This is a genomic window from [Rhizobium] kunmingense (assembly GCF_977018605.1).
Genome location: NZ_CDRNXG010000003.1, coordinates 286,993 through 342,893 on the forward strand (window position 1 = coordinate 286,993; position 55,901 = coordinate 342,893).

Below are 55,901 nucleotides of genomic sequence, written 5' to 3' on the forward strand. Positions count from 1 at the left end.
TCGTCGTCTATGCGCAGGAGTGCGACCCCACTCAAAACGACGACTGGTTCGACATCAAGTCGCCGAACTTTGGGTTGGGATGACGGCGTGGATTTTCTTTGCGCCGTCGAGTTCGACCCTTTGATGAGCGCCGCGGACGCGGATCAGCATGGACAGCGCCATGACCATCGACCTCATCCGTCTCTAACATCGACCATAGGTCATCCCTCCCACAATCCTGCGCCCAAATTACCGCGGCCTTGCCCGCGGATGCCGGCGCATGGCCTATCACAGGAGAAATTTCCATGGCACATGACGATCCCTTCAGCTTCGATATGTTTGGCTCAAGCGCCCTTACATCCGGCCTCGGTCTAGGCGTAACCGCCTTCGGCAGATTCTCTTCTGATGCTGCCAATGACGACGATCCAGATCCAACGCCGCCAGCATCGGCACCCGCCGTTCCGGTTCCTACAAGCCCTGTTCGTCGTACAGTACAAAGGGTGAACTTCTATCTCGACGTAGACCGCGAGCTTGGGGCCTCCTGGAAGGATCGCGCCCGCGCCAGTGTCGCGGCAATCCTTGTCGCTGACGGCGTTGCCAAGCAAGATCGTCCAGCAACTCGTGAAGAACAGGCTCAGATGATCCGCTTCACCGGCTTCGGCGCCGGCGAGCTCGCCAATGGCATGTTCCGTCGTCCGGGCGAGGTCGATTTACGGAAGGGCTGGGACGATCTCGGCTCCTCGCTCGAGAGCGCCGTCTCCGAGGCGGACTATGTGTCACTCGCCCGCTGCACCCAGTATGCGCATTTCACGCCCGAATTCATCATCCGGGCGATCTGGGCCGGCATTGTAAGGCTGGGCTGGCGCGGCGGTCGCATTCTGGAGCCAGGCATCGGCACAGGGCTGTTCCCGGCCCTGATGCCGGACCCCTATCGTGACGCCGCCTATGTCACAGGGATCGAACTCGATCCTGTCACGGCCCGCATCGTCGGCCTACTTCAGCCGAAGGCCAGAATTATCAACGGCGGCTTCGCCCGCACTGATCTGGCGTCGATCTACGATCTCGCCATTGGCAACCCGCCCTTCTCCGACCGCACCGTCCGCTCGGACCGTGTTTATCGGGCGCTTGGCCTTCGCCTGCACGATTATTTCATCGCGAGATCGATCGATCTCCTGAAGCCCGGCGCGCTCGCCGCTTTCGTCACCTCGCACGGTACGATGGACAAGGCCGATACAACGGCTCGCGAACATATCGCCAAATCGGCCGATCTGATTGCGGCAATCCGTCTCCCCGAGGGCAGCTTTCGCCGCGACGCCGGCACTGACGTCGTCGTCGACATCCTCTTCTTCCGCAAGCGCAAGCCCGGTGAGCCGGAGGGCCATCAGATGTGGCTCGATGTCGATGAGGTCAGGGCGGCCACTGACGACGAAGGTCCCATCCGCGTCAACAGGTGGTTTGCCCGGCAACTAGATTTCGTGCTCGGCACTCACGCGTTGACCTCCGGGCCGTTTGGGGAGACCTATACGTGCCGGCCCCGCGGTGACGATCTCGAAACCGCCCTCACCGCTACTATCGATCTCTTGCCCGGCGATCTTTATGACGGCGAGCCGACGCCCATCGATATCGACCTGGAAGATGAGCTCGGCGAGATCGCCGATCTGCAGCACAAGGGCAGCACTGTGCGCGAGGGCAGCTTCTTCCTCGACCGTTCCAAGGGCCTGATGCAGATGCTCGACGGATCGGCCGTCGCCGTCACCGTCCGGAAAGGCCGCTCTGGTGATGGGATGTCCGAAAAGCATGTTCGGATCATCACCAAGCTCATCCCGATCCGCGATGCCGTGCGCGAGGTGCTGAAAGCGCAGGAGACCGACCTGCCCTGGCGTGATCTTCAGGTTCGGTTGCGGATTGCCTGGTCGAGCTTTGTGCGCGATTTCGGGCCGATCAACCACACGACCGTGGCGATCCAGGAAGACGCGGAGACCGGCGACGTGAAAGAGACCCATCGCCAGCCGAACCTTGCACCCTTCCGCGACGACCCGGATTGCTGGCTGGTGGCGTCGATCGAGGACTATGATCTGGAGACCGACACGGCGAGGCCGGGTCCGATTTTTTCCGAACGCGTGATTGCGCCGTCGGCGGCGCCGACCATCACATCGCCGGCAGATGCACTTGCCGTGGTGCTGAACGAGCGCGGCCATGTCGATATCGATCACATCGCCGAGCTTGTGCATCGCAATTGCGATGCAGTGATATCGGACCTTGGCGTGGCGATCTTTCGCGATCCGGATGATGGCTCGTGGAAGACTTCCGACGCCTACCTCTCAGGGCCGGTCCGCACCAAGCTGGCGGCAGCACAGGCCGCGGCCGAGCTTGATCCGACCTATGAGCGCAATGTCCGCGCCTTGTCCGATGTTCAGCCGGCCGATCTTCGCCCCTCCGACATCACCGCGCGTCTCGGCGCGCCATGGATACCGGCTGCCGATGTCGTGGCCTTCGTTAAAGAGAAGATGGACGCCGATATCCGTATCCACCATATGCCGGAGCTTGGCTCCTGGACGGTCGGAGCCCGGCAACTCGGCTATAGCGCCGCCGGCACGTCCGAATGGGGCACCAGCCGTCGCCATGCCGGCGACCTGCTCGCCGATGCCTTGAACAGCCGGGTGCCCCAGATTTTCGACGTGTTCAAGGACATCGATGGCGACCGCCGAGTGCTCAACGTCGTCGATACTGAAGCAGCTCGTGACAAATTGCAGAGGATCAAGCAGTCGTTCCAAGACTGGGTTTGGACCGACCCCGATCGCACCGACCGCCTGGCCCGCGATTACAACACCCGCTTCAATAATATCGCGCCGCGCAAATTCGACGGCTCGCATCTCAATCTTCCCGGCGCCTCTGGCGCCTTTGTTCTTTACGGGCACCAGAAACGTGGCATCTGGCGGATCATCGCCGACGGCTCGACCTATCTTGCCCATGCCGTTGGTGCCGGCAAAACAATGACCATGGCCGCCGCCATCATGGAACAGCGCCGGCTCGGCCTGATCGCCAAGGCGATGCTGGTCGTCCCAGGCCATTGCCTGGCACAGGCTGCCCGCGAGTTTTTAGGCCTCTATCCGAATGCCCGCATTCTCGTCGCCGACGAGACCAACTTTACCAAGGACAAACGCGCCCGGTTCCTGTCGCGGGCGGCGACGGCCACCTGGGATGCGATCATCATCACGCACTCGGCCTTTCGGTTCATCGCCGTGCCGTCGGCTTTCGAACAGGAGATGATCAGGCAAGAGCTGCAGCTCTACGAAGATCTGCTGACCAAGGTCGACAGCGAAGACCGCGTCTCGCGCAAGCGCCTCGAGCGGCTGAGGGAGGGATTGCAGGAGCGGCTCGAAGGTCTCGCCACCCGCAAGGACGATCTTCTCACCATCTCGGAGATCGGCGTCGATCAAATTGTCGTCGACGAGGCGCAGGAATTCCGCAAGCTGTCCTTCGCCACCAACATGTCGACGCTGAAGGGCATCGATCCTAATGGCTCGCAACGCGCCTGGGACCTCTATGTGAAGTCGCGCTATATCGAGACGCGGAACCCCGGCCGGGCACTGGTCCTGGCCTCCGGCACGCCGATCACCAACACACTCGGAGAAATGTTCTCCATCCAGCGCCTGCTCGGCCATGCAGCACTTGCCGAGCGCGGACTGCACGAGTTCGATGCCTGGGCATCCTGCTTCGGCGACATGACCACTGAATTGGAGATCCAGCCATCCGGCAAATACAAGCCGGTCAGCCGCTTTGCCAGCTTCGTCAACGTGCCCGAGCTGATCGCCATGTTCCGGTCCTTTGCCGACGTCGTCTTGCCGGACGATCTCCAGCAATATGTGAAGGTACCGAATATCTCGACCGGCCGACGCCAGATCCTGACGGCCAAGCCGACGGCGCTGTTCAAGACCTACCAGCAGATGCTCGATGGCCGGATCAAGGCGATCGAGAAGCGCGAGGGACCGGCAAAGCCCGGCGACGACATCTTGCTCTCCGTTATCACCGATGGCCGCCATGCGGCGATCGACCTGCGCTTTGTCATGCCGGCGGCCGACAACGAGGTTGATAACAAGCTCAATCTTCTTGTGCGCAATGCTCACCGGATCTGGAAGGAAACCACTGAGGCGATTTATCGTCGCCCCGACGGGAAGGATTTCGACCTTCCCGGCGCCGCGCAGATGATCTTTTCCGATCTCGGCACAATCAATGTCGAAAAGTCCCGCGGCTTCTCGGCCTATCGTTTCATCCGCGATGAGCTGATCCGGCTCGGCGTGCCGGCATCACAGATCGCCTTCATGCAGGACTTCAAGAAGACCGAGGCGAAGCAGCGGCTGTTCGGCGATGTCCGCGCCGGCAAGGTGCGGTTCCTCATCGGGAGTTCCGAGACGATGGGCACCGGCGTCAATGCCCAGCTTAGGCTGAAGGCGCTCCACCACCTCGACGTTCCATGGTTGCCGTCACAGATCGAGCAGCGCGAAGGCCGGATCGTGCGTCAGGGCAACCAGCATGACGAGGTCGATATCTTCGCCTATGCGACAGAAGGATCGCTTGATGCGTCGATGTGGCAGAACAACGAGCGCAAGGCCCGGTTCATTGCCGCCGCGCTGTCCGGCGACACGTCTATCCGGCGGCTCGAAGATGTCGGCGAAGGGGCGGCCAACCAATTCGCCATGGCCAAGGCCATCGCCTCCGGCGACGAGCGGTTGATGCAGAAGGCTGGCCTTGAGGCCGATATAGCCCGGCTGGAGCGCCTTCGTGCCGCTCACGAAGATGACCAATATGCGGTTCGTCGGCAGATGCGCGATGCGGAGCGTGATATCGAGGTCTCGACCCGGCGCATCGACGAGATCGGGCTGGATATCCAGCGTCTCAGGCCGATCACTGGCGATGCCTTCACCATGACGGTGCTCGGGCAGGATCATACCGAGCGCAAGGAGGCCGGTCGCGCGTTGATGAAGGAAATCCTCACGCTGCTGCAGCTCCGACAGGAGGGCCAAGTGCATCTGGCGACGATCGGCGGTTTCGAACTGGTATTTGAGGGGGAACGGTTCGGTAGAAGCGAAAGCCATCGCTATGCCACGCTGATCCAGCGTACCGGTGCGGAATACGAAATCGATTTGGCCATCACGGTTACGCCGCTCGGCGCCATCTCGCGTCTGGAGCATGCGCTTGACGGATTCGATGATGAGCAGCGCCAGTATCGCCGGCGATTGGATGAGGCCGAGCGCCGGTTGGCGTCTTATCAAAGTCGCGCAGGTGGCCTGTTTCAGTTCGCCAACGAACTGGATGTCAAGCGCAATCAGCTGCGTGAAGTCAACGATCACCTGGCTGCCGAGGTGATCGCAGAGACCGAGGAAGCCAGGGTCTCTCCTGCTGCATAGCTGCACTGCACAAAAAATAGATGCAATGCGATCAGAAATTGAGCATAATGGTCGCAGCTGATGCATATGGCGACCTTCCGGTCGCGCAGCAGCTGTTCCCCTCTGGAGGTTCAAGATCTCCACACTTCATGGGCCGCGTTTTCGCAGGCCCATTTTTTTATTCGTCAGCCGGCTCATCCGATGAAACCGCCTGGGGTCTACCGACACGGCTCTTCCAGCGGCCGCGCCGCTCGGCGGTCTGGAGCGCCACAATATCCAGATATCGCTCGCGCAATTCGTTAATTTCAATATCTCCCCGGACCCACTCGTCCAGCAAGGCGACGAAGGCGGTATCCTGATCGATCGGCGCGCCACGGGCTGCGGCCCGATCGATGGCGCGTTGCGCGATTGCTTTTCGGGTCTCGGGATCAGTGACCATATCGACCTCGATCTTGTTGTGGCATGGGCCGAGACCTGTAGCAGCCACCGACGGATGCCGCGACTTGAAAACCCGCCACGTCGATATTATCTGGGGATCACTTCCCGATGAAACGATGTCCTGCTCGCTGCAATCGCCGCGGCGTTCGACTTTGTGCCGGGAATTAGAAAAAGGCGCTCCCCTCGCGGGTTGAGCGCCTTTTTCGTCTTGTACAAGACGGCAAGTGGACAGCTGCCCCTTGACCGGAGCAGCATCGCCGATGAGATCTACGCCAAAAAAGCACAGCGGGAACAAATGCCATTTTACCTCGTAACGCAGACATTGCTGGTTGACGCCGAAAGCGAACAGGGCGCCGCCGAGAAGACAGCCTCACGGATACGTTCCGGAGAGAAGATCACCGTTTCCGTCAAAGCCGACGAAGCCACCATAATGCATATCACTATCGCCGCGGAGGTTGATGCAGGGCCTCCAGTCTCGCCTGTGACCGCAGATGCCATCAGCCAATCACTCGTCGCCGACCCAGAAGCTGTCGTCGCCACGCCAACTGACAGGAAACATATCTTGAAGCGTATGGCAGCGGATGCTCTGTCGCTTATAAGGCCACGCACTTAGACGGGTTCCTCAGGCCGCGTTCTAGCCGGACCGCCTTGGTATTTATGGAAGCCTTTTTTCCAATCTTCAGGGTGCCGCAGGCCTCGCAGCGCCACAGTTTCAGCTACTGGCGTACGCGCTTGATCGTTGCCAGCGCGGGAATGTCTTTCACGTCTTCCTGGGGGCGTTGCTGCTGATGGGTTCGGTTTCGCAGCGCTGTGATCCCCTTTCCCTTCGCTCCCTCGAAACCTGCCTTCGGTGTTGAACGAACTTTCTCGTAAAAAATCAATCGGCCGATTACGTCGACCCTGATGCCGATCGGACCTGAACTTGCAGTTCGATCAGCGGGTGCTCCAAAGACAGGAAAGTGGGACAGCAGCCAGTTTATCGCCAAATGGCAGGATCCTGTTGCCATCATAGAGGACCCAACCTGCCTTGAAGGCATTTCCAGAGGCCGCGGCGACCTTTCGCAGACCTTTGAAGTCGTGAGAGGTCACGGTCGCAGAGGCCTTTATCTCAAGACCGATCAAGTCTCCGGCTTCGTCCTCCAGAATGATATCGACCTCTTCCTGTTCCTTGTCGCGATAATGATGGACGGTTGGTCGAACCTCGCTCCATGTCGCAAGCCTGAGGATCTCGTTGACAACAAACGTCTCCAGGAGTGCGCCGACCGCAGTCCTGTCTTTCGCTATCCGATCTGCCGTCAATCCAGTCAGCGCGGCCAGGAGCCCGCTGTCTAGGAAGACCAGCTTTGGCGTCTTTACGAGGCGCTTCAGCGGATTTCGAAACCAGGGTTCTATGCGACGGACGAGAAACAGGTTTTCGAAAATGCCGATATAGCGGCGCGCCGTCTTGTCATCGAGACCGATCTGGCCCGCCAGCTGCGCGAAATTCAACAGTTGTCCGGAATGATGTGCAAGCGCGCGAAGGAGCTGAGGCATCTGGTCGAGACGCTCGACATCGGCAATCTCGGTTACGTCACGCTCCACGATTGCGCGAATATATTCCCTCGCCCATGCGGAACGGCGACGAGGGTCGGCGCGCGCAACCATTTCCGGATATCCCCCAGTCAAGGCGCACTCTATCAGATCCGGTCCGATCACGAGGTTTCGGGGTGCTGTGAGCTCTCCGGTAAACGCCCTGTCGAGAAAATTGTCGGTCTCCTGCCTGATCTCCGCCTGTGCGAGGGGCAAAAGCGTGACGACTTCCATCCTGCCGGCAAGGCTTTCGGAGACCGTGGGAAGTGCGAGGATATTGGCGGATCCCGTCAGAAGAAAGCGACCGGGACGTCTGTCATCGTCCACCGCGCTCTTGATTGCGCGCAGCAATTCGGGAGCGCGCTGCACCTCGTCGAGGATTGCGGTATCGATCTGCCGGACGAATCCGACCGGGTCGGCTTTTGCGGATGCAAGCGTCGTCTCGTCGTCCAAGGTGAAATAGGGCCGGTCGCCGCTGAAGAGGGAGCGCACCAGCGTGGTCTTGCCGCATTGTCTTGGCCCATTTACAAGAACCACCGGCGTGTCGGTGATCGCCAGGGCCACGCGTGCGGCCGCACCTCTCGGATAGAGCTCGGTCCGCTTGTTCGCGCCGGTCATCAGCTAAAGTCCCATGAATCAATCGAAATGTCTCGTCCGGTTCGGAAACTATGCCCGTCTAATCCGGATTACAAGTGCGTCCAATCCGGAATATGATGCCGTCTATTTCGGATGTGAGATGTTATGTCGAGCATTGTTGCGCATGTGGGGCGAGCAAGGCAAAGAAAGAAAAAGAAGAGAAAAACCCTCTCGCAGATCGCCCGTTCCGGCGTCGCTTCGCTCAACCGCTCCCTTCGCAACCCTACCCGTCGGTCTCGCAGGGCTCAAAGCCCCGCTCAGCCTGTCAGGCAGGGCAGCTCGAGCGCAGTTGCGCCGGCCCGTCCGCTCCGCGGTCCGGGAAATGTCTTCGCAAGAGCTGAAGGCAGGAAGGGGTGGCGACCGTCGCTCCAGAACCCGCAAGGAGAATTGACATGCAGATCCTTAAAATCGATCCCCGTGCGCTGAAGGGCAATCCTGACGATGCGCGCCGGTCCAAGACCTCGCCGCAGGCCGATGCACTGCTATTGGCCACGGTAAAGGCCGTCGGCATCATCCAGCCACCGATTGTTTCGCCCGAACCCGATGGCGGCAATGGCCTCATTATCCAGGCGGGCCATCGTCGCGTGGCACAGGCGATCGCCGCCGGCCTCGAAGAAATCGAAGTCATCGTTCGCGAGGCCGCCAGCGACAACGGCGCCATGCGGTCGATGGTCGAGAACATCGCGCGCGAGCCGCTTAACCCGATCGACCAATGGCGTGGCATCGAACGGCTCGTGGCGCTCGGCTGGACCGAGGAGGCAATCGGTGTGGCATTGGCGCTTCCGGTACGCCAGATCCGCAAGCTCAGGCTTCTTGCCAATGTCTTGGGCTCGATGCTCGATCATATGGCGCTGGGCGATATGCCGAACGAGCAGCAGTTGCGCACCATCGCCGCTGCGTCGCTCGATGAACAGAAGGAAGTCTGGAAGGCGAACAAGCCCAAAAAGACGGAGCGGGCCGACTGGTACAATATCGCTCGCGCGCTCTCCAAGACCCGTATGTTCGCCAAGGATGCCAGCTTCGGCGACGATCTTGCGACCGCCTACGGTATCGAATGGGTCGAGGATCTATTCGCGCCGGCCGATCAGGACAGTCGCTACACGAACAATGTCGAAGCGTTTCTCGGTGCGCAGCAGGAATGGATGACGGCCAATCTGCCGAAGAAGGGCGCGATCGTCGAGGTCAACAACTGGGGGCAGCCGGAACTGCCGAAAAAGGCCGAGCGCGTCTATGGCAAGCCGTCAAAATCGGATCATGTCGGCATGTATCTCGACCGGGACGGCAAGGTGCAGTCGGTCGCGTATCGCATGCCTGAGGAGAAAAAGACCAAAGGCGCTGCGGCCAGCGGTGGGGGGGACGATAGCGCTGTGAGCGAGGCTCAGAAGGTTCGGCCTGATGTGACGCAGAAGGGACAGGATATGATCGGGGACTTCCGCACCGATGCCCTGCATGAAGCGCTCGGTCGCGCACCGATCGAGGACGACACATTGATGGCGCTGCTCGTTATCGCCTTTGCGGGCCTGAACGTCCGCGTCGATTCCGGCGCGAGCGATACCGTGATCGGACCGGGCCGGTTCCGCCGACATGCCGCCCGCCTGCTCTCGGATGACGGCAAGCTCGATATGGACCGGGATACGATGCGTGTCGTCGCGCGCTCGGTGCTCATTGATGCCTTGTCATGCCGTCGTGGCATGTCGAACAGCGGCGTGGTCTCGCGGATCGCCGGCGATGCGATCGGCGCCGACAGCTTTCTGGAGAATATGGGTTCGGAGAATTTCCTGCTTTGCCTGTCGAGGCAGGCGCTTGAAACAGCCTCAAAAGACGCCGGCGTGACGCCGCGCCAGACGGTGCGGGAGACGCGCGCCGCCCTCGTCAGCCATTTCGGCGGGGAACGTTTCGTTCATAGCTCGGCGCTCTTCGCCCCCGAACCGAAGGATATCGCCGACCTTAAGAAATATGGCGACGCTTTCGAGCAGACCGACGCGGAGAAGGGTGGCATTGCCGGTGATGTCAGTGATGACGGCGAACACGAGGCCATCAGCGATGCAGGTGATGATCTTGTCGAAGAAGACGCAGACGACGGCGCAACTACCGAACCCGAACCCGGGCTCGACGATCCCGATCTCGATGACGACAACGGCGCCTACGGCATCGCGGCGGAATAGCCGCTTCCTGGACTGCAATGCAAACCATTCCACAACCGCCGCCCGTGGCCTCCACCGGCGGCGGTTCCATGTCCATGATCCTCAAGTCTCTCAGGAGTTTTCCATGTTCGCGAACAAGTCCGCCCATCTCGCGTTTCTGGCGCCGATTGGTTCCGTTCTGGCCTGGTCCGACGGCACGCCACGCCCACCCGAACGCCACGCCAAGAGACTGTCCGCGTGGAAGTCCCGTAACAGCCGCGGCCGGCTGGTCAGCCGTCAGGACGAATATCGGCGCGGCAGCATGATCGTGCCGGCCGGTTTCAAGTTGCATGAAGGCGATCATGGCGACGGCAGGGTGATTGCGATCCACGTCTATCGGAGCTTCCCCATAGACAGCAACCTGACCTTCAGCATCGTCGAGGTTCCGGCTTTTGGCAGTTGCCGCATCTTCGACCGCGCCGGCGCGAATGCCGAACCCGTCCATCTCGCCGCCAGCCGCCAGGGCGCCGATAAGTGGCTCAGCCGCTACGGCTATCCCTCGGCCGTGTTGTTGGACGTGACCGCCGGGGAGGTTGCCGTAATCACGGGGCAGGGGAGGGCTGTCGCATGAGCGATCGTCCAGGGATCAGCGCCACCATAGCTGCATTCGACTTTCCGGAGGTGCTCTTTGATCGATCGGCCGACGGCCTCATCGTATCAAGGGTCGGCGATATCACGCTGGCCATGCTGCCGTCGGGTGACGGCGCTGCGAGCGGCTTCATCGCCAGCGCCTAGCATCTCACTCGCCCCATGAGCGAACTTACCCGCCAATCCTTCTATAGCCATGAGGGCCGGGCGGCGGACGAGGCGGACTTTCGCGCGCGCGTGTTTGAGACAGCAGAGCATCGGCGCGAGCTTGCGCAGCTCAATCGAGTTCAGCAACAGCAGACCCGCGGCACGCCTTGGGGGTGGTCGCAAATGGCCACGGTCTATGCCGAGGGCGTCGTCATCCACGCAACTGCCAGCCACGGCGGCTTCCATCTGTCCCCGGAGCGCAACCGCCAAGTCCATGCCTCATTGCGATCGGACGATTGTTTCTATGAGGAAGATTGCTGCTGGGCTGCTGTCGCCATAACCTTTCCAGACCTGTTCACCGGCTTTGAAAGGCGGATAGCCGATCAGACGTGCAAGACCTTGCAGCCCGATGCCTGGGAGGCGATCCATGGAGTGGTACTCGCTCCGGGTGAATCCGACGTCAAGGATCGCCGCACCTTCGAACGCGATCATGCGGATGACTGGGTCGTGATATCGGCATGACGGAAGTGATCGCCACACGTGGTGGGAAACGGGGCCCTGGCGTCTAGGAGCGACGATATCTGGTGCCAGTGAGCGAGTACGAGGTCGGTCGCTTCGGTTTTGTCATTGGCGAGACCCGGCACCAGGCCTATGCCGGGCCGTCGTCCTTTCTGTCTTGGTCCGGGAGGACAACGTGAGGTGTCCGGTTAGATCCTCCGACGACGGCGCGTTTCTTCTGTCTCGTATGGAAGCAGCCCGACGTCAGACACGCCATCACCTCGATCTGGTCTACAGACAGGTCGAGGCACGGGCAGAGCGCGTCACGACCACTCAAAGGGTCAGGGCAGTTCGGTCGTACGGGCGATCTCGATCAAGCTGGACCCGGTCGCATGAAGCGCGGCTTCGATTGGACCTCGAGCGTCTCAAATTCGAGCGCCGAGCCCAGATCGAGCCCCTGATCCGCATACTGGCGCGCCAGGAAGCGGCAATTTCCGCCTTCCGGAATGATCAACACGTCATCCCGCAACACGAAAGGATCGCATCATGAAACGCTTTCGGATCGACACCGAATATCATCTGCCGGTGTATCGCCGGCGGTTTTACGTGGCCGCAACCATCGAAGACGCGTGCGGGATGGCCATCGGCGACGATGGATAAGACGACGAGCAATCCGACGTCGACAGCTCCCGTGATACCTATGTCGCCGACATCCGCGAAGAGCCAACCGACGGCGCGGAAGCGACCTATCATCCGGTGCCCGACGCCTTTCGGGAGCCGGTGCAGCGGAAAGCGGATCTCTTTGATGATCTTTTCGAGTTGTTGCGGGAACTGGCGCGTGAGAAGGGTCTGTCCATACGGGACTTCGAGGATTGGCTACCACGGGCGCAGGCCGTTTTATCGAAGGCTGACGCAATCGCCACCTGCGACGGCCCCGTCGTCATCGTCAGCGGTCTGGACTGATGGTGGCACGGATTTCCATGGCCTCTGCCGGGATCCTCCTGGCATCTCGACCGGCAAGGTTGTTCCGCTTGGCCGGCCCGTCCTTCGGTTTCGTTGCGGTCTGGACCAACGCCCGTCCGGTTCAAGGCCGCTGTCGCGCCGCGGGGCGGCCGGTCATGCCGCTGGTCGCAAAAGCAGGAATGCGGGACAGCGCAGGGCTTTGGCCCCGCTTGCCGGCATCCCGGCTTTGCTCGATCTGGCCCGCCCGGACCCTGAACCAGCCAGCTTGCTTCGGTCCCTTTCGACCGCACCGAAGGACGGGCCGGCCAAGGGGGCCGGAACCGCCTCGGCAGATCACGAAAGGAAGCCATCATGGCAAAGCCCACAAACCAGTCCCGGCAATCCTCCAATCAGGCCTCCGGTCCATCCGCGCGCGTCTTCCAGCTTCGCAAGGGCGCCACCGTCGAGATGGTCCGCCTGACGTGCCCCGATGAAGCCCAGGCGCTGAAGATCGCGGAAAGTTTTGGAGCCGCCATTCTCGACAGTGACGGTATCCGCGACATGCACGAGCGCCTGATCGTCGAGACTGCCACGGGCCTCTCGGACGGCCTCGGAGAACGGGCTATGCAGATCCACTTCCAGCGGATCGTCGGCGCCTATGTCGGCTCTGCCCATGGTGCCGGCCAGTTTTATTCGCGGGCCGTCACCGAAGCACGCGACGCAACCGCCAAGGGTGCCGCGGAAGCCCGGGACGAGGATCTCGATGGTCCGGTCGGCTTCGACAGCGCCGCCCAGCGCAAGCGCGAGTTCGCCGCCGACATGGGCATCCAGGCACATGCGCTGCGGATGGCGGCCGAGGGTGCCGTCGCAGCCTACGAGCAGATCGTTGGTGAAGTCTGGAAGCCCTTCGACCGCCCGGTCGAAAATCCTGGTCAGACGCTCGACCGCAAAGCGGCTGCGGCCCAGATGTCGGCCTTCGACTGAGGCGATCCCAAAGGCGGAGCCTAGGCTCCGCCCATCGATCCAGCAGATAAGCGTTGCCGCCCTATCGGGGGCGGTTTTTCCCATGTCGGCCATCACGATCATGGCGACTGAGGAAGGGAAGGAAGGAAAGCGTGGCGCCTCTCGCAACCCCGTCCCGGCCTTGGTCCTGCAGGAGCCGGATGTAGGCCGCAACGGCTTCGCCGCCCTCCACATGCGTTTCGGCCGTTCCGGTGCGCCTACCCCCTGACCGCTCCTGCCATCGGCCCTCCGTGACGAGGTCGCGACCGACGCGGCCTCCCGTAAACGGAGATTTGAACAATGAGCAGGAAGACCGAAACCACCCGCATCGACATCCATGCCCGCATTACCGATCGGATCCTCGCCGATCTGGAAAAAGGCGTGCGCCCCTGGGTCAAACCATGGAGCGCCCAAAATATGACCGGTCGGGTGACACGGCCGCTTCGCCATAACGGTGAGGCCTATACGGGTCTCAATGTCTTGCTTTTATGGTCGGAAAGCGTCGCCTGCGGGTTTACGTCCGCGACCTGGATGACCCTGCGTCAGGCCAACCAGCTTGGCGCCCATGTCCGCAAGGGCGAAGGCGGCGCCAACGTCGTCTATGCCAGTCGCTTCACCAAGACGGAAACCGATGCCGGCGGTGGAGAGATCGAACGCGATATTCCGTTCCTGAAGGCTTACACCGTCTTTAACTGTGATCAAATCGAGGGATTACCGGATCATTATTACAGCGCTCCCGAAGCGATTGCCAAACCGCTCGAGCGTATCGAGCATGCCGACCGCTTCTTCAACAATACCGGTGCTATCGTCCGGTATGGTGGAAACCAGGCCTATTATTCGCCGCCCACCGACCACATCCAGCTTCCCGAACCGGCGCAATTCCGCGACATAGCGTCGTTCATCGCGATCCGCGCGCATGAAACACTGCACTGGACGTCTCCGGCCCATCGCCTTAACAGGGATCTGTCCCGCTACCACAAGGATCGCCGCGAGCGCGCTTTCGAAGAGATGCTGGTGGAACTCGGCGCTGCGATGGTCTGCGCCGATCTCGGGATCGTTCCGGAACTGGAGCCGCGGCCCGACCACGCTGCCTATATCCAGACATGGGCCGCAATTCTCGGGTCCGACAAGCGCGCGATCTTCCAGGCAGCCGCCCATGCGCAGCGCGCCGTCACCTATCTCCACAGCCTCCAGCCGCAGGCGGATTCGGATCAGGAGGTGGCGTAATGTTGTTCGAACCCAAGCCTGTCGACCACCCTGAAACCTCGACGATCGGGCTCGGAGCGTTGTCGCTCGGGGCCGGCGTCCAGTCTACCACCATGGCGCTGATGGCAGCCATGGCGAGATTGGGCCCAAGCCCGATTGCGCGATCTTTGCTGATACCGGCTGGGAACCTAGCGCGGTCTACGATCATCTGAAATGGCCGATGTCGCCGAACGCCCCGCCATTCCCCGTCCATATCGTCTCGGCTGGCAATATCCGCGAGCAGCTCCTGCAGGCGGGCAAGGGCGATCGATGGGCGTCGATCCCGGCCGTCGCCAGTACAGTCACGCCACGGGGTGCGCAAGTGCCGGTCTTCGACCAGGATGAGGATGGCGTCCTGGTCGAGATCGCCTCGCGGCGGACCACGACCGAGACCGTGTCCATCGGCATGATCCGGCGGCAATGCACCACGGATTTCAAGATCGTTCCGATCCGACGCAAGGTTCGCGAGCTCGCCGGTTTGGCGCGAAGGCGATCGCCGCCTTTTCCCGTGGCCGAGGCCTGGATCGGTATTGCGACCGACGAGATCATGCGCGCCAAGCCAAGCTTCGAAGCCTGGCAGATCAAGCGGTTTCCACTGATCGAGAAGCGCATGAGTCGTCACGATTGCCTTGCCTGGCTGCAGCGCCATGACGATCCGATCCCGCCGAAGTCCGCCTGTATCGGCTGCCCGTTTCACGACAACAGGCGCTGGCGGCAGATACGCGAAGTCGATCGGCCTTCGTGGGAGGATGCCGTTGACGTCGATCGGGCGCTCCGCCACGGGCTGCGGCGCATTCGCGGCGAGGTCTTTGTGCATCGCTCATGCGTACCGCTCGATGAAGCCGATCTTCCCACGGCCGCCGACCACGGCCAGCTCGATCTATGGCCGAACGAATGCGAACGAATGTGAGGTGTCTCGTCTGACAGGTCTCGTCGCGTCAGCCGATCGGAGTGGCCGCCACCAGCCGGCGCAATCGCGACAGCGTCGTCGTGGACGAAAACTGGTGAGCTGCGATCTCAACCCAACTGGTCAGCGTGGCCAAGCGGTCGCGCGGGGTCATCGCGTCTCGCGCTTCACGTCGGTCGAGAACCTGCCGATGATCGCGGGTCGTGATCTGCCTATCCGGAACGACGGACCACACACACGCAGACCTCGATGGGACTGGTGTGACCGAAGGACGCCTTCGTCTCGATCGCCTGGACCGCAACGGCCGTCCGCTACTTTCTTCCCCTGCGAACAGGGTTCGCATTCCTCGCGCGAAAAGAAAGCCGCTCCCGGCCGCCCTCCACTAACGTTTCGGCCCAAGGGTGCGGCGTCGATCGCCGTCGGTCTTGACACCGCCATCGAGGCCGCGATGGGCGTGGCCCGAACACACCGGAAAAGGAACACGACAATGGCAGTCATCGGCGAATTCACCACCAACGACAACAACTCCATCATCGGCAATGTTCGCACCCTCACCGTCAGCATGAAGGCCCGCCTCAACCCGATCGAACGCGTCTCGCGCGACGCCCCCGATTTCCGGATCACCGCCGGAAACGGTATCGAAGTTGGCGCCGGGTGGAAGGCGGTCTCCAACGACGGCGAGCAATACATTTCGGTCAAGCTCGACGACCCGAGCTTCAATGCACCGATCACCGCTGCCTTGTGGCCGGGCGAGAAAGACGGGGAATACGCGCTGATCTGGAACCGCCCAAAGCGCGAGATCTGAACCACGCAAGACCGAGCCCCGCCAACCATGGCGGGGCTCTTCTGTCGTCTGGCCTTGGCACCGAGTCGTGCACCAGGGCCGCCCCGCCCGCCGGCTGCCGCAGAAGCAGGCGCCTGAACGGCTACTCTCCACTGGTTCCATGAGGTGGCCGACATGAGCCGCTATACTATCACCGTAACCAGAACAGTCTCGAGTGAAGTCGATCCCGATGCCGTCATCGGCTTTGCCTCCCGCTGCAGACCTTTTCCTGCGGGCCGGCGCCAGCCTTGGCGATGTGTACATCGAACTCTGGATTGTCACCAAATAAAGCGCCTTTCTAACATTTGCCGCCTCGTGAAGCGCCGCTTCGGCGCTCTGCTTCGACCTTGTGCCCATGGCGTCAGGTTAGCTTCACCGACTGCTAGCGAATCACGACCGCGAAGCGATCCGTCCGGCCGCCGAGACTATCGTCAGGAGCTTGGCCACCCTCCGGCACGACGACGGGTGACTGCGAGACGAAAAAAGCCCGGCACGCGAGGCCGGGCTTTTCCCTAAGCATACAGACGCTTACTTGTTCAGCGCATCCTTGAGCGCCTTGGCAGGAGCGAAGGAAAGCTTTTTGGCCGCTGCAACCTTGATAGTCGCGCCCGTCCCTGGATTGCGGGCCTCGCGCTCGGGCGTGTGCTTCACCTTGAACTTTCCGAAGCCGGGGAGGCTGGTCTCGTTGCCCGCGATCGCTGCTTCGGTGATCGACACGATCACGGCCTCCACGATGGTCTTGGCCTGAGCCTTGGTCAGGCTATGGTCGGATGCAATCTTGTCGGCAATTTCGTTCGTGGTCGTCATGGTCTTGTCTCCGCATCATTGACGACAGGAGCCTCGCAGCCGACGTCGGGCATGTCATCGGAGCAAAGCAGCAGAAGAGCCCGGAAATTGGGTCTTTCCACAACTTCGCAATGCTGGGGCCCCAAAACGAGCTCTTCCACCGCGGCGCCCTCGAAATGGGTGCCATACGGATAGGTGTATGTCTGCTCAGTCTGGCCAAGGGTGCCATGAGCGATCGCGCCGCGTCAAGGTCGTAGCGGCACCTCCAATTTTGCCTCCGCTCCGGTTCCCTCCGCTCCAACAAAATCGGTTCCTCCGCACGCCGGCTCCGCCGGTCGCTGACGCGAACCTTGACCCGACACGACCCCTCATGACCGCGGGCGTCGTCATTCACAACGTCAAGGAGACGAAGATGCTGCTGGAACAACACATTGAAGAGCTGCGCCTGGAATTGAATGCATCGAACGACGCGATCGAGCGCCGCGAGATCGAACTCGAACTCGAACTGGCACGCGTCGAGCTTGCGGTGATCATCGCCGAACAGGACGGCCAGATCTCGGCCGAGCCTCCCTTCTGAGGGAGGCTTTTGCCGTCCAGCTTGGCCCGGCCCGCCGGATCGACCGGCGGCCCGGGCGCGAAGCGCCGCTTCGCAAGCCTGTAGCGAGCATTGTGGCTCGAAGGCCTTGTCGAGATGCGCAACTCTTCCTTTCGAAACCATCTCATCCTTGTCGGGATGTTGCAGCCGGTCTGCCGTGGCGCAACCTGCGTCGCAGGTCCTCCGCTGCGCTTCGGCCGTGCCGGTGCATCACGGCAGACGGGCTGCCTCCAACTCCCGCGACGACATTTTTTTTGAAAGGAGCACATATCATACGTCACCTCGCGAAATTCCTCGCCGCCACCAGCCGCAGGCTCAGCGCGCTGACCAGGGTCCTTCGCCATTTGTTTCGCAAGGGCAAGCTTGGTCTCAAGCTGGCGATCAAGATCCCATTCTTCGTCCAGATCGAAATCGCTTTCGAGACCGATTGGGACTGACGGCAATAATGGCTCGCCACGGCGGGCCTTTTCCATCGCCGTTCTCGCGCAGTCAGACCTGGTCTCGTTGCCCGGCCGGGCGGTAGCCGCGGCCACGCTTCTGGCGCAGAATGTCCAGAAACAATGACACCGCCTCCTGCTCATCTTCGAAGACATGGAGTTTCGACTGCCCCCGCGATCCGATCCGGCCCCACCGCCGAGTTAGGCAAGCCTGGCCGAAGAGTGTCGCCGAGATGTCCATGGCATAATAGCGCGCCATGTTTTTCAGGGCATCCGATCGTTCGACATAGAGCTGATAGGGTTGTGAGATCATGCCGGCAGCATCGTAGATCGCGCCGGGCCGGTCCAACGACAGTTTTGAATCGATCAGTGGCACCCGATTCATTTTCGTGATGGATGCTCGGCGAGGACGCGAAGCGATCTGGGCGAGCCAGCCCTGCCGACCGTGCTCTACTCGCGCCGCAGGGCGTCGCTCCCGAAGCCCGTGTTGCGGTCTTCGCCTTCGGCAACGATCACTCTCGCGGGATGAAACGGCCGCATCGACCGGCCGCCCCATCGCAAGGAGAGCCCCTCACACAGCACGCCGGCTGAACGCCGGAGGCGGGCACGGCTCCTCTCGGGCCGTGATCTCTTCTCTCTCTGACCTCCCATGATACACCCGACACTCCGGCGTCAAGGACTGCGCGGCGCCTCCAAATTTCCGCCGGCGCTCGTCGAGCACCGACATAAACTCGGCTCCTCCGCTGGCCGCCTCTGGCGGTCCCGTGCCGCGATCCTTGACCCCTCGCGTCTACAGTGCGGCCTCCTCTCGTCAGAAAGCGAAAGGAGACTTCAATGACACAGCGCAAGATCAAGTACATCGATGGTGGAAGCCCGGAATACTGGCGGCAGCGCACGGAGGGGTTTCGTCTCATTCATGAAGCCGAGCGCGCCTACGAGCGCGTCCAGCGCGCACCGCAATATATATCCGGTGGCTATGATGAGGACGGCGATATCATTCCCGTCGAAAACCTCGGTCCGTGGGATGCGACGGATGCCGCAATACAGGCCATCGAGGCGGACGAGACGGCGGTTGATATTCTCGTTGCCCAGCGTCGGACCCAGATCGGGATGTGGCGGATCGGCGCCGTGATCCGAGAGCTCGCCGGCTCAGCCGTTCGATACGATCCTGACACCATGCCTGATTGATCCACAAGCGAGAGGCGGCACCTGCCGTCTCTCGCGCTTTTCGATCCCCTGACCGCTTGCTGGCCTCGAGCCTGCGCGCGGTCGTGAGGGGAGAGACTTGCCGCCTCTCCCCTCACACACCCCTCTCCCTGCGGAGCGGGTCTTGACCCGCCCGGCCTTTCGGGCCGGTAGGCGGACGCTGCCGCGACTTCCCCAAACAATACGGAGGAAATGGGCATCCTCCGCTTCACCCTCATCTTTCGGGTATCCGCTTCGTCTCCCCATTTCCTCCTGCGGGGTGCTCGCCGTCCATCGCTCGCAGCCTTCGATGTTCGATCCCTGCGGTCCGAACATCCCGGCAGCTCGCGACGACGGCTCCCTTCTGCATCTTCTTCAGACCGGCCAAACACCGCGCTGTTCCTGCGACGCGGATCGTCGGTGTGACACCTTCGATCGCTGTTGCTTCGTCTGACGACACGCAACAGCATATGCGTCTCGGGCACGGTGTTCGGCCGGTCTGAAGAAGATGGCAGGATAGGCTATTGGTATACCCACAGCCGTTTCGCCCGAGGGGCGAGAGCAAGGCGCGCCTTGCAGAGGGGTCTCAGAGGCTTTCGGAAAGCCGCCGAAAAGGCGAGTGCCAAATGGCTCCCTGGTCCGGCGACGGAGGGCAAAAATTCGACCGGAAGACAGAGGAACACCTATAGGTTGCGATCGGCCAATGCGGGGATGAGTGCTTCGGCAAATCGGCAAATCGGCAAATCGGCAAATCGGTGTATCGGTGTATCGGTGGATCGGTGAATAAGGCGCGCGCGGATTCCCCGAGTGAGCCGATGCGAGAATCGGCGAATGAGCGTTTAGGTGAACCGGCGAACATGCGAATGCGTGCATCCGCGGATAGGTTTTTAAGTGAATGCGGCATTCGGTAAATAGGTGAGTGTGCGTACCGGTGAACCAGTGATTAGCCTATTGGGCCAATCGGCGTTTGAGCGGATCGGTGAGCCGCCTAATGAACGAACGTGCATATAGGTGGATACGCAGATCGGCTGTTGAGCGTATCGGCGACTGCGCGACTGAGGTATTGGCTGTTCGGTGCCTTACCTGTTAAGCGGATAGGCTCATAGGCAAACGCATGGACCTGCAGGGACCGCCAAGCTGATCTATGTGATCTGACTTGCGGGAGGGCGACGCCATTTCCGCCAAACATTTTCGACACGCGAAGATCTTGAGGCACAGAAATCATGGTGCTAGAAATTATACTGAAGTGTAAGTTTTTCATGGTGGCCGCAACTGGTAAACGTCCGAGCTCTTTTGACGAAGGAATGGTTCCCGGCCCCTGTCACGGTCGACTGCCCAGGCTGCGGTGCCCAGACGCGATCGGCTGCTATCGTGGTTGGGCCGACCAGCCTGGTGAACGATACTGGCTTCAAGCCGGACGATGATTTGCTATCCAAGCCCTGGAAGCAGCTCAATGGCTATGCCCTGGTCGAGAACCTAAGCGGTCGAACCCAGAATATGGAACGGTTCATCCTTGATCGCTTTCATGCATCCTTTGTCATGGTAGATGGCAGCCTGCGATCGATATGTCAGCATTGCCATGATGCGCTCCCTGTGGATGCCATGCGAGCCCCAGCGATGAACGCCTTCCTTCGGCTGGGTGCGCAACGCCTGCTGATCAACGAAGGCTTGCTCATCTTCTCTTCTCATGTGGAATTGACCGCGTTCAGGAGCGGCACGGCCATCGAGGAAGATCGCCTGCCGCATCCCGATTATGCGTTGATGCTTGTCTGCGACGCCGAAAGCCGGGCCGGCGAGACCGGCACAATCGAACTCTGGCACAGCATCGCTCGCGGCGATTACGCGTTGATCATCAAGGGGCATGCGGGCCAGGAGATGCTTCGTGACGGCATGAGCGATAATCTGGCAAGCGTTGCCGCGGTCATTTCTGATCTCGGTCTTGTCGTGACCGAGCTCCATCTGGCTCGGTCCGCATCTCCTTTCTGTTCGCTCGCTCGCGATCTCTTCATCGACGCATTGATTGACGTTGGCTATGGCCGGGAACCCCAGGAGTAACGACATGCAGGATTTGAAGGCACTTTGCCTGGTATCGACCTTGACGGCATCGTTGGCAGGATGTGCAAGTGTCAAGCCGCCACCACGTCCGCTCCCACCGGCACCCTATATCTATTTGAGTCTGGGTGATTGCAGGCACTACGGCTCAACGATCGTCGACTGCCAGTTGGAATACGGCACGGAATTCGCGCGTCATCGTCTGGGCTCAGTTCAGCAGACGGGGCGCGGCTATCCGCCCGCGGACGACTACCGCTATCAGGTTGCCTCCTGCGCGTCGGCGCCGCGCATTCAAAAAGAGCTTCCGAACTATATTTGCCAAATCTACGGGTCGCGATCGGGAGCGGATGCGGGGTCAGTGCTGGTCAAGGGCGGCACGGCGGTCCGTCTCGCCAAGATATTCGGGGATCAGGAGCAATTACGATATCGTTGGACTGCAGATCGCTGGTCACGCGTACGCGATTGAAATCGAACCGTTTTCGAAACTCTGCGGGAAACTCGATGAAACATAAATTATACGCGAGTGATATTTTCAGTTGATTTTCTCGACGGAATACAGTTCAAAACTTATACCGCAGTGTAATTTTGAACTGGTTCAAAAATGGATCGCAGCTCGTTTTACCTCAAGACGTTATCGCAAGGCATACGGTCACGTAGTTCCGTCTGGTCCGCAATCGCCTCGGTCTTTTTCCTCACGGGGTATGCCTCGAGCCTCGGCAACGAACATCATGTCTGGCAGGGTACGGGGACCGACCCGTATCCTGCGGGTTCAAGCGTAGCGCCGAAAACCGCTAGGCCGTTATCAAGGTCCGACATACCGGGGGAAGCATCTCGACCGGTGCTTGTTTCTGCCCCGGTGATCAACGCTGAAAACCTGGCAGCGCGGTTCGGCAGCCCACTTTCGGGCTCAAACCATCCATCCGTTGTTTCTGCAGACCGCCCGACGCTTCCCGTATCTCATACTGTGTCTCTTTTTCAGAAGCCGAGCGGCGATGAAGGAGCGAAACACCGGCGTGCTGCCTATTCCTCGATCGGCGTCTTCTCGCTTGGCGAAGCGCCAACCGAAACCAGACCCGGGGCGGACACTGGCGTCCCAGAGGCATCTCATATCATGTCGCCGCGAAGTGATCTTCTCGATGGCGTACCGGAAGCCTACGCAGCGCTCGCTGTCCGGATCGCGGCAGAAGAAGAGGTCGATCCGAACTGGGTGCTGGCTGTCATGCGTGCCGAAAACGCAGGCTTCGATCGGCAGCTCGCCAGCGCGGCCGGTGCCATCGGCCTGATGCAGGTCATGCCGCAGATCGGGACGGCCTTCGGTGCCACCGACCTGACAGATCCCGAACAGAATATTCGCGCCGGAACGCGCTTCCTGCACCTGCTGATCGGCAAATACCGCAATCCCGTGCTGATCGCCTCGGCCTACAACGCCGACGAGCCGCGCGTCGATGCCACCCATTCGCTGCCGTTGATCCAGGAGACTGCCGACTATGTCACGCGGGTCGTCGGATACTACACGGGTATGCCAGCAGCTCTCCCGGCGGCTCAAGCGACTATGCGGCCCCCGGCAGTCGCCTCGCCAGCTGCCCACAGGGGGCGGGCCGAACGCGCGAAGTCCCCGATGCTTGTTTTCTCAGTTGCGGAACCGTCAGCGGCGCTCGGGCCTGCTCCTCAGGAGTTTGGTCCGATCGTCGCCGGCGGTCCGGTGAAGATCGTCAAGGAAGAGGTAATCCGATGAAGAATTCCGCAATCGCAGTCGCCACCTTCTATGGAAAGGCCGCCTGGTATTGGCTCGCAAGGCATAAGGCTATTGGCAACACGGCATGCGTGGTTGCAGCCAGTATGATCCTCGTGCTGGTCCAGTACGAGCCCGCCGCGGCCCAGAACCTGGACGCCCTTCAGAATGCCGCCGACAGGCTCGTCCAATTCTTCACTGGACCCTTTGGTCGTTCAATAGGTGCGATCGCGTTCATCGGCATGTTCCTGGCCGCAGCCTTCGGCTACTGGTCATGGGGTGCGCTGTTGCGGGTCGGCGGAAGCCTTGCCGGCATGTTCGCGGCCGCGGAGCTCGTTGACTTTCTCGCCGGCACTGGGGCCTGATCATGGCCGGCGGCGGCACAACGATCGACGGGGCCGATGAGACCATCGAATCCTATCCCGTCATTCTTGCCCTGACACGTCCACCAACGGTCATGGGCATTCCATACACCTATTTCCTTGCCGAATGCTTCGTCTCGCTGATGGTGTTCATGATCCTTGGCTCGATCCTCTGGTTTCCGGCCACGTTCATCGTCCTCCACGGCATTCTCTACCTGCTGACCGTCAAGCTTGATCTCTGGTTTTTCGACATCGTCGGGCGGCTCAGCATGTGCGGCGTCAACCCCCTCGGCCGCCGCCTGGGCGGCGGCATCAGGACCTATGGAGTATAGGCGATGAGCACGATGGCACGATCCTTAAAGGGAAGCCTGTCGAAAGGTTGGGAGATCTTCGCGGACAAAAGCGTCGCGACCCATGTCCCTTTCTATGTCCCAATCGAAAATGGCATCATCCGGCTGAAGAACGACTGCCTGGTCTCGACCATCCAACTGACCGGTTTCTCCTTCGAGACCGCGGATATCGAAACCATCAACATGCTGCAGCGCCAGCGCAACGCTGCCTTCCGTGCGATCTCATCGATCGGCAATTTCGCACTCTACACGCATGTGATCAGGCGCAAGGTCGCGCCATCTCTGCCCTCGACCTTTGCCGATCCCTTCATGCAGCGGCTCGACCACGTCTATCAGTCGAGCATCTCCAGGAACGAGATGTTCGTCAACGATACCTATGTCTCGCTGGTCGTTCGGCCTCTGTTCAAGAAGGGCTCGACCCTGTCTCGCGTCATGGGCATCGGCGGCAATGTCGTTCGCAAGGAGCAGTTCCGGGCGATGCGCGACAGGCTGGTCGAGGCGACCCGTGCGTTGGAAAAGTCGCTTGTCGTCTACAGTCCGAAGGTTCTGCGCGACGTCCAGCGTATCGAGGCCGATCTTGGCAATGGTCGAGCGATCTACAAAGCGATCGCCGACGATGCCGTCCTGGAGGAGGGCGCTCGAAAAGTCTGGTTCTCTGAACAATGCGAGTTCTTCTACACTCTGCTGAATGGTGGGCGCGTGCGTCCGGTTCGTCTCGGCAATATCCCGATCGACGAGATGCTGCCGGCGCGCCGCACCTCGATCGGCAACCGGCTCATTCATCTTGGAGGCGATACCGCTGGCGACGACCGGTATGCCGCCATGGTGTCGCTGAAGGAATATCCGCCTGAGACCGGGGCTGGCATGCTCGACTATATCCTCAAGCTGCCATTTGAAATGGTGTTGACCCAGTCGATGTCCTTTGTCGACGACATGTCCGCACGGGGCCGTATCGAGCGTCTCGATCGGCAAATGTCGAAGGCGGACGAGGGCGGTTCTAGTGTTCAGGCCAATCTCGACATCGCTCGGGACGAGCTTGCCCGCAAGCGTGTCGCCTTCACCGAACATCATCTGACCGTCATGCCGATCGCGAAATCCACCACCCAGCTCGACGATGCGGTTGCCCTGATCGGTAATGAACTGGGCGCGCTCGGGGCATCCTATGTCCGCGAGGACCTTAATACGGAGCCGGCCTACTGGGCGCAGCTTCCAGGCAATCAGGCCTATATCGCACGCCGGGCGATGATTTCCACCTTGAACTGTGCCGGATTGAGCAGCTTTCACGCCTATCCCTATGGCAAGCCGGACGGCAATCATTGGGGACCGGCAATCACGATCTTCGAGACCACGTCCGGCACGCCGTTCTTCTTCAATTTCCATCAGGGTGATGTGGGGCATGCGACCGTCTTCGGGCCCACCGGTTCCGGCAAGACGGTGATCATGTCCTTCCTGATCCTGCAGGCGTACCGGGTCAGCCCGCGGCTGAAAACAATCGTCTTCGACAAGGACCGGGGCCTCGACATCATGGTCAGGGCCGCAGGGGGCACCTACATGACGCTGGAGCCCGGAGAGCCTTCGGGCTGGAACCCATTGCTTCTCGACGATACCGAGGACAATCGCGTTTTCCTCTATGGCCTGCTCAGCTTCATGTTGAAGCCGACAAAGCAGGGAGAAACCCTCTCGCCTCAGGAAGAGGCAATTATCCGCAATGCCATCAAGTCCGTTCTTAAGACCAAGGACAGGTCCTATCGGCGCCTTTCGTCCTTGCGTGCGCTTCTTGCCGGCAGCGAGCGCACAGAAGGCAGCCTGATCGCCAGGCTCGACAAGTGGGTCGACAAGGGACCCTATGCCTGGCTCTTCGACAATGCCGACGACAGTCTCGACATCTCCCGTCCGATGATCGGCTTCGACATGACGTCGATCCTCGACGACCCGACAGTTCGCACCGCTGCACTCCTGTACATGTTCCATCGCCTGGACAAGATCTACGACGGAAAGGCGCCGATCATCAATCTGATGGACGAAGCCTGGAAGCTGCTCGACGACGACGAGTTCAAGCGCACCATGAAGGACTATTTCAAGACCATCAGAAAGCGGAACGGTCTGGTGATTTTCGGGACGCAGTCGGCAGACGACGTGGTCCAGTCGAGTGTCAGCCGGACCATCATCGAACAAACCTCCACCAATATCTTCTTCGCCAATCCGAAGGCTGACGAGAGCTCCTACATGGGGCATTTCGGGCTATCGCGGGCTGAGTTCGACTGGGTCAAGAACGGCGATCCGAGTTCTCGCTTCATGCTGATCAAGCAGGCGAAAAGCAGCGTGATCGCGCGTGTCGATATGTCCCACATGCCCGAATTCATTAAGGTCCTGTCCGGGCGCGAAGAGACTGTTCGCGAGGTCGAAATGCTTCGCGACGACTACGGCGACGACCCGAAGGGCTGGCTGTCGAAATTCTGCGACTGGGAGGGGGACGTGTCCGATGACCACGCCAAGACTTCCTGAACTGGCAACCGTCGGCGCGCTCGCGTTTGCCACCATCATGGTGCCCTCGGTTTCGCGCGCGCAGGTCCCGGTGATCGACGACACCCGCCTGAAAAGCGACGAGGCGACCCGCGATAGTTACGAGCCCTACCAGGCCGACACGCAAAGCGTCAAAGGAGCTTCAGGTGGAACCACGGACAGCGTCGCTCCAGGGGAGGGATCCGGAGCGCCTGCAGATTGCTCGGCGGCCGGAATGGCTGGCGATGCGGCGCCGGCCGGCCCGTCGAAGCGAACCCCAAGCCAGCAGGAAGTCGCCCGCATGGTTCGGGATGAGGCGATCCGGCAGGGCGTCGATCCCAACTTTGCCATGGCGATCGCCGAGCAGGAATCTCGCTTTCGCCAATCCGCGCGTTCCGGGGTCGGGGCGACCGGCGTGATGCAGTTGATGCCGGGGACGGCAGCAGGGCTTGGTGTGAACCCCTATGACACGCAGGATAATATCCGCGGCGGGGTCAAGTACATCAAGCAGCTCCAGGGCATGTTCGGCGAGCGTTACGACCTGATCGCCGCGGGCTACAATGCCGGCCCCTATCGCCAATCGCTTCAAAACGGCCAGATCCCGAACATTGCCGAGACCCAGGACTACGTCAGAAAGGTCTCAGGGTATTACGAGCGCAACAAGGCCGAGAATGGCGACCCGACGCCGACCGGAACCGGGGCGAGCGAGCCTGAGACACTCAGCGATACCACGGGCTGTGGAGAACAACTGAAGAAGGCCGTCGACCGCAATACACAGGCGCAGGTCGAGCGCGCAACGACTTGGAACGCGTTCGCCCAGAAATCGCTCGAGGCGAACCAGCAGTATCTACAGCGCCTCCAGGCTGGCCTGCAATCATCTTCGTCGAGCCTGCGAGGTTCCGGAGGCGGCAACTCCAAGGACAGAGACGGATCACTGGTGATGGCGCAAATCCAGTGCCCGACGACGATCATCGACACGGGCAGCACACGCTGCTTTGCCGTCCCGACAAACGCCACGATGGAGCAGGTACAGCGCTGGCTTGAAGATCTTCAGGATGCGGCACGCGCCAATGGTGACACAGCGACCTTCTCGGCGATTCAGGATCCTGCCCTTGGATTGGTGACTGTCGTTGATGCCCGGCCATCGGAAAACTGACGAAACAGCAAAGGAGAGGCTTATGCATAGGATTGTTCTTGCCGTTGGGTTCGGTCTGGTTACTTCGCCACATGCCTTCGCACAGGTTCCAGTCAAAGACTCGGCCAATATTGCGGCAGCGCAGGAAATAGAGCGGCTGTCGAAACAGATCCAGCAGGATACGTCGGTCGTCAAGGATAACGTGACGAAGACACTGCAGGCGATCGTCGGTGATCGTACACAGGATGCCAGCCAGTTTGCCAAGCTCGCCACCGGAGACGGCTTCAGCATGGGCCAAGCACCCGACTTCAATTCGATCTTGTCGAGCAACGAGGCGGTATTCGGCGGCATCAGCGGCCAGTTCCAGAACACGGCCGCCAAACTGATCAACGGCCTCAACCTCGTGAAAATGGTCGTCGATACGGCCAAGGGCAGCGATCTGTCCGGGGCCAATCAGGCCTATTCCCAAGGGATCAACGCATTGACGACGCTGACGGCGCTGACTGATGCGATGAACAGCGCTACAAAAGACCGCCAAAATTCCTTTATGCAGGCGACTGAGAAGATAGGTTCGGCGCAGGACCTGAAGGGGGCGCTGGAGCAGAACACCCAGATGGTCCTGCAAGGAAATCAGACCGCCAATGAGGCCGTCGGCTCGCTCAACAACCAAGTCATGCTGTTGAACCAGCAATACAAGGCTGCCCTGGCGACGTCTTCGCAAAATCTGAAGACTTTCGCCACGCTTCCAGACAGCGTCATTCGTGAGGGCAGCTCATCGATCACAGATACTGCGTCGGTGCGCGATCAGCTGAAAGCGTTTGAGGAGCAGTCCCAGTGAGGGGTGTTGCGACGATGATCGGCATTGCCCTAGTGCTGAGTGGCTGTGCCGGGAAATACGAGCAGCTGGCCAAATGTTCGGCGGACGACAGCCCGGTGCCGGCGCTCGACTACGGGCCGGAGCAGCCTGCTCCGCCGGCGCCAGCGTTCGATGCTTTGCTGCCGCACGATTGCGGCCCGATGCGACCGGTCAATCAATTCTAGCCGGCAATTCCAGCCCGCCAACAGGATTTGAGGGGACGAGATGGATCCAGTCAGCTATGCGATCAATTTCTATGGCGACGCGCTCAGATATTTCGACAAGATCAATACGGCGTCGCTGGCGCGGGCATGGGGATTGTTTGCTGAAAACGGCGAACTTGTAAGCGCCATCCTGGCGATCTTTCTGGCCATTTACTTCATGATGGCAGCCTTGGGCCAGACCCGGATTTCTGTGGCCGATATGGCGATTACGGGTTTTAAGGTCGCCCTTGCCTATGCGCTGATCATGTCCTGGGCGACGTTCTACGACAGTATCGGCCAGTTCGTTCTCACCTCACCGCAGGATCTCGGCTCGGCGATCTCCTCGGCCATGGGTGGTCAGTCGGCAGGGGCCGATCTGGCTCAACAGGTCGCGTCAATGGCACGCAAGGTCTACGACTTCGCCATGCAGCTGTTCAATTCCTACGAGTCCGGATGGCTGCCGAACGTTACAGGCGCCGTCATCGTCTTCATCGTCCTGGTCTTCGGTCTTTTGCCGATGTTGCTGATCCTCACCGGCGTGACGCTTTTTGCCAAGATGATCACAGCTGTGATGATGGCGATCGGACCGATCGCCATCCTTTGTTATTTCTTCGGCATTACCCGGTTTGTCTTCGATGCATGGGTGAAGGGCATCGCCTTCGGCATGTTCATGCTTCTCTTTACTTACGTGATGGCCGGCCTCTCGTTCGGCTTCCTCGTTGGTATGATGGACACGGTCAATGATGACATGGCCACAAGCGAGAACGCGCTCGCGATCGTCGTCGCCATGGTGCTCTACTTGGCGCTGATAGCCTATTTCATTTTCCAGGTCCCTGATTTCGCACGAACCTTCGCCTACGGCGCGATAACGGGCAGTCCGGGCGGCGGCGGCGTCGATACCATTTATGGTTCGGCCCGTCGATCGCTATCCTCCAGCAGTTCGCGCCGAGGGCAGGCCGCCGCGGTCGCGCTCGGGATGCTGGCCGGGCCGAAAGGGGCGCTGGCGGCGGGCGCCCTTGCCGGTCGCGGCGGCATGGCGGCGTCAGGCGCGCTCGGCCGGATGCTGACCATGCGGCGGCGCAGCGGCGGGTGAAGTGGAAATGATCGCGGCCACTCATCGGCCAGCAAATTTTGACAGCAGGTATTTTGGGGGTAGATCTTGGCATTCTTCAAAAGACAAGTGCGTACCGAGCCGGCCGGTCAGGTTGCCGGCCCACAAATCATTTACGATCAACATCATTCCTGGGGCGAGAGGAATCGGTCGCTGCGGTCATTGATCGGTATAATGCTACTGATCTTTTCCCTCGCCGGCTGGGCCATCGCCGGCATCTTGTCATTCTCGGTCGCGCAGCTCTTCCCGCTCGTACGCACCGAGGTCGTGCCGCTGATCGTCGATAAGAATACCGGGTACATGGAAACAGTTACCACGCTCGACAAGGATCGCTCTGACGTATCGGAACTTCAGGCGGTGCAGGCGTCCTTTGTTGGGAACTATGTCATTCGTCGAGAGACCTACGACCCCCGCTACCTCTCGGACAACTTCGACATGATCGCGCTCTGGTCGGAGCCGAATTCCTCCGCCTTCAAGGAATACGAAGAGTGGATGAACCCCAGCAATCCACGTGGGCCGGTCAGGACCATGGGCGCGACAGGAGGCATCCGTGCGGAGATCCTGTCGGTCAATCCACTCAATGCCTCGACCATGGCCGTGCGCTTTGAAACGCAAGAGCGGCGCCGTGGCGGGGATGTCGTCAATCGCTGGTCGGCGACCGTGCGATATCGGCAGATCAATCTTCCGGCAAGCAATCGCGTACGCCTACACAATCCGCTCGGCTTTGTCGTCACGGAATATGCCAAGGTGCCGGAAAACATGCCATCGGGGCTCGTGCCATGAAGCGATGGATGATCGCGCTCTCTGTCTTGGCGGTTCTTGAGCCAACGATCGCGAATGCCGAGTTGCTGGCGCGACCTGGCAGGCTCGACCCGCGTATCCGCTCGCTGCCTTATTCCGCGCAGCAGGTCTTCCAGGTGACGGGCACGTACGGTCTGGTAACCACCATCCTGTTTGGTGCCGACGAGGCCATCACGCAGGTCGCTGCCGGCGACACCGTGTCCTGGCAGATACTCACCTCTGCTGACAGGCGGTCGCTGACCCTGAAGCCGATGGAGAAGGATGCTGCGACCAACCTTTCCGTGGTGACGACAAGGCGCACCTATTCTTTCGATCTGCGGGTCAACGACAGCAAGGCTATGCAAGACCAGACGTTCAAACTGAAGTTCACCTATCCGGAAGACGCCGGCCTCAAGGGGACGGCCGAGCTCTGGAAACAGGCGCAGGATGCGCAGCGCAATCCGAACATCAAGAACATTCGCCGCGACACGGTCAACTATGACTATGGCTTCAAAGGCAACGATGCGGCCAAGCCCCTCTGGGTCTTCGATGACGGGCTGAAGACCTTCATGAAGTTCAGGGGTGATACTCCGGCAATTCTCATCGTTGATGCGAGGCGTAGGGAAAGCCTCGTGAACTACCGGCGGGAAGCGGACTACGTCGTTATCGACAAGGTCTCGCGGCAATGGTCGCTGCGCTATGGCACGGAAGAAGAGACGTGCCTCTTCAATCTGCGGACCGTGCCTGCCGACATCCCCGCACCGATTGAGGGTGCCGTTGCCCCAAAGCGCTTGGGCGGCGCCACTACCTCACACTCCCAATCGAGATAGGACGGCAGTATGTCAGATCCCAGTTTCAGTTCGCCTATTTATCGCTCGCTGGACGGTGATGCGTCGCTCGGCGGACCGGTCGGACGGGCCGGTATCGGCGTTATGCGCCCGTTGGCATTGGTTGCGGCGATCGCCGGCTTTGGCGTTGTCCTCTATTTCCTCCTGTCCAGCGGCGAAAAGGAGCTGGTCGTCGACAACACGCCGCGCGAAGAATTCCGCCCTGTGCAGACGCCCCGAAACGAGGGGTTCAGATCACCCGCGCCGCCGCCATTGCCCACCGTTGAAGTGCCGGAGGCGCCGCCTCCACCACCGCCTCCGCCGCCAGCCCCCGTCGTGCCGGCCGTGGCACCTGTACTTCCCGCGCTGGAAGTCGATTGCACCAGACGCAATAACCCGGACAATCCGCGTTGCATCGAACTTGCCCGCCAGGCCAAGCTACTCGAGCGCGTGCGGTCCTCGGCCATGGTCTTCGACAAGACGAACGAGCCCCAGAGTGCTGCGCAGGCCACGACCTCAGGGGCGGGTGCCGCGCCGTTCGGCATGGGGTCGATGTCGGGTGCTGATGCCGCCTCCACATCCGACAATGGCGGCGCAGTCGATGGAGACCGGGCATTCCTCAAGGCGATGGGCGGCCAGGGTGTCCAGGTCTCGGTTGCCACCGAGAACCGTCGGACCGACGCGTGGATCCCGCAAGGCACGATGATCCGCGGGACATTGGAGACCGCCATCAATTCCGATCTCGCCGGCATGGTGAAGGGGATCGTGCGAGAGGATGTCTATTCCTTCGACGGGCGACGGATCCTGATCCCCGCGGGTTCATCGCTGATCGGGGACTACAAGTCCGGTGTCGAGCGCGGGCAGGAGCGGGTCCTGATTGTCTGGACGAGGATGATTAGGGGCGACGGGGTTTCGGTGCAGCTTGGCTCTTACGGGACCGACCGTCTCGGGCGCTCGGGTATGACCGGCATCGTCGATCGGAAATATTGGGAGCGGTTCGGGCCGCCGGCGCTGATGACCCTGATCGGTGGTGCCACACAGTACATCGCCCAGCTCGGTCAGAAGAACAACCAGTACATCACCGTGGTCAATAGTGACGGAATCGTCACGAGGGTCCCTCAAAACAGCGGCGACACATCCCAGGATCGCGCCCGGCAGATTGCCGCCGAGACGATCGCATCCGGCATCCAGCAACTGGGTACTGGAGCTTTCCAGGATAGCCGCAACATTCGGCCGACCATCCATATCCGCCAAGGCTCCGACATTAATGTTTTCGTCACACGCGACCTCGATTTCGCTGACCTTTATCCCGATCCGGTCCGCGAAGAGTTCGATCGGTTGCGCAAGCAAAGAGGTGGCAAATGAACGCCCGCCCAGTAATCTCAGCAGAGCATCATTTTCTGGCCGAGGCTTTGGAGCCGATACGGCGATTTCTCGATGATCCAGGGATTGTCGAGATATCCTGCCAGGCCAATGACGAGGTCTGGCTTGAAAAGATTGGCCATCTCGCCATGGTGAGGGAGCTGGTCGAAGGTCTCGACCAGGAGGCGATCCGCCACATGGCTTCGCGGGCGGCGTCCTACACGAAGCAGACGGTCAACGCCCAGAACCCGCTGCTGTCTGCGACCTTGACCGGCGGGGAGCGTGTCCAGTTCGTGCTAAACCCGACGTCTGCAACCGGCCATGCATTTTCGATCCGCAAGCAGTTCATCCGGCGCTTCGACCTAAACGACTACGATCGGGCCGGCGCTTTCCACTTCACCAAGGTCACCGGTGACGACTATATCGATGACGTCGACATCGAGTTGTCCCGCCTTTTGCGTGGGCGACAAGTCCGCGAGTTCCTTGAACTCGCGGCGATAAACCATCGAAGCATGCTGATCTCGGGTGGCACATCGACCGGCAAAACCACCTTCCTCAATACGATGCTAACCGCTATCCCCAATCAGGAACGGTTCATCCTGATACAGGACACCGCCGAGCTCGAGCCCCTCCAGGCAAATGTCGTGTCATTGCTCGTCTCAAAAGGTGGTCAGGGGGAGGCGAGGGTGACGATGGGCGATCTTCTCGCCACCGCGTTGCGCCTGAGGCCCGACCGGATTTTCATGGGCGAGCTGCGTGGCGACGAGGCGTTCGACTTCCTCAATGCTATCAATACGGGGCATCCCGGCTCGATGTCGACGATCCACGCAAACTCACCGCACCACGCCTTCAATCGCCTGTCGACGTTGGTGCTCAACAGCAATGTGCGCATGGAGCGGGATGATATCATTCGTTACATCCGCTCCATCATTCCGATCGTGGTCCAGCTGAAGAAGAGTGACGCCGTCGGCGGCCGCGGCGTCAGCGAGATCTATTTTGCCGATGAGGTCGATGACGATGGCAAACGTATCCACGCTCAGCGAGATTGAGCGCCCGAAGTGGTCAGGCCTGCAGAAAGCGTCGCCGCTTACCCTTCCGTTCGCCATCCTCGGCGCGGCCGGCCTGTGGCTTTTCATGTTCGTGACGATCTACGATGCGTATGTTGTCTCGTTTGGGCAGGGGTCGTACTTCGACTATGTCGGTGCGGTACGCTTTGCCGACGGCGTGCGCTACACGTGGTCGATCATCCACACGAGAGATACGGTCGGGCTTTCTATCCTCGCTTTTGCGCTGTCCTCGCCGTTACTGTTCTTTGTTTTGAGCCTCTGGATGCTAAAGGCGGGAAGGGCCTTCTCGCGGAAGATCCTCTATTTGCTCCATGTCCGGTCGATGTTCAGTCTCATAGCGCTGACCGCTATGATCTTCGCGGCAGCCTATGCCGGCGTCATTGCCTACGGCATTGCCTTCTACATGGTCGCAACGAAGGCAGGCGAGCACGTCGAGATCGCCAGCTATTACGGGAACCACCTCGCGCTCATGTATCAGGCACCCTTCGGGGCGACGGACGCGGCCGGGGCTTATCAGAAACCCTCCCGCCAGATTATCTTTGCGGCGCTTGCCGGTCTTGCTGCTGCGGGTGCCCTGGTCGGCTTTCCAATCGGGGCCGCCATTCAGAAGCGTCAGCGGATGATCATGGGCCGGGCGAGGCTTGCAACGTTGAAGGATGCCGCTGATTTTAGGCTGAGAGACAAGCATGGCATCGTGCTTGGCTTGAAACAGGGCCTGCTTCTGCGCAATGACGGTGACCAGCACGTCATGGTCATTGGTTCGCCCGGCCAGGGGAAATCGCGCAGCTTCGTCATCCCGACGATGATGAGCTTTGAAGGATCGCAGGTCATCCTTGATATGAGCGGCGAGCTCTTCGACGAGACCTCGGGTTACCTCAAGGACAAGGGCTACGATATCTTTCTGTTGGCGCCGGGATCGAAGTTCACCGACGGCTACAATCCGCTCGATCTGATCAGCACCGACCCGAACCAGCGGATCACTGACCTGCAGAAACTGACCCAGATGCTGCTTCCGGATCGCCTTCGTTCGGATACCTCGGACTTCTGGGAAGAGAGCGCCAGGATCCTGCTGACGGCGATGCTCGGCTTTGTCCTGGAATGTCCGGATACGCGCAAATCGTTAAGCGAGCTCAACCGCATCCTCAACTCCATGTCAGACGAGCGGAAGGCGATCGTCCAGCTCCTCGAGAACTACGAGGCGGTGCTCTCGGACCAGACCCGGATGCAGCTGACGAAGTTCGCTGGCCGCCACGAGAAGCTCGGGGAAGGCATCGCCGCGGAAATCGTGGCCAAGCTGAACTTCCTGCAAAACCCGATGGTCGAGGCGCTGACATCGATCACCACGATCCCGATCGACGCAATCAGAAAGCGGAAGCTTGCCATATTCATCCAGGCGGACTGGAATGCCATACAGATCTACGGGCGGCTGCTCTCGATGTTCATCGAGCAAATGGCCGACAAGTTGGTGCAACTCGGGCCATTGCCGAACGGCGAGCACGAAGTCCTGATGATGCTCGACGAGTTCGGCAATGGCGGCCGCATCGACACCGTGCTGACCTTGGCGCCGCTCATTCGCAAAAATGGGGTTCGTTTCGTCTTCATCCTTCAGGATGGCGCCCAGCTTGAACGCCTCTATCAACGGTCCGGCCAGAAGATCCTGATGGGGGCTTCCACGATCAAGCTGTTTATGAACTTCCAGAACCAGGAGGATGCGACCGCGGTATCCATGGCGGCGGGCAAGACCACGAAATGGGTAGAACAGTCCACCTATTCGCACCGCCATGGTCGTAGGCAGCGGTCAATCTCGAAAGTGCCGGTTTCCGTCGATCTGCTTCCCGTCAATACGCTGATGATGATGAAGCCGGAAGAAGCGATCCTTCATATTACTGGAATGCCGTTGATGCGGATCATGAAGCTTGATTCCGGCGGTGAACGCATGTTCGCCAAAGTCCGTAGGTTCAAGCCGATGGCAAAGCCCTGCATGGAGCCGATTGAGTGGACGTTGGAGCATGGCGCCGCATCAGCAGCGGGTGCCGATCGCACGCCTAATCCGCCGGGCCAGAAGCCGCACGACCTGCGATTTGTCGTCAAGAATGGTGAGCGACACGTCTACATCTCCTCGTTGGACGAGCTTCGTTATCGGCTCGATCTCGATGAGACCCGCGAGGTCGGCGTCGCAGAGGCAGAGCCTCAGACGGAGACGCCGGACCCAAAAGTGAAATCGCTGTCGAAGCAGGCTTCGAGCGCGCGTCAGAGGAAAAGGTCGCCGCCACAGCCCCCGGAAGAAAGCGTCATCGATATCGGGATTGACGACGAGGCGTTGGAGCGGATGGTCTATCCTGGACCGCCGGGCGGGCGCGATCAGGTCCTATCCTCTGCGTCAGTCTCGTCTAGTTTGGAGAATTCAGCATATCGTAGCCCGCCTGTGTTGCGGCGGCAGGACGTCAGGCAGGTGTTCGGCGAAGATATTCGGGCTCTTAATGAGGCGATATTCCAGCAGACAGAAGACAGCGACATCGATCCGATGGCGCTCAATAAGGACGTCGACCTGCTGATCAGGAACCTATCCCATCGGCTTTCGGACGACGCGTCGAGAAACCATTTGCGAGAGTTTGCAGAGGCAGCACGTGACCCTTTGCGTGAAGATCCCGCCCAAGCCGAAGAGCCATAAAGCCGAAGATCTGCGATGCTCTCTCGAATTTCAAGGAGGAACCAATCTGGTTGACATCAAAAGACTTCTCGGATCGCGACCTTTCAACGGATCGCAACGTCGAGCGTATTGCTGCCGCGGCGAAGGCGAACGCCGGCTTATGGTTGAAGGTCAAGGAGCGCGAGATGAAGAAGCGAGCGCAAAAAGCTGCCGCGATGAGACGTGGGAGGTCGAAGCAAACCTTCCGAAGTGAACTGAAACCATCCTTGTCGGAGATCGCCGGCACCCTGGTGACAAGAATGTTTGGCAACCGCCCACCTGCAGTGATCGCCTTCGTCGAACCGCGTATGCTTGAAGCTGTAACGACGGAACGCGGTCCCATTGCATCGGGCCGCGAACACACTGGAATCGGCAATGGCAAGTATGTCTGATCGGTACGGCCGATGAAGTGGCCTATGGCGCGACCGTTGGATAGCGAAGCTGTTGGACGACCCAGTCCATCAAACGCTGAGCAGATCTTGCCGCTTGATCCCCTGCAAAATCTGCCGGGGTGATCTGAAAGACAGGCCCGATATGCTCCATTCGGGGCAGTATTTTTGCTTTCGCAGCCTGATAATCCTCAGTCTCCATTCCCATCGCTTCGACAATGAGCTTGACGGATGGATGGTCTTTATAGGTAGCTTCGATGATAAAGTCTGGGCGGCATGGCCCCACCTTTGTCTCGGTCGCAAATAGCGGCTTGATGATCCGGACCAATAGGCCCGGCAAAGCCTCGAATAGGGCGTCCTGAAGCCAAAGCAGCAGATGGGACACTCGCCTTTCGAAACCGGACTCAACCGGAAAAAGGGTGTCGGGATTGTAAACTGGCTGGGCATAGGCCTGGACCGCCCGAACCGGCCCCTCATCATCATCCCCGAAATCCGCGTTTAGTAGGACCAGAAACGGTCCCCGCTGCGATGGATCGCCGCGCAAGGGTTGGCGAACCTTACCCATGATATCAATCCTTCTGGCGGAGGATGCCGGCATGACGGAATGTGCGGACACACTCCTGGCGTAGAGGAGCATAAATCCCGTGCGGCGCACCATATGGGGCCAATCAGTCCGCGAGGCGGACAGCAAAGCCTGCCAGCGGCTGTCGCTATCCCAGTAATCAGCCGCCCAGGTTGATGTCAGCGCATTGAGGGTCCAGGTTCGCAACACGCGAAATTCCTTCGCAGCCGCGCGCATCCGCGATAACTGCCCGCTGAGGGAAAAGTCAGGCCTGTCTTGCAAGGGTGGGATTACGTTGATCTCAGCCCGGTCGAGGATGCGCCATAAGATGCCCGCGAGCCGCGATGGCCGGTCATTTTTCTCGGTCGGTCGCGGGCGTTCCCGGTCAGGAAGATCGGCGAGACGATCTGGCAGGGCTGGCAGCGGATCGACATAGCCGCGGTCAGGCTTCAGGATCGATCGGATCCGGAAGTGACGGTCGATCAGCACAGAAGTGTCATCCCTGTCGACATGAAACGGGCAATTTTCCGCGTGATTTGGGCGCCCATTGTCTTGCTGATCTTCTAGTCGTTTCGAGGTCAGCCGCCGCAGGGTGAAAGTATGTTCCTGCTGGATCGGTGCCAACAAGGGTGGGGTTTGCCCGGCGATGCAGTCACAGGCGATCCAGCCGTCGATAACTTTTGCCCGTCGAATGACTGCAAGCGCGATTGCTTCATCATCCTTCGTTGCTGCGTTTCCGTACCAGGAACGCAGGGCGGATCCTTCCTCTCGCGTGAGCTCTTCGAGTCCATGGCCGGGGCTATTGCGTACTACGATCCGCATCCGGCGCCCTCATCTAGAAGCCAAGCATCCATAGCCGAAAGCCGAGGTATCCGACGCCAGCCGCGCTTCCCGCTGCAATCGACGTTTCTATCCAGGCCCGTAGGTTGAGGAGATCTCGCTTGTCCGTGCGTGCATCCTCGAAAAGCACCGACAGGAATATGAAGATTGGCACCACCATTGTATAGCCTAACGTCAGGACGTCTGTGGTGGCGAGTTTGGCGCAAAGGAAGACGGCTGCCAAAATAGCAGTCGCTTTGAAGATTTTTCGAACCCGAATGCGATAGCAGCCCATGAAGATAGAAGACATTGTCACCTCCTCGTTCTGTTGGTTCGATCTCATTCGGCGCTCGTTTCATCACCATGCTGAGCCATACCGCCCTCTTGCGGGAAACTATCACTCAGGTATAAGTCTGCGCGTCAATTGGCGACGCTAGCCTGCCATCCATAAGGGCGAGCGTCGTTGAGTTTCAGTCGTAATTTCTGATCGCGGACATGTCATGGCTCGTGGAAACTCTCTATTCGCAAGCGATCGCGGCTTCTGCCGTCGGTTGGAAGCGCCTGGCTGCCATGTGCCGATTGCAGATTGCTCGGGAGAAGGCCGCCAATGGGGCGCGTGAAGGCGACACAGATCACGGCACCAATGGATCCTGCAATTTTGGAGCACCTGTCGCTTCCGGAGCGGCTCGCAATTGGGTTGGATCGCTTGAAGCGAGCCCGTGGCTTGCGAGCAAAAGAGCTCGCTGAACAGCTAGGTGTAACAGAAGCGTATATGTCGCAGGTTATGCGCGGCATGCGTGATGTCAAATTGTCTACCCTCGATAAAATGGCTCGGGAGTGGAATGTGAGGATCGAGGATTTGCTGACCGTCACAGAGGCAGATCTCCCGCAAGTTGCCGTGTTGTTTGCCCGGCGCCAGAAACTCAAGAAAGGCGATAGTGCCAGCTGAAGCATTAAATGGTCGCCTAGTCGTTCAAATTGAACCAGAACCTTTGCTTCACACCGGTTTCGTTCGGGATTTCAAAAAAATATGGATCCGTTCGGCGAGGGCGCGGCGTCGCGGTCCGCTGAATGCAGCCATCGTTGCTGTCGCCATAAAAGCGCCTAATAGTCGAGCCGGAATTCGCGTCTCGACTGCTTGAAGATTGGCACACGTTCACCGTCTTGATGCATTGGTCCGGCTCACCTTGCCAGGCATTCTCCCGTAGCGAGCTGTATCCGATCGTCGTGCCAGCGGGGCACTCTTCGTAGGGCTCATTCCCAGGCTTGCCGGCATTTGCTTCATGGCAGATCGGCCACGAGAAGCCCGGCCTCTTCATCGCGGAAATCAACTTCGTCATCGGGGGAACGCAATAGCCAACACCGTGCCATGTAGGATTTTGTGAAGCTGCACATAACAGGACCTGACACCCCCAGGACCCATCCTCTGATTTCGCCGACGTTGCAATCAGCCCATATCCCGAACCGACCAAAGCTACTATGGCAAGCAGCATCCGTTTCATACCAAGCCTCCATTCGAAATCATCGCAAATGCTTTCAGCGACCATCAATTTTTGCGAACGACAGCATTCCAAGGTTGCCTCATTCCGGCGGATGATCTTGATATTGTGGTTACGATTCCGGTGCAGATCACCCCTGGCACGACCTGGCGAGACTTACACACGGATATATCGGAGGACCGACCGGATTTTGATCGCGCTTGTCGCCTCGTCATTGCTGGGCCTGTCGATGTACGGGTGATCAGCCTCCTCCTTGAGGTGCTGAACTTCCTATTCGAGCTCCGCAATTTGAACTCTCCATTGATAGGCGCTACGCATGAAGCCTTCGGCAGAACCGAACACGAATGCGATCGGTGCTGCGGCAAATAGCCAACCGGAGGAAGATCTAGCCGACATGGTTCAGTATCCCTGGATGCCCAGCCGTCTCAGGACGGCGGTAGGGTCGGTATCGCACTCCTCTTTCCAGTCCCGATGCTGAGCGCAGGCATAGGCGTATTGGCTGAGATCTGCCGAAGGCAGATCAGCAAGGCGATTGCCGACTACCTTCCATTCCTGAACGGCGGCCGGATCACAGCCAGCGCCGGCGGCGCCGCAGATATTCGGTTCGCGTTTTTCGATCTGGTCGGGCGTGACTGCATCTTGGGCTTGGGCCACGCCTGCAGCCGTGTTCCATACGCCCAGGAGCATTATGATTGACGGGGATTTGAGAAAGCGAAGCATCTAGCCTCCATGCGCATGGTTGATTTCACCGGTATCTTTGGAGACCGGCAAGGGAAGGGGGAGGCCCGGTTCGTTGTCCGGGCGCTCTGCTTCCTGCTTTGCAGGCTTTTCCATCGATGCCGCGTAGAGCCAAGGGGGCTGTAGGTCCGCCGACGACCAGACACCATAGCCCAAGCCACGCGCCTTTCTCTCAACATCGAAATAGGCGGGCACCTGCGGTTCTTCGCGATAGTTGAACGCGTATCCGATGCCCTCCGCAATCGCAGTCGCCGCGAGGTTCGTTTTCCCGACGAAGCAATGGGCAATCAAAACTTCGTTCCGATCGCGGCCGATCGGCGCGCAGTTGACGTCCTGACCAAGCGTCCTGAGGATCATCCATGCGCGAGAGACCTGGCCCGCTGGCCAAGATATCCCGTCACTGTTGGCTGTCTGTTCGAGCCTGGGCGCTTCAAACCCGGCCAGCCGCACAAGCTGCTTGCTCCTGACGAATTCGAAGGTTGTGCTATCGATGACCTGAACGCTTCCATAAATCTGGCGCGGCAGATTGGCCGGCTGCTGTTGGGCCATCAAAGAGGAGGGCAAAATGGACAGTGCTGTGAAAAGCCTTGGAAAGAAATTCATTTATTGACGCCTCCCTGGCTCCGCAGCACGGTAACGGGATGGGGCAACTCAGAGGAGGCCCATAGGCCCGCTCTTGCGGACCGCGCGCTGTCCTCGGCTATCCTGTAACCGGGTACAATGAGTTGCCCTTGTCCATCGACCGCAGCAAATCCCCAGCCTTTGGCGATGAGGTAGGTCGCGAGATCGTATCGGTGCTCGCCTGATGTTGTCTGGCAAACGACAAGCGCATTGTTCTGATCAATGTTGTTGACCGTTTCACAGACCGGACTGGTATCCCTGATGATCGCCTGCGCCATGATGACGTTGATCTCGCCGCAGTCGCGGGCCAACCCATTCGGGACTGTTACGAGGGTCCCCCTCAGGCAAGCCTGAACACCATAGAGACGATATCGGCGTCCCCCTGACACCCAAGTGTCGCCCGTTTCGAATTGTGCGCTTGCCGGAAATGGAGTGAAAGCCACTTCCGATGTGGCGCTAGCCGGCGAGGCGATCTCTGACTGCGTGGCCTGTACCGGTACGAGCGGAGGAACTGCTGGCGTCGGCGGAGTCCCGCCGGTGGTGATCGGCGGCATTATGTAGACCGATGCATAAAGGCCTGAGGCAAAAATCGTAGATATGAACATCACGTTTCCCGTCTGCATCAATCGATCGATGGTTTGGAGCGATGCCGCTCACTGTTGGAATGTCCAAGGTAGAGACTGTCCCATGTGCCTCCGTTCGATCGACGCGTTACGTGCTCGGCGCATAGATATCCGGAACAAGCTTGATGAGACCGCGCGCTGAGGTCATTTAATTTTTCCGACCAAACAACGTCAGGCCAAACGCGATAGAGCTGCCATGCGTCATTTTCCTTGCTCGCATCCGTCAACTATTGGCTTCCACGACTATGCATAAAATTATACTGCAGTGCAAGTATGGAAAATCAAAACGGCTTGGTATATGTCTATCGCAGACACCGACCTTGGCGAATGGTGAGGCAAATGGCAGGCTTCAAAACAGCACTTAAAATAGCGATCCTTCCTTTCCAGACGATCTGGCTTGTCTTTCTCATCGGCAATTTCTTGATAGTCACCACCGTTCGTCTGATGCTGGGATGTTTCATCGTGTACGGCGCATTGCTGACGTTCTCCTACGCTTTGTTGCCCGTGGAGTGGACACTGCTACTCTGGCAACCGGCTGCTGAGCTCTACGCCGAATCTGCATGGTTCAAGACTGCAGTCATTTTGTCATTCACAATCTGCTGCCTTCCAATCCTCAAGTTTTGGCCAGGGAAAATGTCGGTAGATGAGAAGGAACGGGAGCGTGAGATCACGAGGCTCAACGAAGACGTGATTGCCGCAAGGCAGCAGGAGGAGCTTCGCACTCGGCTCAGGGCGGCCTTTCCCTGACCCTTGCGCTGGCGTGCTCTACCGGGGGCCGTTCCTGCGAATGGCGCGGCGCCAAGACTTGAAGCGGCTTCGGCCCTTAGCGTGATTGGCAAAACCAGTCGCGGTGGATGGTCGCGATCTAAAGGAATGAGGAGTTTCATGGCAGCCAAACCACTCTCGCTGGCGATCTCGACCTTTAAGGGAGGCGCTGGAAAATCAACGCTCAACGTCAATCTGGCGGCAGAGTTTGCCCAGCAGGGCCATCGCACGCTCCTCATCGATTGCGACGAGCAGGAGTCGTCGACACGATGGTACAATGTCTCCATGAAACGCGGTCTGTTGCCGACCGACGGCACCTTGCTCCACTTGCGCGTTGGGCCGCGGGATCGTTTCCTTGATCGTCTTTCGGAGGCGCCTGAAGCGGACATCCGCATCTATGACGTAGGAGGTTATGTCCACCAACGGGCAATCGAGGTCTATCACGAGTGTGATGCCGTGCTGATCCCGATCATTCCCGAGCCAACCGCTGCGACATCGGCGATCAAGGTGGCAACCATCCTGACGGAAATCTCGAAGAAGCGGGCGGGCGGCCCAATCCCGTTTGCCGCGATCTGGAATTATGTGGATATGATCGCGCTGAAGCATAATCGATCATTGCCTGAGGTGCATGCTATCCTGACCAAGGGCAGGATACCCATGGTCGACACGGTCGTTCGCAAGAGCAACCACTTCAGTGACGTCGGGGCTGGCTTTGGGTCGCTCTACTCAAAACTGGCCACCATAGAGAGCAATTTGGCGTTGACGCCGTCCGCCAAGCGCAGGGCGTCCGAAAGTGTCCTCGACGCCATCGATCTCGTGAAGCGGATCAACAACGAGTTCATAGGTCTGCTGCAGAGGGAGGCAGCCTAGTCTCATGTCTCGCGAGCGAACACCAGCCGGAAATATCCTCGCCTTGGCTCGGTCGAGGGAAGAGAAAGCCAAAGCCGTGGAGGAAACCGCAACCTCCTACATGCCGACGAGCATCGATCTGCAAACCTGGTTACCGGACGAAGCCAGCCCCGAGGAAAACGAGGGGAATCGTGAGAATGTTGTCGCGTCAACCGCAACTAAAAACCATAGGAGCGACCTGCGTAACAAGGCGACGACGAAGCCCTTTGTTAGGCCGCGTGCTGACGTTCCCCGACGGAAGCGTATCTCTCTTTATCTCAACGACGATGTCCTCACGAAAGTCTTCCGCGTATCCCTCGAACAGCATGAACAGCTTTCAGCGGCAACCCATCGCCTTATCCTGGAAGCGTTGAAGGCAAGGGGGCTTTGAGACGTATGCGTGGACCCGCCATCATGTTCCGGCTTCCGGCTCACGTTCTCGCCAGCCTCGACCAGCTCGCAGGACGGCTCGACGTTTCCACAAACATTGTCGCCAAGTTGATCGTTATCCGCGAGATTACGCACGTCTCCGCGATGCTCGAAGAACATGACCGACAGCTCGCAAACATGCATCAATTCCTCCGCGAGCTTGCGTTCCACAACGAGGATTTTCTTCGGGAGGGCAATGATTCCCCCGCTGGCGCGGCGCTTATGGACAGATTGAAGGAAGTGATGGGCGCCTTGGACGCAATTCGCGATGCAAGCTTCGTCCGCCCATCAAGCTTTATCAACGACCTTATCAGGACGCACGATGAACGATCGATCCAATACTCGCTCGGCATCTAGGTCGGTCTATCGCAGGCTGCCGAGTTATTTCGATTTGATCGAAGAGGAAAGCCGTCGGCGGGGCGGGGGAGGTGGAGGCGCCGGCAGAAGGTTGGCTGCATCTGGCAGGTCACCTGCGACGTGGAACAATGATGGCGCGAGCTCGGCGCTCAGCCGGGCATCCGGAAATAATGCCGTCGTCGTGAAGGTGTTGTCATACGGCGCAGGGGCGGTCGCTGCAAGGAATGTCCTCACCTATCAGAGCAAAGAAGAGAAAGCCCGCGATCAAGATGGGTTGGAAGTAACAGACGTCAACGCCGCCGTGCGGTCGTGGCAGCGAGAGTTCGGCAACCGAAGGGGCAGCGACGATATCCTACGCCTGACCTATGAGTTGGAGGCCGCTGATAAGGAGCAGGTTGGTCACGCCCTTCGATCACTTGCCGACGACGGGTTCTTCCGAGACGGCGACACGGATCGGACCTACGCCTTCAGCGTGAGCCACGGAGTGAAAGGGCAAGCAAGGCTGCAATTTGCGTTGGTCATTGCGCACGAAAAGAAGGATCGGTCAGACCGTGGGCAGGTCAATCGGATTTCCCCTGACATTGATAGCGTCCATGCGATCGACAATCGCTTGCACAGGGCCTTGCGAGGCGTGGGGCTGGCCCCGGTTTCCCGCTATCCGGCTGAGTTCGCGTCCGGCCCGAAGGGCCTAACCGCCACGCTCCATGCCATGCAACGGGACGACGCGGAAGTCACCGTTTCGACAAAGACACAGGTGGCAGAGAGGCCTGAAAAAAGCGGACGTTATCAACAGGGTAGCGAACGTCGCGAGCTGGTGGCCACCGATCACCGGGATTTGACCAAGCACGGTCAATTGGTCGGATCCCTGATGCAGACGCGGCAGCCGCGCGACTTCATGCACCTCCTGCTATCCGGGCCGGCAAATGTCGATCGCGATAAGTTCGTTCTCGCTGGGCGAGATTTTCTGAGAGATCAATTCACTGGTCACCGCTACGCGTATGCCGTCCATAATCGGACAGACCTGCAAAAGCATCCGCACCTGCATGTCATCGTCGCGCTACGCAATGGCACTGGGCGAGCGCTCAATCCCAACATTCGCGACTTCACGGAGTGGCGGCTTCGTTTCGCCGAGAAAGCTCGTGATCGGGGGTTACCAATAGACCGACAGAAGCGGATAGAACGTGCGGCTCCTCCTCCCGTCAAGCGGTGGGAATGGGAGATGTTTCAGCGCATGGGGGCGACAGCTCCATCGAGTGTGTTCGACAAAGTGGTCGCGAAAATCCGGGACAAGCCGACTGAGCCAAGTCGGTACGACGCAAAAACACGGCTTGCACGAACTCGCCGCTCCGTAGGGCGTGTCATCGAGATGCTAGATAGCCTCGGGCGAGACAGGAGCGCTTCGAGTACGGTTCGAGAACTGAGCCAGGATTTAGCGGTCGGGCTGAGGCGCGAACATCACCGGCTTCACACCGCCGTTCAACAGGGGCGGGATCCCGCGCAAGTGAAAGGGAATGATAACATGCTGCGTTCGACACCAATTGACGCTTCGCAGGCGAAGGTTGCCAAGGAAACTTTGGCGAGGACCGCGGTGAAAGTTGCATCCAAGATTGCAGATCCATCAGATCGAATGATATTCGAGCACGCGACCAAAATCATTGGCAAGGTAGTTGGCCTTCAGTTGGATGCGCGCGTCGCGAAAAACCGTGACAGGAATAGCTTCCGCCCTTCAGCCATCCTCAATACGAAGTCAGCCGCGGGACGCGAACATGTTGCCGAGCTTGATGATAACAATAGGGATTCGAATGATCGCTTCGTGGATGCATCGCGTATCGAGCGTTCCAAGGACATCGATCAAGATAATGATAAGTTGCCTCAAAGGGACCGAAACATAGCGAAATCAAGCAAGTTGCGCCCACCGCAAGACAAAAACAACGGCCGCAGCCGCTGATGAGGAGATTTCTCCAGGTCCGCACCGTCGTAAGTGGTAGCAACAGAGCTAAAGACCTAAGGCCGCTTTGACCACATTTTCCATTCGTTGGATTTCGAGCAGATCTGCGGTTCCACTTTCGTCTGCCGGTGACGATGAGGCTGAATATTCGAGTGTTGTGATATCGTCCAAACCTGCCACCATTGAGCAGTCGCAAGAGGTGCCTACGAGGACAACATCCTTCTTTTCAATGCCGTACCATTCGATTGCACGCAGGAGCACGAAGGAGCTGCGCACATCATCTTGAGCTTCATGTGCGTTCGGGTTGCGTGTCTGTTTTGAAAAGGGCATCGCTATCCAGAAGTCAGGCTCTGCGTTATCGATACGTAAGATGGCATCGAACAAGTCCATCAAAGCCAATGCCGCGACCTGCCCACCACTATCAGCATCCATTCCCCTATCATTGGAAAGAAAGCCAAAACGGATCCCATGACACCTGAAACGTCTTAATAGTCCGATCAGCGCATGATTGAGGTCATTTAGGACTAGATCCTTGGATAGGCGCTTCGTCCTAAGGAGGATGCCGTCTCGCTCAAACACGACAAGACCACGCGATCCAAGAGCCCTAAACCTGAAAACATCTTCAGTTCCGTATGTCATCTTTCAAAACTCAGCCTCCAGAAATTCTTGAAATTGGCGACTGCTCGCAATTCGGCTTCGGCCGCAACCTAACCCGGCATCAAGGATTTACACCCTTGGCAAGGTGAAAGGCTTACATTTGCCGGATGGCTGAATTTCGAGCTCGGTGTTTGTATCTCCCCATCTGGCATTTCCGGCGTTAGAGTAGTGCCAATCGCAGTTGCACAGGATCAACCCCCAGAAGCTGCGGAATCCGTAGAAAGAATGATGGGTTCCCTTCGGCCGTGCCCACGGGTTCCCTCGCCATTGATGTAGGGTAGATGCCAATGGTCAGGAAACCGCGACCGAGTGATACGAGGAGGCCGATGGGCTAATGCAACTGATTGTCGATCACCGTACAGCGGATGCGTTACCTGTAAAGCCACTCTCATCTTCGCCTGGATTCTTGCTGAAACTTCAAAAACCCCGCAGCACACGGGAAGTCGGCCGAAACCATCTGCCCGCCCTACTTCCTCGAGCTCTGCCCCGGCCCGTCTGTAGAGACGTCGCATGTGAGGCTCGTAATTCGACACAAGTGTATCGATGCCGTTTATGATAGCGACTTCACAAAGTGCGAGCAGGAGTAAGCAAAAGGCCCTGTCGGGTTTTAGATCCGGCATGTCTCGGGAAATCGCAACATCATCAACGCACATTCGCGTCCCTTCCCAGATCGAAGGTGCCACAAGATCACAGGTATTTGGGAAGGTACTTCTGAACACGTCGTAAAGGAGCGTCGGTCCAGTGGTCGGCATCAGCCGTACGCTGCCGTATAGCGTGAGCGCGTCGTCATCGCACCATATAAAATAGGCCGGGCTGAGTTCGTCATAGGGATCTCTTTCATAGTCGCCGACGACGGAGACCGACCACCCCAACTGGTCAGCAAAAACGCGCTTTCTCAGTCGGTAGGACTGATCTAGCAGATTCTCATACTTGTCATACTGATGTGCTTGAATGAGAAGGTACATGGTCTCTCTCCGGTGCTTGGTGCACTGCAGCATGAGAGTGCTCTCGGAGACGGAAAATATCCTTTCATGCGCTCCCTCAAATGGGGGTATTGCCATATGGATGGATAAGACGAAGGTGCCTAGCTTTGGTAGTGGCTGCGGCTGTGGTGATACATCCGAGCTTGTGACGAGCGGACTTCAGGTAAGTTTTTACGGTATGCTGCGACAGACTGAGGATCGTTGAAATGCCCTTGGCGTCGTTTCCTAGAGCTGCCCAATGGAGACATTCGACCTCGCGTTGGCTCAGGAGTAGGATAGGATCGCGAGCGCCATATAATTGCTGAATGGCTTTGCGGTGAATTAGCTGAGCAACCTCGATCCATTCACTTCGATATCGCTCTAACCTCTTCGTCCAATCTAAGTCGTCTGCGCTTGAATTGAAGGTCAAAAGCGCGCGGCGGGACTTATCGATGATGGGAATGGAAAAACCATTTTGCGCAACGCCGTGCGTTCGAGCATCGAAGATAAACGCACGGACGGCGCTGTCTCTCACTTCAATCTCGCGCCAGTCGAAGGGTAGCTGCCGGACAAACCCTTCCTGAATGACCGGATCAATCCGGGCATAGCCGCGTAGTAGGTAACGAGCGATCCAGGCGTCCTTATAGGTCGTACGGACAAAAGGCGTATCGACCATGTCGGAAATCGTATGTGCGAGATGATAGGTCGCGAAATCAACGTCGTAGATTTTCTGAATAGCCATCAAGGCATCGACTAGTTCAGTAGCTTCGGATACTCGCTCGGAAGCTGAAATAAGTGTTTTTGAGGGGAATTCGGGCGCCATTGTTCCTTGAATGAAATATTTCTATCGGGAGTAAAACGCCGATCGCGAAAAGGCGTTCGGCGCAAGCTGATTAACTATCGTATTCGTAAAGTTTGGCTTAAGAATTTCTCAAGTGGGAGGCCTCAGGACTTCTGCGTGTTACCGTAGCGGCCACCGCCATCGTTCGTGGCGCATCGTGCACACGGCGCGGCTTTGGCCAATCTATCGAAATCAACAGATTGACGATCTCGAGGGAGATGCGGATTTTATCAATGATTGCTGTCCGCAAAGACGATCTCGAGCATGATTGCTTTTGCGACCGCGTGGTGGCTCGTACGAACGCCGAGTTTTCTTCTGGCGGATTGGAGATATAGCCTCACTGCGCTTTCTGAGATTTGAAGGTGCATAGCCGTTTGCTTTGCGATGTAACCGTTCGCCAAATAGGAAAGGCATTCACGCTCGCGCTTTGACAAACGAGGTGGGCGGTCGTCTTTGGCGAATTCGCTGATGCGCAGGATTTTCTCGTAGAGATAGTGGGACAAGACGAGCAAGTCGTGGGTACGTTGGTCGCGGAACTCAGACCAGTCCCTACAATCGATCGCGGATGAAGCGGAGAGCAGGCTTCGGGCACCTCTCGGGCCTCTAACTGGTACCGAAAGACCATTTGGGCCGATCTCGTAAGACAAAGCCTCGATGCGAAAACTCTCGGCTTCTTTTGAACCCCAATCCAGTGTGGCCCAATCGATCGGTAGCATCGCCTGTGGAAATGCGAGCATGACCGGATCGATCGCCACGAAATTATGCGCCGAATACGCAGAGGTCCATTCAGAAGGATACGTCGTGCAATGAAAAGGATAATCGTCTGCGGTTCCGCGAAGACGCGCAATCACGAAGGTCATGTGATCAAATTCGTACGCATCCGCAAGTTCGGCAAGGACCGGCGCCATCTCCTCAATGCGTTGAACATTGTCCATCCTCTCAAGGGATCGAGAAAGGCGGCTTTGATCCATAGAGATCCTCCTTATGCCGCGCGGCCAGGCAAGCAATCGATGATGCCGCGAGATCTATTGAGCGTGGGTATCGTTGCGCGAAGCCAAGGAGATCGGCGCAATCTAGGGTAGAGTTTAAGCGCGATCCGCATAGCATTCCACAGAGTATCCTCTTCCTCGTGATCGACTCTGACATCGTGTCTATGGCGCGATCCGCGACTTTAACCCGCATGGCAGCCGAGCCCTAAAGTAAGCTCAAACTAGCACTGTTTGGATCGGACACATCCGTGCGCACCGCGAGAGGAAAAATCAATGCAAGCTGAAAGGATCAAGCGGGAAGACGTCGCAGCATTCGTCAACCGCGCTGGATTGACTATGCACCAGGAGCAGTTCGACGCCGCACTCCAATCGTACGGACAGCTGCGCGAACTGGCGGAATCGCTGCGGACTCCCAGATGCCGAGCGGCCGAGCCGGCACACTTGTTCCATGTTCCAATATCACCGCACGTCGGCGTCACGGCCTACGCCAGAACCGAAGCTATAAATAAAGGGGCTGAATGATGCCGGAAATCTGGGAACTTGGCCTGTCAGAAACGTCCCGGTTGATCGGCAAAGGCAAGATATCTCCGGTCGACGTTGTCGACCATTATCTGGATCGTGCCTGCAGGCTCAACTGCTTCAACACTATCGATGCCGAGCGTGCCCGGAGCGACGCTCGATCCGCCCAGACCGAGATATCAAGGGGCCTCTACAAGGGCCGTCTGCACGGGATCCCCTTCGCGGTGAAGGACATTATCGATGTTGGAGGCGTGGCGACCACAAATGGCTCGCGACTGACGATCGATGAGGTCGCCGAAACGGATTCTGTTGTCGTTCAGCGATTGCGCGCCGCAGGAGGAATCTACATGGGCAAGGCCGAGACGCAGGAATTCGCGATGGGTGGGCCGGATTTCAGCCTGCCCTTTGGGCCTGCACGCAATCCTTGGAATATCGAGCGATTTACGGGAGGCTCGTCCAGTGGATCGGCCTCTGCGGTGGCGGCTGGAGCCGTGCCACTCGCCATCGGAACCGATACCGGTGGATCAATCCGAACACCGTCGGCCTATTGTGGCATTGCCGGATTGAAGCCGACCTATGGGCGGTTAAGTCGTCGCGGCATTACACCGCAGGCGTTTTCGCTGGACACGGCCGGGCCGATGACATGGTCGGTAGAAGATAATGCGCTCGCGCTCGAGGCGCTCGCGGGTTACGATGCCGAGGACCCGTCGTCGGTCGACATCGCATCGCAGCCATGGTCGCGCGCCACAACACTTGGCGTCCGAAGCTTGAAGATAGGTCTCGTGCGACACTTTCACGAAGAGGAACGGGACCGCTTCTCAGATGAGACTATCTCGGCTTTCGAGACGGCAGCACTTCTGTTGAAGGACGCAGGCGCCGAAACCGTTGAGGTTCAGTTGTCTCCCCTACGCCACTATTTCGCCGCGCAACGCATCATCATGTATAGCGAAGCCGCCGCCGTCCATGAACATGATTTCAGGCATAATCTCGAGCATTATGGGCCATTTTCGGTCGAGCGCTTTCTGCCCGGCTATCTGCTTACCGCGGTCGACTATATCCAGGCTTGCAGGCGGAGGGCGGAGCTGGTCCGCGAAGTTGCGGAAGCATTCCGCTCCGTTGATCTCCTTCTTGTGGCCGGCGCACTTGGCGTTGCTCAACCAATCAAGAACGTCGCCCGAAACTCGCTGGTGAACGGAACACCGTCTGCGTATGCGCCCTTCAATCTCACGGGCTCTCCGGCGATGAGCGTCCCCGCCGGTCTGAATGTCGACGGTCTTCCGCTCTCAGTGCAGATAGTCGGACGCAACTTCGATGAATTCAGCATCTATCGTGCTGCGCAGGTCGTGGAGACTGGTATCGGCTGCAGAAATATCCGTCCGCATGTGGCAATCTAGACAACCCCATCTACGCTCACGGCGTCGTCCAGCGTCAATCAATGCGCCGAATTCCGGGTTCAACGCCGCAGTTGAGCAGTGCGTTAGAGCAATTGAAGAGACTATTTCTCGACGGTTTGCATGAAGCAGCGTATCCCTGTAAATAGAGCTCGGAACAGAACAGTCATGAGAGGCGCTTCACGTGATTGAGCGTCAACTTGTGGTACGAATTTGCAAGCAGTGCCTAGACATGGCACCGGGAAAGCCTTTTGAAAAACCCAACCAAACGCCCCGAACGCAATTTTGTCGTCGCCTACAAATCAAATCGCAGGCAGCCAAGAGAAACCGCGAAGTCGATTTGGGGTAATACCGATTTGCGGGCACTTTCCGAGGCAGTGGCCGACGATATGCCGGCAACGTCAGCAGTCGTTCAGCCCCCTAAGAGACCGGCGACAATCGAGACCTCGATCACGCCTCAGCCGCAGCCTGTGCTGACAGAGGTACCGCCGGTTGCTGCCGCGTTGGAAGCCTGTCCCGTGCTGGAGCCGATTGTGCCTGCGATCGAGCCCGCTGAGATTGTCCCAGCTCCGGAAGCGCCTGCGGAGCCGAGGAAGTTGCGCAGGCAGCGCCGCGCGAGAACCACAAGGAAGCAGGTGCAGCCCGCCCCAAGACGGTCGGCTGCGACCATAGCTGCCGCGATCTCATTCGACGAGCGCGATGTTCTGTCGGCGCTTGAACTGGAGAACCGCCGGCTGAAAGGGCTCCTGGCCGAAAAATTGCGTCGCGAGAATGACGAATTGGCTGCAATGCTACGTCGGTTCGAAGACTGACCGGACATGCATAGAAATGATCTTCGGATCAAGCCGCGCGTATCAGTGCACGCGTCGCAGATGTGATCGATGGCACGACATATCACGCCAGCCGATCGGGCAGACTGCGAGCTTGCGGACCTAAGCCTCTCACGAGCAACTCCCAAATGCAGAGTATACTCTGTAGATGAATGCGCTTCGCAGCGCATGAATTCAGCGATGGACATCAGAGAAATATTCGCTGCGAATTTGCGTGACACTCGACGGAAGCAAGGCCTTTCACAGGAAGAGCTCGCTCATCGGGCCGACATCCATAGAACTTATGTCAGTTCGCTGGAACGGTGCCAATATTCTGCGACGATCGACATGGTCGACACGCTTGCACGCATCCTCAACGTCGAAGCTGCAGACCTGTTGAAAACACGATAGCCGAGCTGGTGAAGAGGAGCCGACAGTTGAAGGCGGAGAGCGGGCCGAACGGCCCGGTTGCACATCCTATCAAGCAACATCGTAGAACGCGGCATCATCCGAGATCCTGATCTGCGTGCCGAATAGCGCGCACTGGCTTTGAAACCGTTGTAGGATCCGCTGGGCGTCCTCGCCGATGGCAATTTCAGGGACAATGCGTTGATCGAGCGCTTCCTGCTTCAGCCCTTCGCTGCCACCGATGACGACCGGATGAAACTCCATTCCAGTCAGGGATCCGCTCTCGTCGAAAAAGCAATGGCCGATCACGCTCTCCCAGATTTCGCGGGCTGTCCATTTGGACTTTCCGGGCCGAAGGTGGAAGACGAAGTTACCGAGGCTGTAGAAAATTGGCCTGCCCTTGTAGATCTCGACCGGCTGAAGCACAGGAGCACCATGGCTGACAAACATGGTGGCGCCGGCGTCAATGCAATGCTTCGCAACCGATCCGACCCAGCCCGGCACCTGGTACCAGTCCGAGGCCCAATGGTGATGATGGAGATAGGCGATAACGTGGCAGCCATTTTCGGCCGCAGCGGTAATCGCCGCAAGGTTCCTTGCCAGATCCTCCTGATCGATCTTGACGTTTCGGGCGAATCCCTCAGAGCGTCTGTAAAGGCCCCGCGCTAGCGCGATCTCTGTCACTTCATCGACAATGGGTTTGTCGTCAGGCTGGCTGTCATTGCCGAGGTCCATCGTCGTATAGCCGACCTTGTCCCGGATCGCAGAAATCTGTCGGAACGCCTCATCATCCACATCGATGATCTGGGTCAGCTTCAGGCGATTGACACCTGGCCGTTCTGGCCGGCCGGCGGATGCGTCCGAGGCATACATGAAGTCTGGCCCAGGGCCGCCATCCATGGCGATAAGAGCAACCTCGCGACCGCTGAACGAGCCCTTGCCGGAGCGAGCCGCAGCCGTCTGGTTCCGGCCGATGCCGGCATGCAAGAAGCCGCGACGATCGACTTCTTCAAGCGTCGACAGGATCCCGGGCGAGCCCAAGTCGAAGGCATGGTTGTTCGAGAGGGAGAGACCGTGAATGCCGAGCGATTGAAGCGTATCGAGTACGACGGGCTGGCTGGCGCCGAAAAACGAGCCTTTTAGCGGCCATCCGCCATGGCTGCCGAATATGGTGCTTTCAAAATTTGTGAAGGCGAAGTCGGATTTGCGGAGCGCCTCTCGTACGTTGTTGAAGCCCGGCGTTTCAATACCGCGAATGTCGTGCTTGATAAGGGATTGACCGGTTACGGCAACCGTGAAGATTTTGGACATGATTGAGCTTTTCCTGGATAGCAATCAGGCGCGAAGCCTGCTGAAAGGATCATTGAATTTTCTTGGTATCGGATCAGTGGATGACCTTCCGTCAATGTGTGAACCGGCCGGGACGAGCATCGATGAGCCGTCGGGTGTATGGATTTTGAGATTTGGAGAAGATGAAGTCGGCAGTGCCGGCATCCTCGACGATGCCGTCCCTGAAAATGTAAATCGCGCTGCAAAGGTCCTGCACGAGCGCAAGGTCATGAGAGATGAACAGCATCGAGACACCTTGCTCGCTGACGGTTTCCTTCAGCAGCCTAACAATGTCCGCCTGGACCGAAACGTCGAGCGCCGAGGTCGGCTCATCAGCAACGATGATGCTGGGATTGGCAAGAAGTGCTCGGGCAATGCACACTCTCTGTTTCTGTCCTCCTGAAAGCTGATGCGGAAAGCTCGGTAGCAGCGACCTTGGAAGCCCAAGGCGATCCATCATCTCGTCGACGTCCTGCCGACCCGATGGTGATCCCCGACTTCCGAACGAGACGCTCTCCTCCAAGGCGGCACCAATCGACATGCGCGGATTTAGAGACATCGCCGGGTCCTGGAAGATCATCTGAACCTGACCGAGCAGCCCATTTTTCTTTCCGGCGAGAGAGATGTCGAACTGCCTGCCGTCGAAGTCGAGTGATCCTCGCCCTGCCGTTTCCAACCCGGCAACGATGCGTCCCAATGTGCTCTTGCCGCTGCCGCTCTCACCCACGATGCCTGTTATGGAGCCTCGCGCCAGTTCGATGGAGACATCCCGAAGGGCAGGAGATTGCTGTTCACGTCGAAACCAGGGGAAACTGCGACCGGCATAGGTCTTGGTGATGTTCTCAACACGCAATATCGGGATTGGATCAAGGCAATCCGGCGCTCCGACCTTGCCATGAGAAACCGCCGAAAGAGGCCCGCCGTCACATTGCGATTGCGCTGAAAGTAGACGCAGGCGCGGGACTGCGGCGAGAAGATCTTTCGTATAGACCTCGACAGGCGTGTCGAGAAGGGAGGATGTTATCCCCTGCTCGACGACCTTGCCATGGCGCATAACCGCAACCCTGTCGGCAATCTCCGAGATCACGCCCATATCGTGCGTTACCAGGATAACCGAGACCCCTGTTTCGTCGGTCAGGTTTCGCAACAGGGCAAGGATCTGCTTTTGGACCGTCGCGTCGAGAGCAGAGGTTGGCTCATCCGCAACGATGATATCCGGCCTGCCGGCCAATGCTATGGCAACGACGATACGCTGGCGCTGACCACCGGAAAACTGGTGGGGGTAGCGACGGAAGCGTGTGGCGGGATCGGAGATCCCGACGCGCTCCATGAGCTGGAGCGCCCGACTTTTCGCCAGCCGCGATGTCATGGCACCGTCCAGCGCCCGTATCGTTTCAACGATCTGAGATCCAACCGTCATCAGCGGGTCGAGCGATGCCGTGTGATCCTGGAAAATCGCCGAGATCCGGCGCCCCCTCAATTCCATCCGCTGTTTGTCGCTCAGTTCATTGAGCGCGCGTCCCTGGAACAGAATGCGTCCGCCGGTCTGGCTAAATCCGGGTGCAAGCAAACCGAGGACCGCATTGCCGAGCGTCGATTTTCCAGCACCGGATTCGCCGATCAGGCCGAGTATCTCACCTCGTCGCAGTTCCAGACTGACCTCGCTCAGGATGGTCGTTGCCGTCGCGGCGCCCTGATATTTGAGCGTGAGGTTGTCTACCGCGAGGAGGGGGGCGCTCTTGTGGTGGTCCATATCAACGGCTCCTTGGATCGAGCCGCCGGCGCACATCCTCGCCGACGAAGTTGATGCTTGCGATGAGGCCAAACAGCGCCAAACCGGGAAAGAGGCTGATCCAATATTGTCCTGTAAGCAGATACTGAAACCCATTGGCGACGGCGGACCCCAGGGACGGCTTGTCGATCGGCACACCGAGACCGAGAAACGAAAGCGTCGCTTCCAGCGCTACAGCATGACCGAGCTCG

At 59.0% G+C, this 55,901-nt stretch carries 57 protein-coding genes and 1 pseudogene (2 of these 58 only partly in view); 39 read left to right on the forward strand and 19 right to left on the reverse strand.

Annotated features, from left to right (window positions below):
* Together AC0JZ4_RS25610 and AC0JZ4_RS25615 are read left to right on the forward strand one after the other, a co-directional pair.
* Window positions 1-83, forward strand: partial view of a DUF3085 domain-containing protein gene (locus AC0JZ4_RS25610; RefSeq protein ID WP_471889329.1) — the 3' portion only. It extends 154 nt beyond the left edge of the window; only the last 83 of its 237 coding nucleotides appear in the window; its start codon lies beyond the left edge, outside the window; the stop codon is at window positions 81-83.
* Window positions 84-284: 201 nt separating this feature from the next.
* Window positions 285-5,387, forward strand: coding sequence for a DEAD/DEAH box helicase family protein (locus tag AC0JZ4_RS25615; RefSeq protein WP_471889330.1), 5,103 nt, complete (start codon window positions 285-287; stop codon window positions 5,385-5,387).
* 157 nt (window positions 5,388-5,544) lie between these two features.
* Here the strand turns inward: AC0JZ4_RS25615 and AC0JZ4_RS25620 are convergent, their stop codons facing one another.
* On the reverse strand, window positions 5,545-5,805 hold the full coding sequence (locus tag AC0JZ4_RS25620) for an antitoxin VbhA family protein (protein WP_471889331.1): 261 nt from the start codon (window positions 5,803-5,805) through the stop codon (window positions 5,545-5,547).
* A 189-nt stretch (window positions 5,806-5,994) separates the two neighbouring features.
* On the opposite strand from AC0JZ4_RS25620, the gene AC0JZ4_RS25625 reads away from it, so the two are divergent.
* Entirely contained in the window at window positions 5,995-6,417 is a 423-nt protein-coding gene (locus tag AC0JZ4_RS25625) for a hypothetical protein (protein WP_471889332.1), read from the forward strand.
* A gap of 320 nt (window positions 6,418-6,737) precedes the next feature.
* Here AC0JZ4_RS25625 and AC0JZ4_RS25630 read toward each other — a convergent pair whose 3' ends face one another.
* Window positions 6,738-7,991, reverse strand: a complete 1,254-nt coding sequence (locus tag AC0JZ4_RS25630) for an ATP-binding protein (RefSeq protein ID WP_471889333.1) — start codon at window positions 7,989-7,991, stop codon at window positions 6,738-6,740.
* Window positions 7,992-8,401: 410 nt separating this feature from the next.
* Here AC0JZ4_RS25630 and AC0JZ4_RS25635 point away from each other — a divergent pair, with 410 nt between their 5' ends.
* The 3 genes and pseudogenes from AC0JZ4_RS25635 to AC0JZ4_RS25645 all read left to right on the forward strand — a co-directional run bounded on the left by AC0JZ4_RS25635 (window position 8,402) and on the right by AC0JZ4_RS25645 (window position 11,625).
* Window positions 8,402-10,174, forward strand: coding sequence for a ParB N-terminal domain-containing protein (locus tag AC0JZ4_RS25635; RefSeq protein WP_471889334.1), 1,773 nt, complete (start codon window positions 8,402-8,404; stop codon window positions 10,172-10,174).
* A gap of 103 nt (window positions 10,175-10,277) precedes the next feature.
* Window positions 10,278-10,763, forward strand: a complete 486-nt coding sequence (locus AC0JZ4_RS25640; protein ID WP_471889335.1) for a hypothetical protein — start codon at window positions 10,278-10,280, stop codon at window positions 10,761-10,763.
* Window positions 10,760-11,625: pseudogene (locus AC0JZ4_RS25645) on the forward strand (DUF7007 domain-containing protein). The gene AC0JZ4_RS25640 and the pseudogene AC0JZ4_RS25645 overlap by 4 nt, the downstream one beginning before the upstream one ends.
* Before the next feature lie 173 nt (window positions 11,626-11,798).
* On the opposite strand, the gene AC0JZ4_RS25650 reads toward AC0JZ4_RS25645, so the two are convergent.
* On the reverse strand, window positions 11,799-11,939 hold the full coding sequence (locus AC0JZ4_RS25650) for a hypothetical protein (protein ID WP_471889336.1): 141 nt from the start codon (window positions 11,937-11,939) through the stop codon (window positions 11,799-11,801).
* A 242-nt stretch (window positions 11,940-12,181) separates the two neighbouring features.
* Between AC0JZ4_RS25650 and AC0JZ4_RS25655 the strand changes: the two genes are divergently transcribed.
* The 4 genes from AC0JZ4_RS25655 (at window position 12,182) to AC0JZ4_RS25670 (ending at window position 15,524) form a co-directional block, all read left to right on the forward strand.
* Window positions 12,182-12,388: a hypothetical protein gene (locus AC0JZ4_RS25655; protein ID WP_471889337.1), complete on the forward strand. Its 207-nt coding sequence runs from the start codon at window positions 12,182-12,184 to the stop codon at window positions 12,386-12,388.
* Window positions 12,389-12,739: 351 nt separating this feature from the next.
* Window positions 12,740-13,351, forward strand: coding sequence for a hypothetical protein (locus AC0JZ4_RS25660; RefSeq protein ID WP_471889338.1), 612 nt, complete (start codon window positions 12,740-12,742; stop codon window positions 13,349-13,351).
* 318 nt (window positions 13,352-13,669) lie between these two features.
* The gene (locus AC0JZ4_RS25665) at window positions 13,670-14,596 is read left to right on the forward strand and encodes an ArdC family protein (RefSeq protein WP_471889339.1); all 927 of its coding nucleotides are present in this window, start codon (window positions 13,670-13,672) and stop codon (window positions 14,594-14,596) included.
* Window positions 14,597-14,795: 199 nt separating this feature from the next.
* Window positions 14,796-15,524, forward strand: coding sequence for a hypothetical protein (locus AC0JZ4_RS25670; protein ID WP_471889340.1), 729 nt, complete (start codon window positions 14,796-14,798; stop codon window positions 15,522-15,524).
* Window positions 15,525-15,552: 28 nt separating this feature from the next.
* On the opposite strand, the gene AC0JZ4_RS25675 is transcribed toward AC0JZ4_RS25670, so the two are convergent.
* Complete coding sequence (locus tag AC0JZ4_RS25675; RefSeq protein WP_471889341.1) at window positions 15,553-15,756, reverse strand: hypothetical protein; 204 nt, start codon at window positions 15,754-15,756, stop codon at window positions 15,553-15,555.
* 252 nt (window positions 15,757-16,008) lie between these two features.
* On the opposite strand from AC0JZ4_RS25675, the gene AC0JZ4_RS25680 reads away from it, so the two are divergent.
* A complete protein-coding gene (locus AC0JZ4_RS25680) occupies window positions 16,009-16,326 on the forward strand; it encodes a DUF736 domain-containing protein (protein ID WP_471889342.1) in 318 nt (105 codons plus the stop codon).
* Between the two features lie 546 nt (window positions 16,327-16,872).
* Here the strand turns inward: AC0JZ4_RS25680 and AC0JZ4_RS25685 are convergent.
* The gene (locus AC0JZ4_RS25685; protein ID WP_471889343.1) at window positions 16,873-17,151 is read right to left on the reverse strand and encodes an HU family DNA-binding protein; all 279 of its coding nucleotides are present in this window, start codon (window positions 17,149-17,151) and stop codon (window positions 16,873-16,875) included.
* A 349-nt stretch (window positions 17,152-17,500) separates the two neighbouring features.
* Here AC0JZ4_RS25685 and AC0JZ4_RS25690 point away from each other — a divergent pair, with 349 nt between their 5' ends.
* Together AC0JZ4_RS25690 and AC0JZ4_RS25695 are read left to right on the forward strand one after the other, a co-directional pair.
* Window positions 17,501-17,707, forward strand: a complete 207-nt coding sequence (locus tag AC0JZ4_RS25690) for a hypothetical protein (protein ID WP_471889344.1) — start codon at window positions 17,501-17,503, stop codon at window positions 17,705-17,707.
* A 272-nt stretch (window positions 17,708-17,979) separates the two neighbouring features.
* Window positions 17,980-18,162, forward strand: a complete 183-nt coding sequence (locus tag AC0JZ4_RS25695; protein WP_471889426.1) for a hypothetical protein — start codon at window positions 17,980-17,982, stop codon at window positions 18,160-18,162.
* Between the two features lie 52 nt (window positions 18,163-18,214).
* On the opposite strand, the gene AC0JZ4_RS25700 is transcribed toward AC0JZ4_RS25695, so the two are convergent.
* Window positions 18,215-18,532 carry a WGR domain-containing protein gene (locus AC0JZ4_RS25700; protein ID WP_471889423.1) on the reverse strand — a complete coding sequence of 106 codons (318 nt, stop codon included), beginning with the start codon at window positions 18,530-18,532 and terminating at the stop codon, window positions 18,215-18,217.
* A 464-nt stretch (window positions 18,533-18,996) separates the two neighbouring features.
* Here AC0JZ4_RS25700 and AC0JZ4_RS25705 point away from each other — a divergent pair, with 464 nt between their 5' ends.
* From AC0JZ4_RS25705 to AC0JZ4_RS25785, 17 genes are all read left to right on the forward strand, one after another.
* Window positions 18,997-19,350, forward strand: a complete 354-nt coding sequence (locus AC0JZ4_RS25705) for a hypothetical protein (protein ID WP_471889345.1) — start codon at window positions 18,997-18,999, stop codon at window positions 19,348-19,350.
* Between the two features lie 1,290 nt (window positions 19,351-20,640).
* Complete coding sequence (locus AC0JZ4_RS25710; protein ID WP_471889346.1) at window positions 20,641-21,402, forward strand: hypothetical protein; 762 nt, start codon at window positions 20,641-20,643, stop codon at window positions 21,400-21,402.
* Window positions 21,403-21,406: 4 nt separating this feature from the next.
* Window positions 21,407-21,865, forward strand: a complete 459-nt coding sequence (locus AC0JZ4_RS25715; protein WP_471889347.1) for a hypothetical protein — start codon at window positions 21,407-21,409, stop codon at window positions 21,863-21,865.
* Window positions 21,866-22,510: 645 nt separating this feature from the next.
* Complete coding sequence (locus AC0JZ4_RS25720) at window positions 22,511-23,134, forward strand: transglycosylase SLT domain-containing protein (RefSeq protein WP_471889348.1); 624 nt, start codon at window positions 22,511-22,513, stop codon at window positions 23,132-23,134.
* Complete coding sequence (locus tag AC0JZ4_RS25725; protein WP_471889349.1) at window positions 23,131-23,496, forward strand: TrbC/VirB2 family protein; 366 nt, start codon at window positions 23,131-23,133, stop codon at window positions 23,494-23,496. The genes AC0JZ4_RS25720 and AC0JZ4_RS25725 overlap by 4 nt, the downstream gene beginning before the upstream one ends.
* 2 nt (window positions 23,497-23,498) lie before the next feature.
* Window positions 23,499-23,825: a VirB3 family type IV secretion system protein gene (locus AC0JZ4_RS25730; RefSeq protein ID WP_471889350.1), complete on the forward strand. Its 327-nt coding sequence runs from the start codon at window positions 23,499-23,501 to the stop codon at window positions 23,823-23,825.
* Between the two features lie 3 nt (window positions 23,826-23,828).
* Entirely contained in the window at window positions 23,829-26,348 is a 2,520-nt protein-coding gene (locus AC0JZ4_RS25735; protein WP_471889351.1) for a VirB4 family type IV secretion/conjugal transfer ATPase, read from the forward strand.
* Entirely contained in the window at window positions 26,326-27,501 is a 1,176-nt protein-coding gene (locus AC0JZ4_RS25740) for a lytic transglycosylase domain-containing protein (protein ID WP_471889352.1), read from the forward strand. Before AC0JZ4_RS25735 ends, AC0JZ4_RS25740 begins: the two co-directional genes overlap by 23 nt.
* Entirely contained in the window at window positions 27,479-28,318 is an 840-nt protein-coding gene (locus AC0JZ4_RS25745; RefSeq protein ID WP_471889353.1) for a conjugal transfer protein, read from the forward strand. The genes AC0JZ4_RS25740 and AC0JZ4_RS25745 overlap by 23 nt, the downstream gene beginning before the upstream one ends.
* A 14-nt stretch (window positions 28,319-28,332) precedes the next feature.
* On the forward strand, window positions 28,333-28,521 hold the full coding sequence (locus AC0JZ4_RS25750) for a hypothetical protein (RefSeq protein ID WP_471889354.1): 189 nt from the start codon (window positions 28,333-28,335) through the stop codon (window positions 28,519-28,521).
* A gap of 40 nt (window positions 28,522-28,561) precedes the next feature.
* Entirely contained in the window at window positions 28,562-29,632 is a 1,071-nt protein-coding gene (locus AC0JZ4_RS25755; RefSeq protein ID WP_471889355.1) for a type IV secretion system protein, read from the forward strand.
* Between the two features lie 66 nt (window positions 29,633-29,698).
* Complete coding sequence (locus AC0JZ4_RS25760) at window positions 29,699-30,433, forward strand: VirB8 family type IV secretion system protein (RefSeq protein WP_471889356.1); 735 nt, start codon at window positions 29,699-29,701, stop codon at window positions 30,431-30,433.
* Window positions 30,434-30,441: 8 nt separating this feature from the next.
* Window positions 30,442-31,260: a TrbG/VirB9 family P-type conjugative transfer protein gene (locus AC0JZ4_RS25765; RefSeq protein ID WP_471889357.1), complete on the forward strand. Its 819-nt coding sequence runs from the start codon at window positions 30,442-30,444 to the stop codon at window positions 31,258-31,260.
* Between the two features lie 9 nt (window positions 31,261-31,269).
* Entirely contained in the window at window positions 31,270-32,622 is a 1,353-nt protein-coding gene (virB10, locus tag AC0JZ4_RS25770; RefSeq protein WP_471889358.1) for a type IV secretion system protein VirB10, read from the forward strand.
* Window positions 32,619-33,668, forward strand: coding sequence for a P-type DNA transfer ATPase VirB11 (virB11, locus tag AC0JZ4_RS25775; RefSeq protein WP_471889359.1), 1,050 nt, complete (start codon window positions 32,619-32,621; stop codon window positions 33,666-33,668). The genes virB10 and virB11 overlap by 4 nt, the downstream gene beginning before the upstream one ends.
* Window positions 33,637-36,357, forward strand: coding sequence for a type IV secretory system conjugative DNA transfer family protein (locus AC0JZ4_RS25780; RefSeq protein WP_471889424.1), 2,721 nt, complete (start codon window positions 33,637-33,639; stop codon window positions 36,355-36,357). The genes virB11 and AC0JZ4_RS25780 overlap by 32 nt, the downstream gene beginning before the upstream one ends.
* A gap of 50 nt (window positions 36,358-36,407) precedes the next feature.
* Window positions 36,408-36,767 (forward strand): hypothetical protein, encoded by a 360-nt coding sequence (locus AC0JZ4_RS25785; RefSeq protein WP_471889360.1) that lies wholly within the window; start codon window positions 36,408-36,410, stop codon window positions 36,765-36,767.
* A 22-nt stretch (window positions 36,768-36,789) separates the two neighbouring features.
* Here the strand turns inward: AC0JZ4_RS25785 and AC0JZ4_RS25790 are convergent, their stop codons facing one another.
* Both AC0JZ4_RS25790 and AC0JZ4_RS25795 read right to left on the reverse strand, forming a co-directional pair.
* Window positions 36,790-38,148 carry a hypothetical protein gene (locus AC0JZ4_RS25790; protein WP_471889361.1) on the reverse strand — a complete coding sequence of 453 codons (1,359 nt, stop codon included), beginning with the start codon at window positions 38,146-38,148 and terminating at the stop codon, window positions 36,790-36,792.
* Window positions 38,149-38,161: 13 nt separating this feature from the next.
* A complete protein-coding gene (locus AC0JZ4_RS25795; protein ID WP_471889362.1) occupies window positions 38,162-38,455 on the reverse strand; it encodes a hypothetical protein in 294 nt (97 codons plus the stop codon).
* Window positions 38,456-38,752: 297 nt separating this feature from the next.
* On the opposite strand from AC0JZ4_RS25795, the gene AC0JZ4_RS25800 reads away from it, so the two are divergent.
* Window positions 38,753-39,094: a helix-turn-helix domain-containing protein gene (locus tag AC0JZ4_RS25800; RefSeq protein ID WP_471889363.1), complete on the forward strand. Its 342-nt coding sequence runs from the start codon at window positions 38,753-38,755 to the stop codon at window positions 39,092-39,094.
* A 16-nt stretch (window positions 39,095-39,110) separates the two neighbouring features.
* Here the strand turns inward: AC0JZ4_RS25800 and AC0JZ4_RS25805 are convergent, their stop codons facing one another.
* The 4 genes from AC0JZ4_RS25805 to AC0JZ4_RS25820 all read right to left on the reverse strand — a co-directional run bounded on the left by AC0JZ4_RS25805 (window position 39,111) and on the right by AC0JZ4_RS25820 (window position 41,626).
* Window positions 39,111-39,647 carry a hypothetical protein gene (locus tag AC0JZ4_RS25805; RefSeq protein WP_471889364.1) on the reverse strand — a complete coding sequence of 179 codons (537 nt, stop codon included), beginning with the start codon at window positions 39,645-39,647 and terminating at the stop codon, window positions 39,111-39,113.
* 396 nt (window positions 39,648-40,043) lie between these two features.
* The gene (locus AC0JZ4_RS25810; RefSeq protein WP_471889365.1) at window positions 40,044-40,364 is read right to left on the reverse strand and encodes a hypothetical protein; all 321 of its coding nucleotides are present in this window, start codon (window positions 40,362-40,364) and stop codon (window positions 40,044-40,046) included.
* Window positions 40,365-40,985 carry a thermonuclease family protein gene (locus AC0JZ4_RS25815; protein WP_471889366.1) on the reverse strand — a complete coding sequence of 207 codons (621 nt, stop codon included), beginning with the start codon at window positions 40,983-40,985 and terminating at the stop codon, window positions 40,365-40,367.
* Window positions 40,982-41,626, reverse strand: coding sequence for a thermonuclease family protein (locus tag AC0JZ4_RS25820; protein WP_471889367.1), 645 nt, complete (start codon window positions 41,624-41,626; stop codon window positions 40,982-40,984). Before AC0JZ4_RS25820 ends, AC0JZ4_RS25815 begins: the two co-directional genes overlap by 4 nt.
* Window positions 41,627-41,965: 339 nt before the next feature.
* Here AC0JZ4_RS25820 and AC0JZ4_RS25825 point away from each other — a divergent pair, with 339 nt between their 5' ends.
* From AC0JZ4_RS25825 to AC0JZ4_RS25845, 5 genes are all read left to right on the forward strand, one after another.
* On the forward strand, window positions 41,966-42,373 hold the full coding sequence (locus AC0JZ4_RS25825) for a hypothetical protein (protein WP_471889368.1): 408 nt from the start codon (window positions 41,966-41,968) through the stop codon (window positions 42,371-42,373).
* A gap of 81 nt (window positions 42,374-42,454) precedes the next feature.
* On the forward strand, window positions 42,455-43,261 hold the full coding sequence (locus AC0JZ4_RS25830) for a ParA family protein (protein ID WP_471889369.1): 807 nt from the start codon (window positions 42,455-42,457) through the stop codon (window positions 43,259-43,261).
* Between the two features lie 4 nt (window positions 43,262-43,265).
* Window positions 43,266-43,670 (forward strand): hypothetical protein, encoded by a 405-nt coding sequence (locus tag AC0JZ4_RS25835; RefSeq protein WP_471889370.1) that lies wholly within the window; start codon window positions 43,266-43,268, stop codon window positions 43,668-43,670.
* 5 nt (window positions 43,671-43,675) lie between these two features.
* The gene (locus tag AC0JZ4_RS25840) at window positions 43,676-44,065 is read left to right on the forward strand and encodes a hypothetical protein (RefSeq protein ID WP_471889371.1); all 390 of its coding nucleotides are present in this window, start codon (window positions 43,676-43,678) and stop codon (window positions 44,063-44,065) included.
* A 181-nt stretch (window positions 44,066-44,246) separates the two neighbouring features.
* Window positions 44,247-46,013 carry a relaxase/mobilization nuclease domain-containing protein gene (locus AC0JZ4_RS25845; protein WP_471889372.1) on the forward strand — a complete coding sequence of 589 codons (1,767 nt, stop codon included), beginning with the start codon at window positions 44,247-44,249 and terminating at the stop codon, window positions 46,011-46,013.
* 48 nt (window positions 46,014-46,061) lie between these two features.
* On the opposite strand, the gene AC0JZ4_RS25850 is transcribed toward AC0JZ4_RS25845, so the two are convergent.
* The 4 genes from AC0JZ4_RS25850 to AC0JZ4_RS25865 form a co-directional block, all read right to left on the reverse strand.
* Complete coding sequence (locus tag AC0JZ4_RS25850; RefSeq protein ID WP_471889373.1) at window positions 46,062-46,445, reverse strand: hypothetical protein; 384 nt, start codon at window positions 46,443-46,445, stop codon at window positions 46,062-46,064.
* Window positions 46,446-46,861: 416 nt separating this feature from the next.
* Window positions 46,862-47,635 carry an acyl-homoserine-lactone synthase gene (locus AC0JZ4_RS25855; protein WP_471889374.1) on the reverse strand — a complete coding sequence of 258 codons (774 nt, stop codon included), beginning with the start codon at window positions 47,633-47,635 and terminating at the stop codon, window positions 46,862-46,864.
* A 76-nt stretch (window positions 47,636-47,711) separates the two neighbouring features.
* Entirely contained in the window at window positions 47,712-48,455 is a 744-nt protein-coding gene (locus AC0JZ4_RS25860; protein ID WP_471889375.1) for a LuxR family transcriptional regulator, read from the reverse strand.
* A 248-nt stretch (window positions 48,456-48,703) separates the two neighbouring features.
* Window positions 48,704-49,444 (reverse strand): LuxR family transcriptional regulator, encoded by a 741-nt coding sequence (locus tag AC0JZ4_RS25865; protein WP_471889376.1) that lies wholly within the window; start codon window positions 49,442-49,444, stop codon window positions 48,704-48,706.
* Between the two features lie 536 nt (window positions 49,445-49,980).
* Between AC0JZ4_RS25865 and AC0JZ4_RS25870 the strand changes: the two genes are divergently transcribed.
* The 3 genes from AC0JZ4_RS25870 (at window position 49,981) to AC0JZ4_RS25880 (ending at window position 52,592) form a co-directional block, all read left to right on the forward strand.
* Window positions 49,981-51,375 (forward strand): amidase, encoded by a 1,395-nt coding sequence (locus tag AC0JZ4_RS25870; protein WP_471889377.1) that lies wholly within the window; start codon window positions 49,981-49,983, stop codon window positions 51,373-51,375.
* Between the two features lie 248 nt (window positions 51,376-51,623).
* On the forward strand, window positions 51,624-52,184 hold the full coding sequence (locus tag AC0JZ4_RS25875) for a hypothetical protein (protein ID WP_471889378.1): 561 nt from the start codon (window positions 51,624-51,626) through the stop codon (window positions 52,182-52,184).
* 198 nt (window positions 52,185-52,382) lie between these two features.
* A complete protein-coding gene (locus AC0JZ4_RS25880; protein WP_471889379.1) occupies window positions 52,383-52,592 on the forward strand; it encodes a helix-turn-helix domain-containing protein in 210 nt (69 codons plus the stop codon).
* 69 nt (window positions 52,593-52,661) lie between these two features.
* On the opposite strand, the gene AC0JZ4_RS25885 is transcribed toward AC0JZ4_RS25880, so the two are convergent.
* The 3 genes from AC0JZ4_RS25885 to AC0JZ4_RS25895 all read right to left on the reverse strand — a co-directional run.
* Entirely contained in the window at window positions 52,662-53,900 is a 1,239-nt protein-coding gene (locus AC0JZ4_RS25885) for a CapA family protein (RefSeq protein WP_471889380.1), read from the reverse strand.
* Between the two features lie 91 nt (window positions 53,901-53,991).
* Window positions 53,992-55,671, reverse strand: a complete 1,680-nt coding sequence (locus AC0JZ4_RS25890) for a dipeptide ABC transporter ATP-binding protein (protein WP_471889381.1) — start codon at window positions 55,669-55,671, stop codon at window positions 53,992-53,994.
* A 1-nt stretch (window position 55,672) separates the two neighbouring features.
* Window positions 55,673-55,901 carry the 3' end of an ABC transporter permease gene (locus tag AC0JZ4_RS25895; RefSeq protein WP_471889382.1) on the reverse strand. Its footprint extends 584 nt past the window's final position, so the window shows 229 of its 813 coding nt (coding positions 585-813); its start codon lies off the right edge, out of view — the gene reads right to left on this strand; it ends in the stop codon at window positions 55,673-55,675.

Bases quoted from the DNA above. Each gene is read 5' to 3' on its own strand.
- AC0JZ4_RS25615 (WP_471889330.1), top strand. From the start codon at position 285: ATGGCACATGACGATCCCTTCAGCTTCGATATGTTTGGCTCAAGCGCC.
- AC0JZ4_RS25620 (WP_471889331.1), bottom strand. From the start codon at position 5,805: ATGGTCACTGATCCCGAGACCCGAAAAGCAATCGCGCAACGCGCCATC.
- AC0JZ4_RS25630 (WP_471889333.1), bottom strand. From the start codon at position 7,991: ATGACCGGCGCGAACAAGCGGACCGAGCTCTATCCGAGAGGTGCGGCC.
- AC0JZ4_RS25635 (WP_471889334.1), top strand. From the start codon at position 8,402: ATGCAGATCCTTAAAATCGATCCCCGTGCGCTGAAGGGCAATCCTGAC.
- AC0JZ4_RS25640 (WP_471889335.1), top strand. From the start codon at position 10,278: ATGTTCGCGAACAAGTCCGCCCATCTCGCGTTTCTGGCGCCGATTGGT.
- AC0JZ4_RS25660 (WP_471889338.1), top strand. From the start codon at position 12,740: ATGGCAAAGCCCACAAACCAGTCCCGGCAATCCTCCAATCAGGCCTCC.
- AC0JZ4_RS25665 (WP_471889339.1), top strand. From the start codon at position 13,670: ATGAGCAGGAAGACCGAAACCACCCGCATCGACATCCATGCCCGCATT.
- AC0JZ4_RS25670 (WP_471889340.1), top strand. From the start codon at position 14,796: ATGTCGCCGAACGCCCCGCCATTCCCCGTCCATATCGTCTCGGCTGGC.
- AC0JZ4_RS25680 (WP_471889342.1), top strand. From the start codon at position 16,009: ATGGCAGTCATCGGCGAATTCACCACCAACGACAACAACTCCATCATC.
- AC0JZ4_RS25685 (WP_471889343.1), bottom strand. From the start codon at position 17,151: ATGACGACCACGAACGAAATTGCCGACAAGATTGCATCCGACCATAGC.
- AC0JZ4_RS25690 (WP_471889344.1), top strand. From the start codon at position 17,501: ATGACCGCGGGCGTCGTCATTCACAACGTCAAGGAGACGAAGATGCTG.
- AC0JZ4_RS25705 (WP_471889345.1), top strand. From the start codon at position 18,997: ATGACACAGCGCAAGATCAAGTACATCGATGGTGGAAGCCCGGAATAC.
- AC0JZ4_RS25715 (WP_471889347.1), top strand. From the start codon at position 21,407: ATGCAGGATTTGAAGGCACTTTGCCTGGTATCGACCTTGACGGCATCG.
- AC0JZ4_RS25720 (WP_471889348.1), top strand. From the start codon at position 22,511: ATGTCGCCGCGAAGTGATCTTCTCGATGGCGTACCGGAAGCCTACGCA.
- AC0JZ4_RS25725 (WP_471889349.1), top strand. From the start codon at position 23,131: ATGAAGAATTCCGCAATCGCAGTCGCCACCTTCTATGGAAAGGCCGCC.
- AC0JZ4_RS25730 (WP_471889350.1), top strand. From the start codon at position 23,499: ATGGCCGGCGGCGGCACAACGATCGACGGGGCCGATGAGACCATCGAA.
- AC0JZ4_RS25735 (WP_471889351.1), top strand. From the start codon at position 23,829: ATGAGCACGATGGCACGATCCTTAAAGGGAAGCCTGTCGAAAGGTTGG.
- AC0JZ4_RS25740 (WP_471889352.1), top strand. From the start codon at position 26,326: ATGACCACGCCAAGACTTCCTGAACTGGCAACCGTCGGCGCGCTCGCG.
- AC0JZ4_RS25745 (WP_471889353.1), top strand. From the start codon at position 27,479: ATGCCCGGCCATCGGAAAACTGACGAAACAGCAAAGGAGAGGCTTATG.
- AC0JZ4_RS25750 (WP_471889354.1), top strand. From the start codon at position 28,333: ATGATCGGCATTGCCCTAGTGCTGAGTGGCTGTGCCGGGAAATACGAG.
- AC0JZ4_RS25755 (WP_471889355.1), top strand. From the start codon at position 28,562: ATGGATCCAGTCAGCTATGCGATCAATTTCTATGGCGACGCGCTCAGA.
- AC0JZ4_RS25765 (WP_471889357.1), top strand. From the start codon at position 30,442: ATGATCGCGCTCTCTGTCTTGGCGGTTCTTGAGCCAACGATCGCGAAT.
- virB10 (WP_471889358.1), top strand. From the start codon at position 31,270: ATGTCAGATCCCAGTTTCAGTTCGCCTATTTATCGCTCGCTGGACGGT.
- virB11 (WP_471889359.1), top strand. From the start codon at position 32,619: ATGAACGCCCGCCCAGTAATCTCAGCAGAGCATCATTTTCTGGCCGAG.
- AC0JZ4_RS25780 (WP_471889424.1), top strand. From the start codon at position 33,637: ATGGCAAACGTATCCACGCTCAGCGAGATTGAGCGCCCGAAGTGGTCA.
- AC0JZ4_RS25790 (WP_471889361.1), bottom strand. From the start codon at position 38,148: ATGCGGATCGTAGTACGCAATAGCCCCGGCCATGGACTCGAAGAGCTC.
- AC0JZ4_RS25795 (WP_471889362.1), bottom strand. From the start codon at position 38,455: ATGTCTTCTATCTTCATGGGCTGCTATCGCATTCGGGTTCGAAAAATC.
- AC0JZ4_RS25800 (WP_471889363.1), top strand. From the start codon at position 38,753: ATGGGGCGCGTGAAGGCGACACAGATCACGGCACCAATGGATCCTGCA.
- AC0JZ4_RS25805 (WP_471889364.1), bottom strand. From the start codon at position 39,647: ATGAAACGGATGCTGCTTGCCATAGTAGCTTTGGTCGGTTCGGGATAT.
- AC0JZ4_RS25810 (WP_471889365.1), bottom strand. From the start codon at position 40,364: ATGCTTCGCTTTCTCAAATCCCCGTCAATCATAATGCTCCTGGGCGTA.
- AC0JZ4_RS25815 (WP_471889366.1), bottom strand. From the start codon at position 40,985: ATGAATTTCTTTCCAAGGCTTTTCACAGCACTGTCCATTTTGCCCTCC.
- AC0JZ4_RS25820 (WP_471889367.1), bottom strand. From the start codon at position 41,626: ATGCAGACGGGAAACGTGATGTTCATATCTACGATTTTTGCCTCAGGC.
- AC0JZ4_RS25825 (WP_471889368.1), top strand. From the start codon at position 41,966: ATGGCAGGCTTCAAAACAGCACTTAAAATAGCGATCCTTCCTTTCCAG.
- AC0JZ4_RS25835 (WP_471889370.1), top strand. From the start codon at position 43,266: ATGTCTCGCGAGCGAACACCAGCCGGAAATATCCTCGCCTTGGCTCGG.
- AC0JZ4_RS25840 (WP_471889371.1), top strand. From the start codon at position 43,676: ATGCGTGGACCCGCCATCATGTTCCGGCTTCCGGCTCACGTTCTCGCC.
- AC0JZ4_RS25850 (WP_471889373.1), bottom strand. From the start codon at position 46,445: ATGGATGCTGATAGTGGTGGGCAGGTCGCGGCATTGGCTTTGATGGAC.
- AC0JZ4_RS25855 (WP_471889374.1), bottom strand. From the start codon at position 47,635: ATGTACCTTCTCATTCAAGCACATCAGTATGACAAGTATGAGAATCTG.
- AC0JZ4_RS25860 (WP_471889375.1), bottom strand. From the start codon at position 48,455: ATGGCGCCCGAATTCCCCTCAAAAACACTTATTTCAGCTTCCGAGCGA.
- AC0JZ4_RS25865 (WP_471889376.1), bottom strand. From the start codon at position 49,444: ATGGATCAAAGCCGCCTTTCTCGATCCCTTGAGAGGATGGACAATGTT.
- AC0JZ4_RS25870 (WP_471889377.1), top strand. From the start codon at position 49,981: ATGATGCCGGAAATCTGGGAACTTGGCCTGTCAGAAACGTCCCGGTTG.
- AC0JZ4_RS25880 (WP_471889379.1), top strand. From the start codon at position 52,383: ATGGACATCAGAGAAATATTCGCTGCGAATTTGCGTGACACTCGACGG.
- AC0JZ4_RS25885 (WP_471889380.1), bottom strand. From the start codon at position 53,900: ATGTCCAAAATCTTCACGGTTGCCGTAACCGGTCAATCCCTTATCAAG.
- AC0JZ4_RS25890 (WP_471889381.1), bottom strand. From the start codon at position 55,671: ATGGACCACCACAAGAGCGCCCCCCTCCTCGCGGTAGACAACCTCACG.